The organism is Frankia gtarii (genome assembly GCF_025403375.1).
In the GTDB taxonomy this organism is placed as follows: Bacteria; Actinomycetota; Actinomycetes; order Frankiales; family Frankiaceae; genus Frankia; species Frankia gtarii.
In genome coordinates this window covers 1-54,102 of the sequence record NZ_JAMPTM010000011.1, presented here as the reverse complement: position 1 = coordinate 54,102, position 54,102 = coordinate 1, and the positions used below count along the sequence as shown (strand labels likewise).

57 protein-coding genes and 3 pseudogenes (1 of these 60 only partly in view) are annotated in these 54,102 nt (G+C 69.3%); 30 read left to right on the top strand and 30 right to left on the bottom strand.

The window, feature by feature from the left end; genetic code table 11:
- Window positions 1–553, top strand: the 3' portion of a protein-coding gene (locus NBZ83_RS03800) for an HAD family hydrolase (RefSeq protein ID WP_261567728.1). The gene continues 128 nt to the left of window position 1, outside the view; only the last 553 of its 681 coding nucleotides appear in the window; its start codon lies beyond the left edge, outside the window; it ends in the stop codon at window positions 551–553.
- Between the two features lie 23 nt (window positions 554–576).
- Here NBZ83_RS03800 and NBZ83_RS03795 read toward each other — a convergent pair whose 3' ends face one another.
- A complete protein-coding gene (locus tag NBZ83_RS03795) occupies window positions 577–1,569 on the bottom strand; it encodes an SDR family NAD(P)-dependent oxidoreductase (protein ID WP_261574349.1) in 993 nt (330 codons plus the stop codon).
- A gap of 190 nt (window positions 1,570–1,759) precedes the next feature.
- A complete protein-coding gene (locus NBZ83_RS03790) occupies window positions 1,760–2,605 on the bottom strand; it encodes a TIGR03620 family F420-dependent LLM class oxidoreductase (protein WP_261567730.1) in 846 nt (281 codons plus the stop codon).
- Between the two features lie 229 nt (window positions 2,606–2,834).
- Here NBZ83_RS03790 and NBZ83_RS03785 point away from each other — a divergent pair, with 229 nt between their 5' ends.
- Both NBZ83_RS03785 and NBZ83_RS03780 read left to right on the top strand, forming a co-directional pair.
- On the top strand, window positions 2,835–4,016 hold the full coding sequence (locus NBZ83_RS03785) for a macrolide family glycosyltransferase (RefSeq protein ID WP_261574348.1): 1,182 nt from the start codon (window positions 2,835–2,837) through the stop codon (window positions 4,014–4,016).
- Between the two features lie 82 nt (window positions 4,017–4,098).
- Window positions 4,099–4,836, top strand: coding sequence for an HAD family hydrolase (locus tag NBZ83_RS03780; protein WP_261574347.1), 738 nt, complete (start codon window positions 4,099–4,101; stop codon window positions 4,834–4,836).
- On the opposite strand, the gene NBZ83_RS33635 is transcribed toward NBZ83_RS03780, so the two are convergent.
- Window positions 4,815–5,222, bottom strand: coding sequence for an FAD-dependent monooxygenase (locus tag NBZ83_RS33635; RefSeq protein WP_261574346.1), 408 nt, complete (start codon window positions 5,220–5,222; stop codon window positions 4,815–4,817). The genes NBZ83_RS03780 and NBZ83_RS33635 overlap by 22 nt on opposite strands.
- Window positions 5,223–5,527: 305 nt before the next feature.
- On the opposite strand from NBZ83_RS33635, the gene NBZ83_RS03770 reads away from it, so the two are divergent.
- A complete protein-coding gene (locus NBZ83_RS03770) occupies window positions 5,528–5,881 on the top strand; it encodes a VOC family protein (protein ID WP_261555420.1) in 354 nt (117 codons plus the stop codon).
- A 155-nt stretch (window positions 5,882–6,036) separates the two neighbouring features.
- On the opposite strand, the gene NBZ83_RS03765 is transcribed toward NBZ83_RS03770, so the two are convergent.
- Window positions 6,037–6,327 carry a hypothetical protein gene (locus NBZ83_RS03765; protein ID WP_261574345.1) on the bottom strand — a complete coding sequence of 97 codons (291 nt, stop codon included), beginning with the start codon at window positions 6,325–6,327 and terminating at the stop codon, window positions 6,037–6,039.
- 166 nt (window positions 6,328–6,493) lie between these two features.
- Here NBZ83_RS03765 and NBZ83_RS03760 point away from each other — a divergent pair, with 166 nt between their 5' ends.
- On the top strand, window positions 6,494–9,172 hold the full coding sequence (locus NBZ83_RS03760) for an FAD/NAD(P)-binding protein (RefSeq protein ID WP_261574344.1): 2,679 nt from the start codon (window positions 6,494–6,496) through the stop codon (window positions 9,170–9,172).
- Between the two features lie 162 nt (window positions 9,173–9,334).
- Here the strand turns inward: NBZ83_RS03760 and NBZ83_RS03755 are convergent, their stop codons facing one another.
- Complete coding sequence (locus NBZ83_RS03755; protein ID WP_261574343.1) at window positions 9,335–9,673, bottom strand: DUF1398 family protein; 339 nt, start codon at window positions 9,671–9,673, stop codon at window positions 9,335–9,337.
- A gap of 114 nt (window positions 9,674–9,787) precedes the next feature.
- On the opposite strand from NBZ83_RS03755, the gene NBZ83_RS03750 reads away from it, so the two are divergent.
- The gene (locus NBZ83_RS03750; protein WP_261574342.1) at window positions 9,788–10,237 is read left to right on the top strand and encodes a MarR family winged helix-turn-helix transcriptional regulator; all 450 of its coding nucleotides are present in this window, start codon (window positions 9,788–9,790) and stop codon (window positions 10,235–10,237) included.
- On the opposite strand, the gene NBZ83_RS03745 is transcribed toward NBZ83_RS03750, so the two are convergent.
- From NBZ83_RS03745 to NBZ83_RS03735, 3 genes are all read right to left on the bottom strand, one after another.
- On the bottom strand, window positions 10,234–11,850 hold the full coding sequence (locus NBZ83_RS03745) for a phytoene desaturase family protein (protein WP_261574341.1): 1,617 nt from the start codon (window positions 11,848–11,850) through the stop codon (window positions 10,234–10,236). The two genes, NBZ83_RS03750 and NBZ83_RS03745, sit on opposite strands and share 4 nt — an antisense overlap.
- Window positions 11,851–11,884: 34 nt before the next feature.
- Window positions 11,885–13,105 carry an amidohydrolase family protein gene (locus tag NBZ83_RS03740; protein ID WP_261574340.1) on the bottom strand — a complete coding sequence of 407 codons (1,221 nt, stop codon included), beginning with the start codon at window positions 13,103–13,105 and terminating at the stop codon, window positions 11,885–11,887.
- A 285-nt stretch (window positions 13,106–13,390) separates the two neighbouring features.
- Window positions 13,391–14,317 carry a LysR substrate-binding domain-containing protein gene (locus tag NBZ83_RS03735; protein ID WP_261567743.1) on the bottom strand — a complete coding sequence of 309 codons (927 nt, stop codon included), beginning with the start codon at window positions 14,315–14,317 and terminating at the stop codon, window positions 13,391–13,393.
- 161 nt (window positions 14,318–14,478) lie between these two features.
- On the opposite strand from NBZ83_RS03735, the gene NBZ83_RS03730 reads away from it, so the two are divergent.
- From NBZ83_RS03730 to NBZ83_RS03710, 5 genes are all read left to right on the top strand, one after another.
- Window positions 14,479–16,098, top strand: coding sequence for a class I adenylate-forming enzyme family protein (locus NBZ83_RS03730; protein WP_261574339.1), 1,620 nt, complete (start codon window positions 14,479–14,481; stop codon window positions 16,096–16,098).
- A 268-nt stretch (window positions 16,099–16,366) separates the two neighbouring features.
- Window positions 16,367–17,110: an ABC transporter ATP-binding protein gene (locus NBZ83_RS03725; protein ID WP_261567745.1), complete on the top strand. Its 744-nt coding sequence runs from the start codon at window positions 16,367–16,369 to the stop codon at window positions 17,108–17,110.
- Window positions 17,107–17,832, top strand: coding sequence for an ABC transporter permease subunit (locus tag NBZ83_RS03720; protein WP_261574338.1), 726 nt, complete (start codon window positions 17,107–17,109; stop codon window positions 17,830–17,832). The genes NBZ83_RS03725 and NBZ83_RS03720 overlap by 4 nt, the downstream gene beginning before the upstream one ends.
- Window positions 17,829–18,959, top strand: a complete 1,131-nt coding sequence (locus NBZ83_RS03715) for a sensor histidine kinase (RefSeq protein WP_261574337.1) — start codon at window positions 17,829–17,831, stop codon at window positions 18,957–18,959. Before NBZ83_RS03720 ends, NBZ83_RS03715 begins: the two co-directional genes overlap by 4 nt.
- A gap of 70 nt (window positions 18,960–19,029) precedes the next feature.
- Window positions 19,030–19,698, top strand: coding sequence for a response regulator (locus tag NBZ83_RS03710; protein ID WP_261574336.1), 669 nt, complete (start codon window positions 19,030–19,032; stop codon window positions 19,696–19,698).
- Window positions 19,699–20,006: 308 nt separating this feature from the next.
- Here NBZ83_RS03710 and NBZ83_RS33630 read toward each other — a convergent pair.
- Window positions 20,007–20,302, bottom strand: a pseudogene (locus NBZ83_RS33630) (EthD domain-containing protein).
- Window positions 20,303–20,557: 255 nt separating this feature from the next.
- Window positions 20,558–21,586, bottom strand: a complete 1,029-nt coding sequence (locus NBZ83_RS03705) for a methyltransferase domain-containing protein (RefSeq protein ID WP_261567749.1) — start codon at window positions 21,584–21,586, stop codon at window positions 20,558–20,560.
- A gap of 406 nt (window positions 21,587–21,992) precedes the next feature.
- Here NBZ83_RS03705 and NBZ83_RS03700 point away from each other — a divergent pair, with 406 nt between their 5' ends.
- Window positions 21,993–22,703, top strand: coding sequence for an IS6 family transposase (locus NBZ83_RS03700; protein WP_261567750.1), 711 nt, complete (start codon window positions 21,993–21,995; stop codon window positions 22,701–22,703).
- 157 nt (window positions 22,704–22,860) lie between these two features.
- On the opposite strand, the gene NBZ83_RS03695 is transcribed toward NBZ83_RS03700, so the two are convergent.
- The 3 genes from NBZ83_RS03695 to NBZ83_RS34230 all read right to left on the bottom strand — a co-directional run bounded on the left by NBZ83_RS03695 (window position 22,861) and on the right by NBZ83_RS34230 (window position 24,202).
- Window positions 22,861–23,604, bottom strand: coding sequence for an SDR family oxidoreductase (locus tag NBZ83_RS03695; protein ID WP_261567751.1), 744 nt, complete (start codon window positions 23,602–23,604; stop codon window positions 22,861–22,863).
- Window positions 23,605–23,636: 32 nt separating this feature from the next.
- Complete coding sequence (locus tag NBZ83_RS03690; RefSeq protein ID WP_261574335.1) at window positions 23,637–23,942, bottom strand: hypothetical protein; 306 nt, start codon at window positions 23,940–23,942, stop codon at window positions 23,637–23,639.
- Window positions 23,943–24,016: 74 nt separating this feature from the next.
- Complete coding sequence (locus tag NBZ83_RS34230) at window positions 24,017–24,202, bottom strand: hypothetical protein (protein ID WP_261567754.1); 186 nt, start codon at window positions 24,200–24,202, stop codon at window positions 24,017–24,019.
- A gap of 240 nt (window positions 24,203–24,442) precedes the next feature.
- Between NBZ83_RS34230 and NBZ83_RS03680 the strand changes: the two genes are divergently transcribed.
- Window positions 24,443–25,297 carry a helix-turn-helix transcriptional regulator gene (locus NBZ83_RS03680; protein ID WP_261574334.1) on the top strand — a complete coding sequence of 285 codons (855 nt, stop codon included), beginning with the start codon at window positions 24,443–24,445 and terminating at the stop codon, window positions 25,295–25,297.
- 175 nt (window positions 25,298–25,472) lie between these two features.
- On the opposite strand, the gene NBZ83_RS03675 is transcribed toward NBZ83_RS03680, so the two are convergent.
- From NBZ83_RS03675 to NBZ83_RS03650, 6 genes are all read right to left on the bottom strand, one after another.
- Window positions 25,473–26,189: an IS6 family transposase gene (locus tag NBZ83_RS03675; protein ID WP_261574333.1), complete on the bottom strand. Its 717-nt coding sequence runs from the start codon at window positions 26,187–26,189 to the stop codon at window positions 25,473–25,475.
- Between the two features lie 266 nt (window positions 26,190–26,455).
- Window positions 26,456–27,277, bottom strand: coding sequence for an aldo/keto reductase (locus NBZ83_RS03670; RefSeq protein ID WP_261574332.1), 822 nt, complete (start codon window positions 27,275–27,277; stop codon window positions 26,456–26,458).
- Window positions 27,278–27,436: 159 nt separating this feature from the next.
- The gene (locus NBZ83_RS03665) at window positions 27,437–28,453 is read right to left on the bottom strand and encodes an aldo/keto reductase (protein WP_261567760.1); all 1,017 of its coding nucleotides are present in this window, start codon (window positions 28,451–28,453) and stop codon (window positions 27,437–27,439) included.
- A gap of 17 nt (window positions 28,454–28,470) precedes the next feature.
- Window positions 28,471–28,938 (bottom strand): aldo/keto reductase, encoded by a 468-nt coding sequence (locus NBZ83_RS03660; RefSeq protein ID WP_261574331.1) that lies wholly within the window; start codon window positions 28,936–28,938, stop codon window positions 28,471–28,473.
- 216 nt (window positions 28,939–29,154) lie between these two features.
- On the bottom strand, window positions 29,155–29,682 hold the full coding sequence (locus NBZ83_RS03655; protein ID WP_261574330.1) for a cupin domain-containing protein: 528 nt from the start codon (window positions 29,680–29,682) through the stop codon (window positions 29,155–29,157).
- 287 nt (window positions 29,683–29,969) lie between these two features.
- Window positions 29,970–31,469, bottom strand: coding sequence for an MFS transporter (locus NBZ83_RS03650; protein ID WP_261574329.1), 1,500 nt, complete (start codon window positions 31,467–31,469; stop codon window positions 29,970–29,972).
- Window positions 31,470–31,608: 139 nt separating this feature from the next.
- Here NBZ83_RS03650 and NBZ83_RS03645 point away from each other — a divergent pair, with 139 nt between their 5' ends.
- On the top strand, window positions 31,609–32,238 hold the full coding sequence (locus NBZ83_RS03645) for a TetR/AcrR family transcriptional regulator (protein WP_261567767.1): 630 nt from the start codon (window positions 31,609–31,611) through the stop codon (window positions 32,236–32,238).
- Here NBZ83_RS03645 and NBZ83_RS03640 read toward each other — a convergent pair.
- Window positions 32,223–32,495 (bottom strand): hypothetical protein, encoded by a 273-nt coding sequence (locus tag NBZ83_RS03640; protein ID WP_261574328.1) that lies wholly within the window; start codon window positions 32,493–32,495, stop codon window positions 32,223–32,225. The two genes, NBZ83_RS03645 and NBZ83_RS03640, sit on opposite strands and share 16 nt — an antisense overlap.
- An 875-nt stretch (window positions 32,496–33,370) precedes the next feature.
- Between NBZ83_RS03640 and NBZ83_RS03635 the strand changes: the two genes are divergently transcribed.
- Window positions 33,371–33,835, top strand: coding sequence for a hypothetical protein (locus tag NBZ83_RS03635; protein WP_308203760.1), 465 nt, complete (start codon window positions 33,371–33,373; stop codon window positions 33,833–33,835).
- A 55-nt stretch (window positions 33,836–33,890) separates the two neighbouring features.
- Window positions 33,891–34,100: a hypothetical protein gene (locus NBZ83_RS03630; protein ID WP_261567771.1), complete on the top strand. Its 210-nt coding sequence runs from the start codon at window positions 33,891–33,893 to the stop codon at window positions 34,098–34,100.
- 89 nt (window positions 34,101–34,189) lie between these two features.
- Here the strand turns inward: NBZ83_RS03630 and NBZ83_RS03625 are convergent, their stop codons facing one another.
- Window positions 34,190–35,047: a helix-turn-helix transcriptional regulator gene (locus NBZ83_RS03625; protein WP_261567772.1), complete on the bottom strand. Its 858-nt coding sequence runs from the start codon at window positions 35,045–35,047 to the stop codon at window positions 34,190–34,192.
- An 86-nt stretch (window positions 35,048–35,133) separates the two neighbouring features.
- Between NBZ83_RS03625 and NBZ83_RS03620 the strand changes: the two genes are divergently transcribed.
- The 4 genes and pseudogenes from NBZ83_RS03620 to NBZ83_RS03610 all read left to right on the top strand — a co-directional run bounded on the left by NBZ83_RS03620 (window position 35,134) and on the right by NBZ83_RS03610 (window position 38,483).
- Window positions 35,134–35,919: an SDR family NAD(P)-dependent oxidoreductase gene (locus NBZ83_RS03620; protein ID WP_261570622.1), complete on the top strand. Its 786-nt coding sequence runs from the start codon at window positions 35,134–35,136 to the stop codon at window positions 35,917–35,919.
- 18 nt (window positions 35,920–35,937) lie between these two features.
- The gene (locus NBZ83_RS03615) at window positions 35,938–36,105 is read left to right on the top strand and encodes a hypothetical protein (RefSeq protein ID WP_261570623.1); all 168 of its coding nucleotides are present in this window, start codon (window positions 35,938–35,940) and stop codon (window positions 36,103–36,105) included.
- Between the two features lie 16 nt (window positions 36,106–36,121).
- Window positions 36,122–36,313: pseudogene (locus NBZ83_RS33620) on the top strand (short-chain dehydrogenase); the annotation flags it as partial.
- 964 nt (window positions 36,314–37,277) lie between these two features.
- Window positions 37,278–38,483, top strand: coding sequence for an ABC transporter substrate-binding protein (locus NBZ83_RS03610; protein ID WP_261570624.1), 1,206 nt, complete (start codon window positions 37,278–37,280; stop codon window positions 38,481–38,483).
- Between the two features lie 92 nt (window positions 38,484–38,575).
- On the opposite strand, the gene NBZ83_RS03605 is transcribed toward NBZ83_RS03610, so the two are convergent.
- From NBZ83_RS03605 to NBZ83_RS03590, 4 genes are all read right to left on the bottom strand, one after another.
- Complete coding sequence (locus tag NBZ83_RS03605) at window positions 38,576–39,760, bottom strand: cytochrome P450 (protein ID WP_261570625.1); 1,185 nt, start codon at window positions 39,758–39,760, stop codon at window positions 38,576–38,578.
- The gene (locus tag NBZ83_RS03600) at window positions 39,757–40,260 is read right to left on the bottom strand and encodes a nuclear transport factor 2 family protein (RefSeq protein WP_261570626.1); all 504 of its coding nucleotides are present in this window, start codon (window positions 40,258–40,260) and stop codon (window positions 39,757–39,759) included. Before NBZ83_RS03600 ends, NBZ83_RS03605 begins: the two co-directional genes overlap by 4 nt.
- A gap of 56 nt (window positions 40,261–40,316) precedes the next feature.
- Window positions 40,317–41,162, bottom strand: a complete 846-nt coding sequence (locus tag NBZ83_RS03595) for an SDR family NAD(P)-dependent oxidoreductase (protein ID WP_261574327.1) — start codon at window positions 41,160–41,162, stop codon at window positions 40,317–40,319.
- 61 nt (window positions 41,163–41,223) lie between these two features.
- Window positions 41,224–42,144, bottom strand: coding sequence for a TIGR03619 family F420-dependent LLM class oxidoreductase (locus tag NBZ83_RS03590; protein ID WP_261570628.1), 921 nt, complete (start codon window positions 42,142–42,144; stop codon window positions 41,224–41,226).
- Between the two features lie 228 nt (window positions 42,145–42,372).
- Here NBZ83_RS03590 and NBZ83_RS03585 point away from each other — a divergent pair, with 228 nt between their 5' ends.
- From NBZ83_RS03585 to NBZ83_RS03575, 3 genes are all read left to right on the top strand, one after another.
- Entirely contained in the window at window positions 42,373–43,677 is a 1,305-nt protein-coding gene (locus NBZ83_RS03585; protein ID WP_261570629.1) for an acyl-CoA dehydrogenase family protein, read from the top strand.
- Between the two features lie 13 nt (window positions 43,678–43,690).
- Complete coding sequence (locus NBZ83_RS03580) at window positions 43,691–44,347, top strand: TetR/AcrR family transcriptional regulator (protein WP_261570630.1); 657 nt, start codon at window positions 43,691–43,693, stop codon at window positions 44,345–44,347.
- A 146-nt stretch (window positions 44,348–44,493) separates the two neighbouring features.
- Window positions 44,494–44,895, top strand: coding sequence for an acyl-CoA thioesterase (locus NBZ83_RS03575; RefSeq protein WP_261574326.1), 402 nt, complete (start codon window positions 44,494–44,496; stop codon window positions 44,893–44,895).
- A 45-nt stretch (window positions 44,896–44,940) separates the two neighbouring features.
- On the opposite strand, the gene NBZ83_RS03570 is transcribed toward NBZ83_RS03575, so the two are convergent.
- A complete protein-coding gene (locus NBZ83_RS03570) occupies window positions 44,941–45,756 on the bottom strand; it encodes an SDR family NAD(P)-dependent oxidoreductase (protein ID WP_261570632.1) in 816 nt (271 codons plus the stop codon).
- Between the two features lie 198 nt (window positions 45,757–45,954).
- On the opposite strand from NBZ83_RS03570, the gene NBZ83_RS03565 reads away from it, so the two are divergent.
- The gene (locus NBZ83_RS03565; RefSeq protein ID WP_261574325.1) at window positions 45,955–46,590 is read left to right on the top strand and encodes a hypothetical protein; all 636 of its coding nucleotides are present in this window, start codon (window positions 45,955–45,957) and stop codon (window positions 46,588–46,590) included.
- Between the two features lie 80 nt (window positions 46,591–46,670).
- Here the strand turns inward: NBZ83_RS03565 and NBZ83_RS03560 are convergent, their stop codons facing one another.
- A complete protein-coding gene (locus tag NBZ83_RS03560) occupies window positions 46,671–47,690 on the bottom strand; it encodes an NADP-dependent oxidoreductase (protein ID WP_261574324.1) in 1,020 nt (339 codons plus the stop codon).
- 137 nt (window positions 47,691–47,827) lie between these two features.
- Between NBZ83_RS03560 and NBZ83_RS03555 the strand changes: the two genes are divergently transcribed.
- Together NBZ83_RS03555 and NBZ83_RS03550 are read left to right on the top strand one after the other, a co-directional pair.
- Complete coding sequence (locus NBZ83_RS03555) at window positions 47,828–48,184, top strand: TetR/AcrR family transcriptional regulator (protein ID WP_261570930.1); 357 nt, start codon at window positions 47,828–47,830, stop codon at window positions 48,182–48,184.
- Window positions 48,097–48,384: an SbtR family transcriptional regulator gene (locus tag NBZ83_RS03550; RefSeq protein WP_368861789.1), complete on the top strand. Its 288-nt coding sequence runs from the start codon at window positions 48,097–48,099 to the stop codon at window positions 48,382–48,384. The genes NBZ83_RS03555 and NBZ83_RS03550 overlap by 88 nt, the downstream gene beginning before the upstream one ends.
- Window positions 48,385–48,400: 16 nt before the next feature.
- Here NBZ83_RS03550 and NBZ83_RS03545 read toward each other — a convergent pair whose 3' ends face one another.
- A complete protein-coding gene (locus NBZ83_RS03545) occupies window positions 48,401–49,645 on the bottom strand; it encodes a cytochrome P450 (RefSeq protein ID WP_261570928.1) in 1,245 nt (414 codons plus the stop codon).
- Between the two features lie 117 nt (window positions 49,646–49,762).
- On the bottom strand, window positions 49,763–50,485 hold the full coding sequence (locus NBZ83_RS03540; protein WP_261570927.1) for a hypothetical protein: 723 nt from the start codon (window positions 50,483–50,485) through the stop codon (window positions 49,763–49,765).
- A 425-nt stretch (window positions 50,486–50,910) separates the two neighbouring features.
- Here NBZ83_RS03540 and NBZ83_RS03535 point away from each other — a divergent pair, with 425 nt between their 5' ends.
- The 4 genes and pseudogenes from NBZ83_RS03535 (at window position 50,911) to NBZ83_RS03520 (ending at window position 52,968) form a co-directional block, all read left to right on the top strand.
- The gene (locus NBZ83_RS03535) at window positions 50,911–51,738 is read left to right on the top strand and encodes an SDR family NAD(P)-dependent oxidoreductase (protein ID WP_261570926.1); all 828 of its coding nucleotides are present in this window, start codon (window positions 50,911–50,913) and stop codon (window positions 51,736–51,738) included.
- 11 nt (window positions 51,739–51,749) lie between these two features.
- A pseudogene (locus NBZ83_RS33245) lies at window positions 51,750–51,854 on the top strand (alpha/beta hydrolase); the annotation flags it as partial.
- A gap of 200 nt (window positions 51,855–52,054) precedes the next feature.
- Entirely contained in the window at window positions 52,055–52,474 is a 420-nt protein-coding gene (locus NBZ83_RS03525) for an ArsR/SmtB family transcription factor (RefSeq protein WP_261570925.1), read from the top strand.
- Complete coding sequence (locus NBZ83_RS03520; RefSeq protein ID WP_261570924.1) at window positions 52,471–52,968, top strand: SRPBCC family protein; 498 nt, start codon at window positions 52,471–52,473, stop codon at window positions 52,966–52,968. Before NBZ83_RS03525 ends, NBZ83_RS03520 begins: the two co-directional genes overlap by 4 nt.
- 121 nt (window positions 52,969–53,089) lie before the next feature.
- Here NBZ83_RS03520 and NBZ83_RS03515 read toward each other — a convergent pair whose 3' ends face one another.
- On the bottom strand, window positions 53,090–54,016 hold the full coding sequence (locus NBZ83_RS03515; protein WP_261570923.1) for an SRPBCC family protein: 927 nt from the start codon (window positions 54,014–54,016) through the stop codon (window positions 53,090–53,092).
- Window positions 54,017–54,102 lie beyond the last annotated feature (86 nt).

Here is a 54,102-nt window from a genome sequence, read left to right as displayed (position 1 = left end):
GATCGGCCGACACTGGTCGGATGTCTTCGCCCGGCTGTGCGCGGCCGCGGCGGGCCCCGCGTTCGCCACCCAGCGAGAGCTGGAGCGCCGGTCGTTGCGGGACACGATCCAGCGCTTCGGCTCGGACGCCGACGAGGAACCACTCAGCCGGCGACTGTTCGACTACTGGCGACGACCCGCGCTCCTCCCCGACGCCGCGGCCTTCCTGGCGGAGATCGGCGTGCCGGTCTGCCTTGTCTCGAACATCGACCGCGCCGATCTCGACGCGGCGATCGACGCCCACGGACTCCGGGTGGACGCAGTCGTCACGAGCGAACAGGCACGGGCCTACAAGCCGCGGCCGGAACCGTTCCGGCTCGCGCTCGACCACCTCGGCCTCGCACCGGGCGAGGCCTGGCACGTAGGCGATTCGCTCACCGCCGACGTGGCCGGCGCGAACGCGCTCGGCATTCCCGTCGTCTGGGTGAACCGCAGACGCCGGCACCGTCCGGCATGGGCGTCCCTCACCGCCGAGGTCACGGACCTCGCATCGGTCGGGGAGCTGGTCCGGTGAGCCCAGACGTCGTGGGCCCCGGGTTACGGCGCCCGTCGGCCGGTGGTCGCCCGTCGGCCGGTGGTCGCCCGTCGGCCGGTGGTCGCCCGTCGGCCGGTGGTCGCCCGTCGGCCGGTGGTCGCCCGACTGCCGGTGGTCGCCCGACTGCCGGTGACGGCGCGTCCCGGGGCGGCCATGCGGGCGGCGCGAGTGAGCAGATACTCGAAGATCGCCATATGGGACGCCGGAAAGAGGCGGGCGACGGCGTCGACCGTCCTGGCCTGGCGCGTGATGATCACTCGGGCCTTGCGGGCCTCGACCGCGGCGAGGATCTCCCGGGCGGCGGCGTCGGCCGGGTAGCTCAACAGTTTCGCGAAGTCCCGCCGGCCCGCCTCCGCCTCGTCGCTCGGCACGTCCCCCGCCACCCGTGCCGTCTCGGCGAGTCGGGTGCGAACCCCCCCGGGGAACACGGCCGTGACGCCGACCCGGCCGGCCAGCTCGTGGCGCAGAGCGTCGGTGAAGCCGCGGACGGCGAACTTGCTCGCCGAGTACGCCGTCTGGCCGGGTGGTCCGATGAGCCCGAACAGGCTCGAGACGTTGACGATGTGGCTGCCCGGACTGGCGAGCAGGGCCGGCAGGAGCAGACGGGTGAGCCGCACGGGCGCGCGGAAGTTGACGGCCATCACCCAGTCGAACTCCTCCAGCGTGAGGTGTTCGAAGCCGCCGCCGAACGCGACGCCGGCGTTGTTGACCAGCAGTGTCACCTCGGGATGGGCGGCCAGGACACGGGCCGCCGCGGCATCGACGGCATCGACGTCGGCGAGATCGACGGTCAGGGAATCGACCAGCAGCTGTGGCTGGCGGGCACAGATCCTGGCGGCCACGGCCTCCAGGCGCGGTGCGTCGCGATCGAGCAGCACCAGGTTGCTGCCGCGCCCGGCCAGTCCGTAGGCCATCTCCTCCCCCATGCCACTCGCGGCGCCGGTCACGACGGCGGTTCCGGCGACGAACCGGTAGGGAGGTAACGGGGACGGCACGGATGGACTCCTTCGACCAGGTTCGACCACGTTCGACCAGAAACGAGGATGCCCAGTATCCAGAGAGCCCACCGCCCGGCACAGCCAGGCCTCGCCCGACGTCTCCCAGCCCGACGTCTCCCAGCCCGACGTCTCCCAGCCGGGCGGCGCGCAGCGGCGGGGCTGGCCGACCGGGTAGGCCGCCGGCGGGTCAGTGGAGCAGGACGTCGGCGAGGCGGCGCCACCAGGTGGACTCCGGCTCGCCGCCGATCGCGTCGTTGACCTGGAGCACGACCTGGTCCGCGCCGGCGGAGCGGTACTCGGCCACCCGCTTACCGATGGTCTCCAGGTCTCCCCACACCGTGACCTGGTCGATGAGCCGGTCGCTGAGGTCGGCGACGTCGTCGGTGGTGAAGCCCATCCGGGCCAGGTTGCGGGCGTAGCCGGGGACGGTGGTCAGGAAGCGGATCGACTCGCGGGCGGCGCCCCGCGCGGCGGCCGGGTCGCGGTCGGGAATGACGGTGACGAGCACGGCCAGCGTCCGGTCTGGGCCGAGGACGGCGCGCGCGTCGGTGACGTACTGCGGGGTGACGAGGTAGGGGTACGCCCCGGCCGCGCGGTCGCGGGCGAGGCGGAGCATGGCAGGCCCGAGGGCAGCGAGGATGCGCCCGTCGGCCGGCACCGCGGGCTGCGCGGCGTCGAGCTCGTCGAGGTAGGCGCCAAGGGTGTCCAGCGGATGCGCGCCGTGCGCGCCGCCGAGGCCGGCAAGGTAGCGGCCAGGATGGTCGGCGGCGAGCGCCGCGTAGGTCGCCGCGACCTCGGCGGCGGGGACCTGGTCGACGGACAGGATGCCGTTGGCGACGAGCAGGCTGTCCGTCCCCCGCACGACCTGCTCGACGAGGGTGACATTGTTGCCCTGGCCGCCGGGCAGCCACAACGTCGCATAGCCGAGCCCTTCGACCTCGGCGGCCGCGGTGACGGCGGCGCCGGTGTCCGTGCTGGAGGCGATGGTCGAACTCGCGATACCGATGGTGCCGATGGTGCCGAGGCTGCTCATGGATCAGGAAACCCACCGGTGCGCAGGCTTGTTCCGGCAGGTGACCGCTCGGTCGCCCACCCGCAGCCCGCCGGGCACCCCCCGTACCGGGCGCCCCTTCCGGGTCGGGAGGCAACCTGCGGACCGGCCCAGGCGACAACGGGATGGACGCGCCCGAATCCGGCAACGACGCGCTCCGCCTCGACGAGGTCACCGGCGATCACCAGACGATGCTGAACGGCAGGACACGATGCGCACCCCGCGACACATCGCCATGATCGGCACCACCACGCCGAGTCACATCTACCCCTCGCTCGGCGTCATCGCCGAGCTCGTCCGCCGCGGCCACCGGCTCAGCTACGCCGTCGGCGACCGGCTCGCCGGGCTGGTGGAGCCCACCGGCGCCCGGCCCGTCACCTACCCCTCGACGCTGCCCGCCGAGGACGGGGACTGGCCGGACAACCCGGCCGCGGAACTCGTCACCCGGATGCTGCTGACCGAGGCCGTCACCACCCTGCCCGCACTCGCCCGCCATTTCGACGACGACCGGCCGGATCTGCTGATCCACGACGTCGCCGCGCAGGCGGGGCCGGTGCTCGCCGCCCGGTGCAACGTTCCCGCGGTGCTGCTGTCCCCGACGTGGGTGCCGTGGGACGGCTTCGAGCAGGACAACGCCGAGGCCCTGACGGCGCTGCGCACCTGCGTGCCGGGCAAGGAGTACCACGCGGCGTTCGCCAGCTGGCTGCACGACTTCGGCATCGACCGCGACCCCTGGGAATGGCTGGGCGCCGACCGGCCCGCCGTGTCGCTGATCCCCCCGATGCTGCAGCCGCACCTGGACCGGGTCCGGCCGGGCGTGCGCCACGTCGGCCCGTGTCTGGACCCCGCGCGGCTCGCCGAACGGGCATGGACCGCGCCGCCGGGCGCCGGGCGGGTGCTGCTGGTGTCGCTGGGCACCGTCTACAACGACCGGCCGGACATCTACCGGGCCGCCGCCGAGGCGTTCGCCGGCACCGACTGGCACGTGGTCATGGCGCTCGGCCGCCGCGTCGACCCCGCCGCGCTCGGCCCGCTGCCCGCCAACGTCGAGGCGCACCGCAGCGTCGACCAGCTCGCGGTGCTCGCGGCGGCGTCGGCGTTCGTCACCCACGCGGGGATGGGCAGCTGCGTGGAATCGCTGTGGTTCGGCGTCCCGACGGTCGCGATCCCACTGGCCGCCGAGCAGTTCGGCAACGCCGCGATCCTCGCCGCCCTCGGCGTCGGCGAGCAGCTCGCCGCCAACCGGGTCAGCCCGCCGCTGCTGCGCGCCGCCGTCGAGTCCGCCGCTTCCCGCGCCGAGATCGCCGGCCGGCTGGCGGAAATCCGGGCCGTGCTACGCGCTGACGGCGGGATCGAGGCCGCCGCCGACGCCGTCGAATCGTTCCTACCCTGACGAACCGTCGAAGTTCGGCGAACCAGCGAAGTGCGGCGAACCGGCGAAGTGCGGCGAACCGGCGGTGTGAGATCGTGCGCGGATGCCCGCCGAACCTGCGCTGATCCTGTGGGATGTCGATCACACGCTGGTGTCGTTTCCGGGGCTCGGCCGCGAGCTCCACGCCCGAGCCTTCCAGGAGGTGACCGGCCGGCCCGTGGCCCGCGTCGCCGACCTCGCCGGCCGCACCGACCGGGCCATCGTCGTCGACACCCTGCGGCTGAACGGGATCGACCGGCCGGAGTCACTGCTGCCGGCGTTCTACGCGGCGCTACCGGCCGCGGCCGTCGCGCTCGACGATCGGCTGCGCCGGACCGGCCGGGTCCTGCCCGGCGCGCGGGCGGCCGTCGAGAGCCTGGCGCGCGACGGCGTCGTGCAGTCGGTGGTCACCGGCAACCTGCCGTCCATCGCCCGGCTCAAACTCGCCTGCTGCGAGTTGACCGACCTGCTTGACCTGGCCGTCGGTGGCTACGGCGACGACGGCATCGACCGGGCCGCGCTGGTCGCCCTGGCCGTCGGGCGGGCGGAGTCGGCCCACCGCGTGACCTTCGTCCCGGCCCGTGTGGTCGTCGTCGGGGACACCGCGCATGACGTCCGCGGCGCGCGGGACGCCGGGGTGCGGGTGGTCGGGGTCGCCACCGGCGCGACCACCGCGGAAACCCTCGCGGTCGCCGGCGCGGACGCGGTCCTGACCGACCTCACCGACCTGGCCGCCCTGCACGCCGCCGTCTACGGCGACACCATCTACGGCGACACCATCTACGGCGACACCGTCACCTGACCGAACGTCCAACTCGGCCGGCAGCCGGCGAGCGGATGCTCGCCGCCGACGTCGTAGCGCTCGGCCAGCAGACGCTCGGTGATGTTCTGCAGGATGCCGAGGATGTACGAATGCGCGGTGTCCAGCCGGTCGGACCACGACCTGGTGATGCCGGCGAAGAAACCACCGACCGCATACTGCCTGCCGAGCGCGAGGAACCGCTCCGACACGAGCGCGTGCACGCCGTGCAGCCGCAGCTCACCGGCCAGCATCAGGCCGGTCGGTCCGCCACCGAAAATGATCACATCAATCATGAACCGCCCGTTCACCAAGTGTCTGTCCTGAATCTTGGGGTTGCCTTTCGGCCAGCTGCTCCGCGCGGTCCGGCGGCGCACACCCGCGAGCACACATGTTTCGTGAATCCCTGATGTCCGCAGGTTCTGGCTTCGCCGGAGATTCTGCGGCACGATCCTGGCTGGCTCCGTCCTGTCCTTCGGCCGGGTGGACCCCGTTACGCGAGTCTGCCGCAGAAACATGCCGGACCGGGCCCGCGGGCCTTCCGGCTGCTGGACGCGGCCCGCGACTCCGCCTCCGCTACGGCTGACAGGGTCTAGGTTGTTGATGTACCAGTAATCGCGGAACCCACGAACCCCACCGATTCGGCGCTATCCCGGTGCGGGTCTCCGAACCGATCAGGTCATAGGAGGCACCCATGAGCGACCAGCAGGTACGGATGATCGTCCTGTCGACAGACGATCTCGAGGAGTCGATCAAGTTCTACACCGAGACCCTCGGCTTCCCGCTGAAGTTCCGCGACGGCGCCCACTACGCGGCTCTCGACGGCGGCTCGGTGACCCTCGCCCTGGCCACGGCGATCGATCACCCCATACACGGCCAGGTCGTCGTGGGCATCAAGACCGACGACGTCGACGGCGCGGCGAAGGCGATCGAGGAGAACGGCGGCGCCATCGTGAAAGGCCCCTACGACGACGCTCACGAGCGCCGCGCCGTGGTGTATGACAACAAGGGCAACGGCCTGGTCTTCTACAAGTCGCTTCAGCGCTGACACGTATTCGATCCGCTCCCACGCCGGCCGGACACCGGCCGGCGTGGGAGCGATCAAGCCAACCAGCGACGCGGCCGTGGTCTCGTACGGCGTTCAGCCACCTCACCCCACAGCCTTCCGCTCTCCCATGGCGTGCGACCCCAAGGTGAGCGTCGTCAGCAGGCGGCCATGCCGCCCAGGTGAGGCCCCGGTAGGTCACCGTCTGGACGCACGACGACCTCGCCATCACTCGGGTCCCGCCGGCCGACCGGAATCCTGACCTGGTGCCACCAGCACAGCCAGGTCCGCTCGGCCGCGGCCACAAGCGGCGGCGACACGGTGCCTTTGGCCGGCACCGTGATCGTCACCCCGCTGCGCCGCTGCGCCGCTGCTCCCGAGCCGACCGCATCACCGTGACCGAGCCGGGGCAGGAACCGGTGTCGTTCCTCTCCGACGACGACAGCCACCGCGTACAGATCGCCGCGCCTCCCCGCTGAGCGACACAACCACCCCAACGTTCTGTCGATCCGGGCCACGGCCTGCCCCGCCTGTGCTTACCCTGACGGCAACCGAAATGGACGGGGAGGAGATCTCTATGCCCAGGTGTCCGCACACATACTGTCGACGGTCCCGATGAGTGCGCCGGTGGTCGTCGCGGTGGTGGGTGGCGGGGCAAGTGGTTGCCTCGCCGCCGCCCAGCTGGCAAGGTCCGTGGCGGTTACCGGCCGAAGGCTCACGATATTGCTCGTCGAACCGGACGACGTCGGCGAGGGCCTGGCGTATCTGACTAGAGATCCGCGGCATCGGCTCAATGTCCCGGCCGCGAAGATGAGCGCATTCGACGATGACCCGCAGCACTTCCTGCGCTGGCTTCGTCGGCACGTCGCGGTCGACTTTCCCGCCGGGGGTTTCGCGCCCCGCCAGTTCTATGCCGACTACCTGCGCCACACCCTGGAGGAGGCGCTGCGCGCCGCGAGCGGGGTGCGCTACGAGCGGGTGTGCGCCCGCGCGACGGACGTCCGCCGGCACGGCCGCCGGCTGCGGCTGACGCTCGACGACGGGACCAGCCATCCGGTCGACGGCGTCGTCCTCGCGCTCGGACACGGCGCTGCGACGACGTCGTGGGCTCCGCCGGCGCTGGCCCGGTCGCCGCGGTTCGTCGGCGATCCGTGGCGGGCGGATTCCCAGCCTCGCGTCCCGGCCGGCAGCGACGTGCTGCTCGTCGGCTCGGGTCTGACCATGGCCGACATGGCCCAGCGCTGGAGCCGGGCCGGCGTGCGCCTGCATGTGACCTCGCGTCACGGGCTGCTTCCGCTGCCCCACGCTGTGGACCCGGCGCCGCCGCTCGCCGCCCCGGAGTTGCCCGACGGACCGGTGAGCCTCGCCCGGGCCCGTCGGCTTGTCTTCGATCACATTCGCGCGGCCGGTGGCGACTGGCGGCGGGCCGTGGACGCGATGCGCCCGGTGACGGCCGAGCTGTGGTCACGCCTGGACGCGGCTTCCCGGTCGGGTTTCGTCGCCACGACGATGCGCCGCTGGGACCAGGTGCGGCACCGCGTCGACCCCGCCATCCACGCCTGGCTGGAGCAACGCCGCGCCGAGGGATCGCTGGTCGTGCACGCCGCGCAGGTCGTCGACGCCTGTGACACCGCGGCCGGCGTCGAGGTCTCGCTCAGTGACGGCTCTCGGGTACTCGCCGCGGCCGTGGTCAACTGCACCGGTGCGGGCGCTGGCGTGCGGACCAGCCATGATCCCCTGGTCATGAACCTGCTCGCCGCCGGCCTGGCGACCCCGGACAGCCTGGACCTGGGTTTTGCCACCGAGGCGTCCGGGCGCCTGGTCGCGGCCGACGGGCCCCGGCCGGCGATCTGGGCCATTGGACCGTTGCGGCGGGGGGAGCTGTGGGAGAGCACGGCGATTCCCGAGATCCGCGGCCAGGCGGCCGCGCTCGCCCGCGCCATCGTGGCTGCCCTGCCTGGGCCACGGGTCGTCCGGCGGGTGCGCGACCCCTACGGCCTGCCCCTCACCGCCAGCCCGCAGGCGGCCGGTCGCTATGTCGCCGGGCTCGGACGGATCCTGCGGGTACGGTCCGGGGCCGAGACGCTGGTGGCCGAAGCGGTCGCGGCCGACCCCCAGTTCGCCCTCGGGCAGGCGGTGCTGGCGCTGCTCGGTGCCGAGTGGGGCGCCGACGTCGACGTGGAAACGGCTCTGCGGAACGCGCAACGCCACGCCGGCCGGGCCGACGAGCGTGAGCGGCGCTTCATCGAGGTCGTCGCCGCCCGCATCCGCGAGCCGGGGGGAGCCGGTTCGGCCGCGGCACTGCTCAGCTACATCCACGCCTACCCGGAAGACGCCCTGGCCGTCAGCATCGCCGTGCCGACAATCGCGTTCAGCGGCGCGACGGAGATCCCGGCCGAGGCCTGGGCCCTGGTCGAAGGCCTGGCCGCCGTCTACCGCGACGACTGGTGGTACCGGGGGCTGCTCGCCTTCACCCGCCAGGAGCAGGAGAACTGGGAGGAGGCGGCCGAACTCGCCGCGCTGGCGCTGGCCGTCGAACCGACCGCCGGCCACGCCGTCCACGCGAAAACCCACGTCCACTACGAGACCGGCGACCATGAGGCGGGGCTGGCCTGGTTGGACGCCTGGATCTCGACCTGCGGGTCGGACTCGTCGCATCGGGCGCACTTCTCCTGGCACGCGGCCCTGCACGAACTCGCCCTCGGTGACGACAACGCGATCCGGGCGCGTTTCTCAACCCAGCTCTCGCCACCGGCCGTCTCCGGCGTCCGGGCTCTGATCGACTCGGCGTCGCTGCTGTGGCGCGGCTTCGCAGCCGGCGCCTGGACGTCGATGGAACTCGGACCGGTGTTGGAGACCGTTCCCAGCGCGTTGCTCGTCGATCCGCCGACGCCTTTCGTCGGGCTCCACTCGGCGGTCGCCCTCGCCGCCGTGGGGGACTGCCGCCGACTCGCGCAACTGCGCCGGTCCGCGGCCGCCCGCAGCAGCGCGGTGTTCACCGACACCGTCGCGCCGCTGGCTGACGCCCTGATGCACCTCCTGCACGGTGATCCCGACCGGGCGACCGACGCGCTGATCGCGTTGCCCGGCGTCGACAGGCTCGGGGGCAGCGCCGCCCAACGCGAGATCGTCGAGGACACCACGATCTACTGTGCCATCCAGGCCAACCGGCCCGACATCGCCCAGTCGCTTCTACAGACTCGGCTCGCCCGCCGCTGCTCCCCCCGCGACGTCCACCGCCGTGCGCAGCTCCTCGCCGGCCAACAAACCGGGCGCTCGTCACCGGGCGATTGACCGGTACCTCACCGCCGGCCTGATGCGAGGCGCCGCCGCGCTACCCGGTCCGGCGGTGAACGTGATGGATGAGGCGGGCGATCCCGCGGTAGGGGTCCCGGGCTCCGGCTCGCGTCGTAGAGTCCGTCTGAGCCGTCCCGGCGACCTCCATCGGGTGAGTGGTCAGGGACGGGCGGGAGCGGGCAGGGTAATAGCCGGATAGGCCTCGACGTACTGGTCGCCGGTGGCCACTCCGTGGTAGGTGCAGGTGCGGGCGCGCAGGTCGACCTCGTAGTCGGTGACACCGGCGCGCCAGCACGCGTTGAGAAACTCCGGGAAGCTGGTGTGGCCGGCCTGGTCGGCCCGGATCGCGGCGACCACGGCGGGCACGGTGCAGCGGTACGTGTCGAAGCCGGCGGTGCGCAGCACCTCCGCCAGGTACGGGAACCCGCCCACCTCCGGCCGCACGCGCGCGGCCAGACGCTGCGCCTCGGCCAGCATCCGCGTGACATCCATCGTCATCCGTCCTTCCTTTCTTCCTCGCGCGTCACGCAGCCCCACCGTGCAGCACAATATCGAAACAGCAACATGTTGTCGTGATGGATAAAATGTTGCACACAGCAACATGTTGTCAAGATGGTGGAGGCGAACGTGGCGGACGAACTGGCCCTGCTGATCGCGGACGTCTACGAGACCGCCGGCGCGCTACGGCGCTGGGGGCAGCGCGTCGCCTCCGCCGAGGGGCGGACCCAGGCCCAATGGCAGCTACTCAGCGTGCTCTCCGGGCCCCCGCTCACCGTGCCCGCCGCCGCCCGGCGACTCGGCATAAGCCGCCAGGCCGCGCAACGCACGGCCCACGAACTCGTTGACGACGGACTCGCCCACGTCATCGCCAACCCCGACCACCGGACCGCCGGCCTGCTCCAGCTCACCGACCACGGCCACGACGCCCTGAGCCGGATGGCCGCCCGTGCCGCCGAGGACCACCGCGAACTGCTCGTCGACCTCCCCCTCACTGACGTGACCCACGCCCGCGCGCTCCTGCGCGAGCTCGTCACCCGCCTACGAGCGGCCGACCGCGTCTAGCCGTTCTTCTTGAGGTAGCGGGCGACACGGTGGGCGGCCGTCCGGCCGGGGAGCCCGCTCACTCCACCGCCGGGGTGTGTACCGGACCCGCCGAGGAAGAGACCACTGAGTGGGGTCTTGCCAAGCCCGAGCCCCACCGCCGGGCGCAACGGTCCCGAATTCATAAAGCCCATGTCGAGATGCGTGATGCAGCCGTTCCGGACGTGCAGGCGTGTCGCGACGTCCTCCGGTGACTCAACGAGGCGTCCGATCTCGGCCTGCTCCAGCGGCTGGACGTATTTGCCCGTCTTGGTCAGAACGGAATCAACAGCCGACTGTCGGATGGCATCCCAGCCCCTGCGGGGGTGCACCGGGACGGCGAGGGCATAGAGGTAGAGCGTCTCCTGGCCTGGGGGCGCCTGGGTGGGGTCTTCCCCCGACGGCGCGGCAACCCAGAGCGCCGGGTCGGCCGGCAGTTCACCGCGGCTGGCGGTCGCGTAGGAATCGACCACCGACTCCGCGGTAGCAAGGAGCAGGGTGGGCTTGCGAAGGTCGATCCCGTCGGTGCGGGTATGGCTGGTGACCTCGATCTGCTCCGAGAGAGCCATGTCGATCTTAAAAACCCCCGATCCGATCCGGTTGGCGCTGGCATGGTCGAGACGGGCGGCTGTGGATTGACTGATTACGTCACTGTCGACCAGTTCGCGCAGCGTGGTCCATGGGTCCACCGACGATACGATGGCGCGAGCGCCCAACGTACGACCGTCGGTCAGCCGGATTCCGCGGACGGCGTCTCCGGCACGCATTATCTCGACGACTCGGGCAGCGACGGTGACGGTTCCTCCGGCGCTTTCGAGACAGTTGATCAGCGCCGTCGTGAGGGACTGCATTCCGCCGATAGGCCGGCCCACACCGACTCGGGACAACAATGCCAACAGAAGGAATCCGAGCCCGCTCCCGGGTTCCGACACCGGTCCAGCGCCCGCCGCGAGGTTGAGCAAGGCCCCGCGCACTACCGGATGTTGAAATCGCTCGTCCACAGCCATGCTGGCGCTGCCCGTGAGCAGGGCGACAATGTCGGACATCTTCTTGCGGCTTTTTATGAGCTCGCGAGCGACACCGACGACGAGCGACGGTGAGGGCCTCGCCGTGTCCGCGCCCATGACCGGAAGTGCCGTGGCCATCACCCGGTCCAGCAGGTTCATGAAGTCCAGGAAGGCGGCAGCGTCCTGCCGCGAGAAGGTCCGGATCTCCTCGGCGGTACGCTGCGGGTCACGCCACAGAGCGAGGGACGAACCGTCCGGGTGGAGCGAGACATAGCTCGGATCAGGCTTGACCATGCGCAGCCCGTGCTCCCGCAGCGAGAGTTCACGCGGAATCTGCGAGTGCAAGAGCGCGATGATGTCGACAGCGCACGTGTTGACCGTATGTCCGGGCGCCTCGGCGATGAACGGACCGGACATCGTCATCCCGCCCGGCAGGTTCGCCGCCTCTACGACCGCCACCCGCAGGCCAGCCTTCGCGAGATAGCAGGCCGCGACGAGGCCGTTGTGGCCCGCCCCGATCACCGCAACATCGACCTCCGCCGGGAGAGTCGTGCCGAACCTGGGCTCAACTGTGTCGGAGTTTGACATCATGAGGCCTCGCTCGCGCGGCCGTGGATGCGCCTCACGCGTCGACTCGAATCAGTCCGGCGATGTTGTCACGCATCACGCTGGCCGTCTCCACCGGAGACGCACGGTCAACGAGCTTCTCCGCGAAGCCAAGCGGCTGCTCCAGCCCCTCGGGATGAGGCCAGTCAGAGCCGAAGAGCACGTGGTCGTAGCCGATGGCTTCCGCGAGCTCGACCGGATCCTCCTCGAAGAAGGGGCAGACGTAGAAGTTGCGCTGGAAGGTCTCCGACGGTCGACCCTCGATGGGGCCACCGACGCCCGCCTGCCCTCGTGTCATGAAGGCCACCTTGTCGAGGCGCTTCATCAGCGGCTTGACCCAGCTGGCACCGTTCTCGATGCTCAGGACCTTCAGGTGCGGGAAGCGCACGAAAAGGTTGTTGAGGATCAGGTTGGCGAAGGTGTCCTGCGCCGATGTCCCGGCGAGGTAGTTGTTGAACGGGGACTGGTACTGCAGCGGCGGCCGCGGCAGCTCGCCCCACTGCGCTCCCCACAGCTCGTGGTAGCCGGCGTCCGAGACATGGAAGCTCACCGGAATATCGGCCTCCTGCACCAGCCCCCAGAAGCGGTCACGCCTGGGGTCGGCGGCGGACTCCCCGTAGATCGGCCCCAGCCGCAGGTGCAGGAGCCTTGCGCCGGCTGCGAGGACGCGCTCAGTCTCGGTGATCGCCTGCTCGACGTCTAACAGCGAGATCATCGGCGCCGCAAAAAGACGGCCATCCGCGGCGAAGCCCCAATCCTCTTCTAGCCAGCGGTTGAAAGAGCGAAGGTTTGCGTAGAGGACGTCCGTGTCGTCGTGCAGCTCGTGCTCCACTGAGACACCTAGACTGGGGAACAGCAACGTGCCGTCGAGACCTTGGTCGTCCAGGAGTTCGAGGCGGTTTACCCGGTGCATCATCGCCGGGAAATCATGGGCACTGATCATTTCGGGTTGACTCCAGCCGCCCGGGTCTTCGTCGTCGTGAATCCCGAGGAAAGCGCCCGCCCGACTGCCGGGTGCGCCTGTGTAGTCGCACTGAACGACACGGATGAGGCCGGCTTTCTTGTCGCCGTAGTAGAGACGTCCCAATCCATCTCGTTCACTGACGCGCACGTTCACGGCCCGTGAGCGGTATTTCGTCTCGATATGGCGAGTGAACGCGTCATAGGGCTCGTAGTAGTGACCGTCCGAGTCGATGGGTCGACGCTCAGTAGGTGTTGCCGGCTGGAGAAGGGTCATATCGAAAGTCCCGTCATGAGGGTCTCCGGGCGGGCGTGAGGCGCGCTTCCTCGAGACTGGCTCCGCGCACGCAGCCCTGTCCAATATGACCTCCGGGTACCCTAATATCATTGACGTATGACGGACGCCGGCAAATGCCGGCCAGAGCCAAGGTGGGTCCGGCCGAGCACTCTTATACGTAGCCGATATGGATATCGACACGATCGATATTGGACGCATGCGGCACTCAGTGAGATCGTTGCGATCGCGACGGCACGATTCGTCGACAACACCAATCGAAGGGACTTACGTCTCGTGTCGCTGTGGTCGCGTGGCGGGCGGCAACGCCATGACGCTCGACAGTAATCGCTCCAGGGCGGGCTTCTGGACGCGGGGAATCCATGCCACGAACATGCTGCGGGCGATCGGGTCCCCCGGCGAGTCCACGATGGGCACTATCGTCACATCGCGCACCCAGAAACTCGTGGAAGCGCCCGCGACGAGCCCGATACCCATCCCGCCGGCCACCAGGCTGAGGGTTGTCATCGGGTTCGAGGTGCGGTGAGCGACGGTCGGCGAAAATCCCAGTCGACGGCAGGCGGCCATGAAGTCGTCATAGATGTCCGGGTGTCTTTCGCGGGGCACCATGATGAGCGGCTGATGGTGCAGGTCTTTCAGGCGAATCTCTCGGCGGCGGGCCAGCGGCCACGTCGACGGCACAGCCGCCGCGACGTCGACGTGACCGATGAGGTGAAGTTGAACTTCCGGCGGCAATTCACGTCGGCCCATGATGATCCCAAGATCAATGTCGCCACCCCGAAGCTTTTCGATCTGATCCTCCACGGACAGTTCCTCGAGGATCACCTCGACGTCCGGCGACTCACGACTGAAGCTGCGGATGATCGCCGGCAGGACCTCGAACACCGCCGGGGTGACGTAACCCAAGCTGAGGCTGCCCTGCTCCCCAGAAGCCACCCTTCGGGCCGTCAGTTCCGCGCGCTCCACCTGCAGCAGTGTCGCCTTCGTCTCGACAAAAAAAGCATGACCGGCGGGCGTCAGCTCCACATTGGTGCGTGAACGCACGAAGAGCTCAAGCCCGAGCGAGACCTCGAGTCTCTTGATCGACTGGCTGAGCGCGGGCTGCGCAATACAGAGCCGACGGGCGGCCCGGCTGAAGTTGAGTTCCTCGGCCACGGCGACGAAGTGACGAAGATGATGCAATTCGATGGCCATAGTGCTGCTGAGGATACGCCCGGCGGCAGTCGTCCGACACAACTACGCGACACCGACACCGACTCCGACTCCGGCTCCGGCTCCGGCTCCGGCTCCGGCTCCGATCGATCAAGACAGAAAGGGCATTGCCTGTGCACCGGCTAGGAGAAATCTACGGCGATATGCGCGGCGTTGCCGACTGGACCGGCGTCGCGGATGTCGAGCCTTCCGTGCCTGCACTGCTACGCCATTGCACCACCCACTACCCGGCCCGCGAGCTGTGCGTGTTCGATGATCGGCGGCTGACCTACGGGGAGGCCGACGAGCGTTCCGCCCTGTTGGCCGGCCAGTTCGTGGCGGCAGGGGTCGGAAAGGCAACCAGAGTTGGGATGGTCTTCCCCAACAGTCCTGAGTTCATCATTGTCTGGCTGGCGATCGTTCGCATCGGAGCCGTGGCTGTTCCCATCAGCACCCTGTCCACCGGTGCCGAACTCGGGTCGATCATCCGCCATGCCGACCTTGCACTCCTGGTTACGGCGGACCGTTACAGAAACCATGACTACCCAGCCAGCCTCGAGAGCGCTCTCGAGGGACTCACCGAGTGTTACGATGTGTTACATCTTGATGATGCTCCGTACCTTCGCGGAGTCTGGGTGTGGGGGTCCTCAGTACCGGCGTGGGCCTCCGCTCTCGATCCGTTGGCGCCGAGCGGTATCTCTCGAGAACTACTTGCGGCAATCGAGCGCGAAGTATCGCCGGCCGATCTTGTCAGCATTATCTACACCTCGGGTTCCACTGGCGCGCCGAAGGGCGCCATCCACACGCACAACGGCTTCATGCGCCAGGCTGCGAAGCTTGGCGCAATTATGCCGTACAGGAGCGACGATCGCGTCTTCACCCCGATGCCGTTCTTCTGGGTCGGCGGCCTGACCTACACGGTCCTGGCCGCCATGCACGTCGGCTGCACCTTGCTGGGAAGCGGCGGTACCGGCTCGGCGCTGCTCGACTTCTTGGAGCGAGAGCGCGTCACCTACCTCACCGGCTGGCCCCACCTGCTGACCGCGCTCGAGACCGATCCGTCGTTCCCTCAGCGCGACCTGAGCGCCCTGCGCGGAGGCAATCTCCTCGCCGCGCTGCCCCCCGACCAGCGACCGCGCAACCAGGTCTTCGGGATAGCCCTCGGCATGACGGAGACCGCCGGCCCGCACACCGTCTCTCATCCCGACTATCCCGACGAACTCGCCGGGACGCTCGGGCCGATCATGCCCGGAATGGAACACCGGCTCATCGACCCGGACAGCGGCATGGACGCCGCCCCAGAAGCTCTCGGCGAACTGCTCGTCCGCGGCGATGCCCTCATGGTCGGGTTCGTGAAGCAGGAACGCGAAGCCTGCTTCGACGCCGCAGGCTGGTACCACACAGGTGACCTGTGCTCGTACCGTGGAGACCACATCTTCTTCCATGGCCGACTCGACGACATGATCAAGACCTCAGGTGTCAACGTTTCCCCGCGCGAAATCGAGGCCGCTCTGGCGATCCTCCCGGGGATCGAGCAGGCGATCGTCGTCAGCGTGCCCGATCCGCAGCGGGTCAGCATCGTCGGGGCCGTTGTCGTCGCCCGGGGCGGAGCTACCCTGTATGCGGAGGAAATACGTCGATCGCTCCGGAGCACGCTGTCCGAATACAAGATCCCGCGGGTGATAAAAATCATCCAACCGGCGGATCTACCTATTCTGTCGTCGACCAAGATCGACCGACGGCTCCTTGTCAGCATGTTAAGCGACGTCGCAAGGTCGAATTGAGTCCGCCTAGCTCACTGCTTCCCGACGGCGCTGACTCTTGCGCGCGCCTGCTGACTGACGGGCACCAGCCTCAGCCGTGACCAGCGGGCGGTCCACGTGCGGGACGTTCCCTTTCGGCGCACGTGTCCGTAGCTTCCTCGGGGCAGGCGGATTGTTGTTGTCCCACCCCAGGGGGAGGGCGGTCGCCGCGATCTCCGCCCACGGTCGAGCCGCGAAATCCGCCGGTAGGGCGATGACCGGGAGATCGAAGGATCGGATTCTGTCGGCCATGGGAATTTCAGCGACGGCGGGCACGGCGGTCACGCCGAGCGCCACGATCAGCGTCGAAGGTCTGACGAAGCGTTACGGCGGGCACACCGTCGTCGAGAACATGTCGTTCGGCATCCGCGGCGGTGCGGTCACCGGCTTCTTCGGGCCCAACGGCGCCGGCAAGACGACGGCGCTCAAAGTGATCAGCGGACTGGCCCGGCCGAGTGCCGGGCAGGTGCTGCTCAACGGCCGCGCGACGCGCACCCCTGACGCGCGCACGTTGGGGGTCTTCATCGAGCCCTGCGGCGCCCACCCGGGTCGCTCGGCGCCGGCGCATCTGCGTTCGCTGGCGGCTTTGGCCGGGCTGCCCAGGGCGCGAGTAACGGAGATGATCGAGCTGGTCGGCCTTGGGCAGGCCGGGCGTCGCAGGGTCGGAAAGTACTCGCTCGGTATGCGGCAGCGGCTTGGCCTGGCGGCGGCGCTGCTCGCCGATCCGGACATCCTGGTACTGGACGAGCCGATGAACGGGCTGGATCCGCGCGGGATCCAGTGGTTGCGCACCCTGCTGCGCGAACGGGCCGACGCGGGCCGCACCGTCTTGCTCTCGAGTCATTCGCTGACCGAGGTCGAGCGCACGGTCGACGATGTCCTCGTCATCGACCGGGGGCGTCTCGTGCATCAGGGCCGGATGGCTTCGATCGCCGAGAGTGGCTTCTCCCTCGAGGACGTCTTCCTTAGGCTGACCGAAGGTGAGGACGCGTGACCGGCCGACTGATCAGGGGCGAGCTGATCAAAATTCGGACCACTCGCACGCCGCTGGTCTTCGCGGCGGCCTCGGTCGCGCTGACGGCCGCCAACGTCGGGATTGTCGCGCTCGCCTCGGGGACGCTCGACGAGGTGGGAGAGAAGGAGGAGGCCCTGTCCGGGATGCCGATCCTGTTGCTGCTGCTCGGGGCGGTCGGCGTCGCCGGCGAGTTCCGGCACCGCACCGCGGCTCCCGCGGCGCTGGCCTCGGGCGCCTCGCGGGAACGTCTGCTGCTCGCGCGGGCCACGGCGTACGCGATCGTGGGTCTGGTCGTCGGGTCGGCCATGGTGGCGGTGTCGCTGGGGGCCGGGCTGCCGCTGGTGGCTCGGCAGCCCGGCCCCGACCTGAGTGCCCGTGAGGCGACCGTGGTGGCGGTGGGCCTGCTGACGTCGTCGGTGCTCGCGACGATGATCGGCGTGGCCGTCGGCGCGCTGGTGCGCAACCAGGTGCTGGCCGCGGTCGGCGCACTGATCCTCACCTTCGTTGTGAACCCGCTGCTCGACCTCGTCCGGCAGGATGCGTCGGACTACACCCCGCTGGGCGCGGTCGGGGTGCTGACCCGGATGTCCCACGGGCCGGACCGCCTCTGCCTGACCGCGGCGGCGATCGTCCTGGGCGCCTGGACGGTGGGGCTCCTGTGCGCGGCGTTGGCCGGGGAACGCCGGCGCGACCTGGCATGACCATCCGGCGCGGGCTGGTGTTCGACCTCGCCGTCGCGGTGGCCGCCACGATCGCCGAGCTCAGCCTCCTCCTCAACGACGACCACACCGTGCGGATGTCGACGGTGCTGCTGGCGGCTGTGTCCGGCGGCGCGCTCACAGCGCGCCGCCGGGCGCCGTGGGTGGTGCTCCTCGCGACGCTCGCTCTGGCCGCAGCGCTGGTGGCGACCGGTGACGCACCGGGCGGCGTGCCTGTCCTGGTGGCGCTGTTCACGATCGCCGAGGGTGACGACTGGCGCCGCGCGCTCGTCGCGCTCGTGCCCACCGCGGTGCTCCTGGCCGCGCTGTCGATCGTGTCCGTCCCGGTGACGGCCGCGGTGTGGGCGTTGGGCGCGTACGCGCGGACCCGCCGTCGCTACGTGCGCATGCTCGAGGATCGCGCCGAGGACCTTCAGCGCGAGCGGGAGCAGTTGGCCCGGATCGCGGTACACGAGGAGCGCGCGTCGATCGCCCGCGAGCTGCACGACATCGTCGCCCACTCGGTGACCGTGATGCTGCTCGGCGTGCGCGGCGCCCGGGATGTGCTGCAGACCAGGCCGGACCGGGCCGACGAAACGCTCGCACGGGTCGAGACGAGCGGGGAGCAGAGCCTCGCCGAGCTCCGGCGGATGCTGACCGTGCTGCGCGTGCCCGGTGCCGCCGCCGACTCCCGTCCCATGCCCGCGCTGACGGACCTGGATGAGCTGGTCGGCGACTACCGTGCCGCCGGGCTGCCCGTCGAGCTACGGGTGACGGGGAAGCCCAGAGCGCTGTCCGGCGGACTGGAGCTGTCCGTCTACCGCATCACCGAGGAAGCGCTGACCAATGTGCTGAAACATGCCCGTCCGAGCCGGGTGACGGTCACGCTGGCCTACCGGGACGCAAGCATCGACGTAGCGGTGACCGACGACGGTACGGCCGGGTTGGCGCGGGCACCGGTCCTCGATGATGACCCTCGGGACGCGTCGATGGCCAGCGAGCCAGCCCGGCACGGCCTCGTCGGGATGCGGGAGCGGGTCGCGGCGCTCGGTGGCGAGCTGGAGTTCGGCCACACCCCCGGTGGCGGATTTCGCGTCGCGGCCCGCCTGCCGACGGGCGGTGGGGTGTGAGCGCTCGCCGCGCCGGCCCGCCGAACCACCCGGGAGTGCCGAACCACCCGAGAGTAAGGAAGGACGCCGGATGACCATCCGCCTGTTGATCGTGGACGATCAGGAACTGATCCGGACGGGCCTGCGGCTGATACTCGAGACCCAGGAGGACTTCGAGGTGGTCGGCGAGGCCGCGGACGGCCGGGAGGCGCTCGCCCGGGCCGAGGAAGTGCGGCCTGATGTCGTCCTGCTCGACATTCGCATGCCGCGCATGGACGGCGTGGAGACCACCGCCCGCCTGACCGCCGACGGGCTCACCCCACCGCCGCGCGTCCTCATCCTGACCACCTTCGACCTGGACGAGTACGTCTTCGGCGCGCTGCGCGCCGGGGCGGCCGGATTCCTGCTCAAGGACGCCTCCCGCGAACGCCTGATCGAGGCGATCCGGGTCCTGCATGCCGGTGACGCACTGCTGTCACCGTCTGTCACCCGGCGGCTGGTCGAGGCCTTCGCCCGCCGCGTCGTCCCGCCGACCCCACCCGGTCTGCTCAACACCCTGACCCCACGCGAGCGAGAAGTACTGGTCCTGGTCGCCCGAGGCCTGTCGAACACCGAGATAGCCGGGCGCCTGGTCGTGACCGAGGCGACCGTGAAGAGCCACCTGAGTGCCGTGCTCGCCAAACTCGGACTGCGTGACCGGGTGCAGGCCGTGGTCCTCGCCTACGAGAACGGCGTCGTCGTCGCGGGCGAGCCCGCGTAGGAAACTCCTCCTGCGCGCCCCGGAACGCACCGGTCGGACTCCACTACAACCCGAGCACCGACACCATCGGCATAGCCGGCTGGAGACTCACCGAAAGCCATGTGATCGACGGAAATGTAGCGATCCGCGCGAAAGACAGCTCCCTGCGGGGAACATCCCGTCGTCCACAGATCCCGACGTGACCGACAATCGGAAGTGCCCTCTCGAACGGGTGGACGGAAGCCTCGGCAACTCCCGTCCACCCAGATCGGAGGGCACTTTTGCGTTCAGGTAGGCCGATGACACGGATACCGGACGGTACGTCCAGGCTAAAGCGCTACCTTTTCATCGGTTACCATTATTGCCACGGAACCCAGATGGATGAACTTTGCCTCGTCCGGGCTCACTAGTTCCTTGTAGTTCTTGGATGTAAAGAAAGTATTGTGATCTTCCCAGCTTTCGAACCAGATTTCAGTGAGACCGCCATAGGAGGGACTGGGGTAACCCTCGGCGGGAACTGGGTGGGATACCGTGAATTCTTCACATACTGCTGCGCCTCCGGGATGGAGGAAAAGAGTGGGGCGTGCTGGTCCCGATGATATTCGACAAATCTCTCGAAAGACATCCCTTCGACGCGATTGATCAGGAAGGCGAAAATGAGGCGGCTCTTTGAAGTTGAGCAGTTGAGGCATCCGCGGGTTCGGCGGGTGGTTGCGCAGCGTTTTCGTAGGTACTGGCTGGCGGGATTGCGGTACCCGAAGGCGTTGCGGGCGTCGAGTCTGCTACTCGGTTGTCCCTTCGCTGCCGGCGACGGCGACGGCGACGGCGACGTCGGCACGGGCAGAAATCCGGATGGTCGGACCCGCCGGCAGCGGCCGCGCTACCCGGTCCGGCGGTGAACGTGATGGATGAGGCGGGCGATCCCGCGGTAGGGGTCCCGGGCTCCGGCTGCCCACTCGGCGTCGACGACGGCATCCACGTCCGGCCCCGGCGGGCTGCCGCCGAGATGATCGGTGAAGGTCCTGATCCCGTACCAGGCGAGCGGCTGTGTCCCGGCGGCGGTGAGGATCGCGGCGACGTTCGCCGGATCGTCGCCGGGTGGCAGCTGCACCGCCGGCCGCCGGCCCGGCCCGGTGGTTTCGGTGGTTTTGGCGAAGCTGGGCTCGCCGAGCAGTGCCACGGTGTCCCGCCAGCGACCCTGTAGTCCTGCACGCAGCGCGAGCGCCGGGCCGTTCTTGCCGACCACGGAGATGATCCCGCCGGGCCGGGTGAGCTCGACGAGGACGTTCAACAGGGGCGCCGGCTCGGGGACGAACATGATGACGCCGTGGCAGAAGGTCGCATCCCAGCCGGTTCCCACCAGGTGGACGGCGTCCCGGCCGTCCCCCTGCACCAGCTCGACGCGCCGCCGGACCGACTCGGGGGCGTCGGCCAGCCCGCGTCGCGTCTCGGCCAACATCCGCGGGTCGGGTTCACAGACGGTCACGTCGTATCCCCGCCGGGCGAACTCCAACGCCTGCACGCCGTTCCCGCCGCCGATGTCCAGCAGCCGCGCTGGCGCGGGCGGCAGATGCCCGATCAGTGCGCGGGTGACCAGCCGCTGCCGGACGACTCCCCGCAGCGTCGCCGTGTGCGCCACATAGTCGGCCGCGTCCGTGTAGTCGGCCGCGTCCGGGCCGTCGACGACGGCGAGCACCCGGGGCTCACCGGCGCCCGGGCGCCCGTGACGCGGCTCCGGCTGGTGGTCGGCGACCCGTACCGGCGCGTGGTGAACCGGCGGCTCATCGAACGGTGGCTCATCGAACGGCGGCTCCAGGAGCTCGCGGCCGGACGCCGGCGGGCGGACCCGAGGCGGAACGGTGTGGTCGGAAACGGGCGTGCGGCGGTCGCTGGTCGGGGACGGCTGCATCAGGCAGTGCTCCTTCCTCTTCCTCATTACTGAGGGCCTGTCCCGTTCGGCGTGCCGCGAACCTCGTCCGCCCGGTCCCCGGCATGCTCCTGGTCACCCCGGGCAGGTGGGCAACATCAACCACCGAGTGGTGAGCTCGCCGAAGGTCACGAACGTGATCAGTGGCCGGCGGCCGACCAGACAGGCTGCCACCGGCTCGTTGAGCCTGCGCTTGTGGCTCAGGGAGGCGACGTCGTCGAGTGTGCGGGCTGACCACGGGCGTGTTCACCGCCACGGCGACCGCGGCGCTGGGCGAACTCGCCGGACAGGACCGATCCAGGCGGGCGTCCGTCGTGTCCACCGCGGCGGCGCTGTTGCATCGGCGAGGTCCGCCCTCATCGAGCTACCGACCGGTCATGATCGGTGGATGCGTCGACGTCGCGTCCGTCCACCGGTCCCAACGTCGGAGTTCGCCGGATGCCGATTCCCGCCGGAGGTGATCATTTTGGCGGTCCGGTGGTACCTGCGGTTCGCGCTGTCGTACCGAGACGTCGAGGAGCTGCTCGCCGAACGCGGCCTCGATGTTGATCACGTCACCGTCTACCGGTGGGTGCAGCGCTTCACATCCCTGCTCGTGGACTCGGCCCGGCCCTGTCGACACCGGCCGGGCGACAGGTGGTTCGTGGACGAAACGTATGTGAAGGTCGCCGGCCGCTGGACGTATCTGTATCGGGCTGTTGACCAGCACGGACAGGTCATCGACGTCCTCGCCAGCACCCGCCGCGACCAGGCCGCCGCCCGCCGGTTCTTCGTCCAAGCGCTGTCTCATGGCCGGCGGCCGGTCGAGGTCACCACTGACAAGGCACCTGTCTACCCGAAGCTCCTCGACGAGCTCCTGCCCGAGGCCTGCCACGTCGACGCTGCCCGGGAGAACAACCGGATCGAAGCCGATCACGGCCGACTCAAAGCTCGACTGCGGCCGATGCGCGGTCTGAAACGGCTCCGCTCGGTCCAGACGATCAGCACCGGACACGCCCTCGTACAGAACATCTGCCGCGGACACTACGAACTCGCCATCCACACCGACCCACGGCTGCGGCTCGCTGCCGCGTTCACCGAGTTCGCCCGCGCAGTCTGACCCCGGTCGCCGAGACCCCGCATGCGTCGGATCCTCCGAATGCAACAACGCCGGTACCTCCCCTGCCTGCACGTTTGTACAGACTGTTGCAGGCGAGTGACACCGTTGTTGTTCTTACAGCCCGAGCGGGTCCCGCCGCGTCGCCAGACACCGCTTGTCAAAGGCTGGACAGCATGCGGAGCACGTTGGCGTACTGTCCACGGGCCTCGGCGAATCGCAGGGGTTCGACCGCCTTGACGAGGATCTCGTTCGGTTTCCCGTTGGAGCCGAGGATGTTCATGACCTCGTCGAGGAAGGCGTCGAGGGGCATGGCGTTGTCCGCCTCCTCCTGCCCCATCAGGGCGGTGCGCACCGCCGGGGGCACCAGTTCCAGGACGTCGATGCCGGTGTCCGCCAGTTGGACGCGCAGGCTCTCGGTGAAGGAGTGGATGGCGGCCTTAGTGGCGTTGTAGGTCGGGGTGATCGGCAGGGGGACGAATGCCAGTCCGGAGGACACTGTCATGATTGTCGCCTGCGGTCGGGTGGCGAGGTGCTCGGTCAGAGCGGCCACGAGGCGGATGGGGCCGAGGAGGTTGGTCGCCACGGTCGCCTCTGCCGTGGTCAGGAAACCACCGCTGTGAAGATCCTCCGGCACCATGATGCCGGCCATCGCGACCAAGACGTTGAGGTCAGGAAAGCGTTGCAGGAGTTGCAGGGTAACGTCCTGGATGGCGACCGGGTCGGTGGTGTCAAGCACGACGGATTCGACACCGGGGTTCTCCGCGACGATCTGTGCCAGCCTGTCCTCGCGGCGCCCGGAGACGATGACCTGGTTGCCTGCCGTGTGCAGCCGCAGCGCGAGGCCGAGGCCGATGCCGGAGGTCGCTCCGGCGATGAGGATGGTGTTGCCCGTGGGATTCATGGGGTTTCTCCGGCTGTGGTTGGTGGTGAGGGTCAGCGGATGGAGGGGATGCCGGCCAGCCAGCCGGTGACCGTCGTGACGTAGCTGGCCGAGTCGTGGCCGTGCATCGAGTGCGGCATGGTCGGGAAGGCGCGGTAGGCGAAGGAGTTCCCCGCGCCCTCCACGAGGTGCCGGACGCGCTTAACCTGCTGGTCGGAGATCGCGCCCATGAGATTTCCGGTCTGTGTATCGATGTGGTGAAAGTGGTGGGTGAATAGGACCGGCACCTTGACGTGGCGAAGCACGGTCTCGTGGTCGCAGGTGAGCGTGGCCCGTCCGGAGGCGAAGGCGTCCCCCATTCGGGGTCGTAATCCGTGATTGGCCGCTTCCAGGTAGCTCATCGGCCGGCTCCCGTCAGCGCGACGGTCGCCTGTCACAGCTCGCTGGCCTTGGCCTCGTCCAGGCCGGTCTTGAGGATGTCCAGGTCGCCGGTCCACGCCTGCGCGAAGCTCCGTACCGATCCCAGGTCGGCGACGTCCAGGCGCCGGACGTCGAGGTCGCCGGGCATCCCGGCGGTCGCCAGGCGACCTTTCTTCCCTGCAGATCGGTAGCTGTCCACTTTGCCATGGGGCTTCTTTCGCTCAGTCAGCGCGGCGTCGGTCGCTGCACACCCAGTCGTCGCGGAACGCGGTGCGTCGTTCCGCGACGACCACTGGACCGCGCCCGGCGGCGCGGATGAAGGATCCGCTTAACCGCTGACTCGCAGTCCGTGGTTGAGGCCGCTGGCGGCTGCGAAGATGGTGGATGCACGGCGGCTTCAACCGACGTCCGAACCGCACTCGACCCCTGGGGGAGGCCCATGGAGCAGACGGTGGACCGCGTGTCGTTGGGCGCCTTCCTGCGTGCCCGGCGGGAGGCGCTGCAACCGGAAGACGTGGGACTGCGTCGCGGATCGCGCCGGCGCGCCCGCGGGCTGCGACGGGAGGAGGTAGCCGAACTGTGCGACATGTCGGCCGACTACTTCGCCCGCCTGGAACGTGGTAGCGGCCCGCGGCCCTCGCAGCAGATGGCGGCAGCCATCGCCCGTGGGCTGCGCCTCACCCCGGATGAGCGCGATCACCTGTTTCTCCTGTGCGGGCACCGCACACCGCGCCGGCGGCTGCGCAGCGAGCACGTCAACCCGGGACTGATGCGCATCCTGGACCGGCTGCAGGACACCCCGGCACAGGTCATGGGTCCCCTCGGCGAGACGTTGTTGCAGACGCCTCCTGCCGTAGCTCTGCTCGGAGAACAGACCCACTACACCGGGGAAGCTCGCAGCGCCCCCTACCGCTGGTTCACCGATCCGGCCGCCCGCCAGCGGTATCTCCCTGACCACCACGGCCACAACAGCCGTGTGAACGTCGCGCTCCTGCGGGCAGCGTCCACAAGGGAAGGGCCCCGGTCGCAGGCTGCCCGTCTCGTAGCGAGCCTGCTACGCCAAAGCACAGAGTTCGCATCACTGTGGGACCGGCAGGAGGTCGGCCTGCACTGGAGCGACGCCAAACGGTTCGTTCATCCACAGGTCGGGCACATCGACCTGTTCTGCCAGAACCTACAGGACCCCGACCAGTCGCAGTCCCTGCTCATCTTCACCGCGACGCCTGGCACCGACAGCTACGACAAGCTGGCTCTGTTGAACATCCTCGGCGCGGACAGCTTCCCTATCGACTGACGCCCGCGACGCTCCCGGCGATCACCCCGCCGGGGGTCCTCCGCCGTTTAAGATCATTCACTGCCGACGGCCCGCTGCTTGATCCAGCTGTGCGACCGGCTCCAGCGGGAGCCTGCCCTATCTGCCATCCGGCGCTGTTGCATTGGGGACATGGCTGCGTCCGCCGAACGGCTGATCAGAGTGCCCGGGCGAGCTCGGTGAAGGCAGCCGGCACCCGTAGCCGTGAGTCGACCTCCATGCCGAGTTCGTCATGGCCGCGGCGGATGTTCTGAACCAGCGCATTCCCTGCGCTGATCGTCTGGGCGGAGCGCAGTCGTTTCAGCCCGCGCATCGGCCGGAGCCGGGCTTTGAGCCGGCTGTGGTCGGATTCGATCCGGTTGTTCGCCCGGGCGACGTCCACATGGTGGGCGGCGGGAAGCTGTTCGTCGAGGACCCGCGGATAGACGGGTGCCCGGTCGGTCGTCACCTCGACCGGCTTCCGGCTGTGGGACAGCGCCCGGGTGAAGAACCGTCGGGCCGCGGCCAGATCCCGGTGCTCGGCGGCCAGCACGTCGATGACCTGCCCGAACTGGTCCACTGCCCGGTACAAGTAGGTCCACCGGCCGGCAACCTTGACGTAGGTCTCATCGACAAACCATCTGTCCCCGGTGCTGTGTCGGCAGGGCCGGGCGGCGTCGACGAGCAGTGAAGTGAACCGCTGGACCCACCGGTAGATCGTGACATGATCGACGGTGATGCCGCGTTCCGCGAGCAGCTCCTCGACGTCGCGGTAGGACAGGCCGTACCGCAGGTACCACCGGACTGCCAGAACGATCACTTCCGGTGAGAACCGGAACCCGGCGAACTCCGAAACCGGGACGGCTGGTCGGACGTGCTGGCAACGGCGGCGCATCACCTGATCATGCCGGCCGCCAGAGTGGACCGCAGCCCGTGCAACAGACCCCACCAGGCCAACGCCCGCGCCAGCCACTACCGACGACGAGACCACCAACCCAACTGATCACAAAACGACGGCTGCCGTATTGGGTGACCCTGCGCTGGACTGCTGGGGCCTGGCACGCTCGCGGTCCTCAGCCGCGGTTGGCATCTTGTCGATTTCGCTGGAGGCTGGACTGATATGCGGTAAGTCGCGCATGGGCGGGTTCTCTTAGGTTGCGGCTACGACGGCCATCGCGGAAGACTTGCTCCCATCGTCCTACTGGGGGCGCCATTCGGATCGCCATCCAGCGTGGCGATCCTCTCCATATCGTCTGCATCGATCCGAAAGTCGAAGATTGCGAGGTTCTCCCTGATCCGCGAGGGCGTGACCGATTTACAAAGGGGAATGTTCCCGAGCTGAATATGCCAGCGCAGGATCAGTTGCGCCGGAGTCTTTCCATACTTTTTCGCGAGCGCCTGGAGCGTCGGATCCTTCAAGGATTCTCCCAATGCAATTGGACCCCACGCTTCCGTGATGATCCCATGCAAGTGGTGGTATTGACGCAATTCACCCTGCTGAAAGCTCGGATGAAGCTCTACTTGGTTCACCGCCGGTACGGTCTCCGACCGCTCGGCCAACCACGCAAGATCAGCGACGGTGAGGTTTGACACCCCGATCGAACGGACTTTGCCCTCGGCAAGCAGATCTTCACATGCCCGCCAACTTTCAAAATACCGTTCTTTGCCCGGTGAGGGCCAGTGAAGAAGGTAGAGGTCGACGTACGAGGTCCGGAGTTTCCTCAAGCTCTCTTCGAGTTCTTGGCCGGTCGAGACGTATCCGTGATGCTGTGGATGCAGCTTGGTTGTGATGGAGACGTCCTCGCGAGGCAAACCAGATTCTACGATCGCTGTGCCAACCTCGGCCTCGTTGCCGTACACCTGCGCAGTATCGATGTGCCGATAACCTGCATCGAGTGCAACACGCACCACCTCGGTAGTTCTCGAGGCCGGAATCTGGTAAACGCCGAAGCCGACTTGCGGAATCTCGACGCCATTGTTCATTCTTATCGTTGGAGGCATGCCTGTGCACCTTCCTTGCGGTAACAGATTTAGTGCAACTTTCTCTGAGCTGTCGGGTTTTGGGAGACGTTGACGATGCCCGAGGCCAGACCCGCGTCCCGGGGCGGCACCTCGGGGTCCCACACCAGACCGTGGCGCGTTCTACCGCCTCCTGAGGACTGGCTTGAGCACCTGCTCGCCATATGAGGTATCCGCCGGATTGAGCACGACCCCGGGGGCGACAATCGCGTCGATGTGATCCAGGGTCTCCGGAGTCAGCGTGACGTCGGAGCTCGGGAGCTGGCCTTCGAGCTGCTCCATCGTCCGCGGTCCGATGATCGCGGAGGTCACCGCGGGATGGTTGGTGACAAAGGCGATGGCGAGCTCGATAAGGGTGACACCGGCGTCCGTGGCGACCTCGGCGAGTTGCTCGACGGCTTCGAGCTTGCGCTGGTTCTCCGGCAGAGACATGTCGAGCCGCGCCGCGACCCGCCGGCGCACGGGTGAGGTCGGTGAGCTATCGGCGCTCCAGGAGCCCGAGAGCCAGCCGCCGGCGAGCGGGCTGTAGGTGAGGATCCCCATGCCGTGCCGTTGAGCGGTCGGGAGGACGTCGAGTTCGATTCCGCGGACGAGCAGCGAGTAGGGCGGCTGCTCGGTCCGGAAGCGCTGGAGGTGGTTCTCCCGGGCGGCGGCTTGAGCTTCAACGATCTGGCTGCCGGAGAACGACGAGGAACCGATATAGCGGATCTTGCCCTGCTGAACGAGGTCGCTGAGCGCGCCGAGGGTCTCCTCGATGTCCACCGTCGGGTCGGGTCGGTGCACCTGGTAGAGGTCGATCCAGTCGGTATCGAGCCGTCGTAGGGAGTTCTCGACCTCGGTGATGATCCAGCGTCGCGACACGCCGCCGCGGTTCAGGCCCTCGCCCATCGGGGCCCAGAACTTGGTTGCCAGGACGACATCGTCGCGGCGGCCCTTGAGCGCCTTGCCGACGATCTCCTCTGATTCACCGGCGGAGTAGACGTCGGCGGTGTCGATGAAGTTGATACCGGCGTCCAGGGCGCTGTGGATGATCCGGATCGAGTCGTCGTGGTCGGTGTTTCCCCAGGCTCCGAACATCATCGCGCCGAGGCACAGCTTTGAGACCTGGACGCCGGTGCGTCCGAGTGGGCGATATTCCATGCTGGTTGTCCTTTGGTTCAGGCTTCGGGGATCTCGCGGCCGAAGGCCTCGAGAGTGATTGCGTCAGGTTCGGGACCACCGCGGTGATCGGTGTCCAGGCCGTCGATGGCGGTCAGCTCGTCGCCTGAGATGTCGAAGTCAAAGACGTCGATGTTCTCGGTAATCCGGTTGGGTTTGGTCGACTTGGGGGTGACCGAGCGGCCGTACGAGGTCCGGAGTTTCCTCAAGCTCTCTTCGAGTTCTTGGCCGGTCGAGACGTATCCGTAATGCTGTGGATGCAGCTTGGTTGTGATGAAGACGTCCTCGCGAGGCAAACCAGATTCGACGATCGCTGTGCCAACTTCGGCCTCGTTGCCGTACACCTGCACAGTATCGATGTGCCGATAACCCGCATCGAGTGCAACACGCATCATCTCGGTAGTTCTCGAGGCCGGAATCTGGTAAACGCCGAAGCCGACTTGCGGAATCTCGACGCCATTGTTCATTCTTATCGTTGGAGGCATGCCTGTGCACCTTCCTTGCGGAAACAGATTTAGTGCAACTCTCTCCGAGCTGTCGGGTTGTGATGTGGCTTATTCCCATGCAGCCGAACCCGATGGCCGAAACTTCTAATTCGCTCAACTTTCTTTCTCGTCCTTAGGACATCTACGGCCTGACCACCCTTCGGCATCCAATCTTGAAGCCTCACCTACCTGCACAACCTAGGCGAAGTCGTCGTGGTCAATACCGATAATCACGGCCGCACAGACCGCTGGCACGTCACCATTATTGATCCACCGGTGCTTCGTCCCGTTCTGGATGATCGTCTCGCCTGCCTTCAGAGTCTTGCTAGCGCCATCGTCGAGTTCGAGGGTGAGCTCCCCGGACAAGACCACCATGAGGTCGATGCTGGCCGACTTGTGCATCCCGCCGCCTTCGGGGAAATTAGCGTCGAAGCCGTGACGCATTTGCCGCCGCGGGGTAAATGTGCCCTGTGCTAGCTCCGGCAACGGGTCTGCGCCATTCGGCGCCAGCGTGACCATTACAAAACGGAACCCGCCAGTCCCCGGGAAGTACTCGTCTTCACAGGCAGGCTCCGAACCGTCGTCAGGGAAGTGCACACCTTTGTAGTCGCCGCCCCAAATCTGGTAAATAGGGCCACCACCCCCGTCGTGCGCAAGTTCCACGTCGCTGGCAAAAACAGCCTTGCCCTCCGCGCTATGACCAGTGGCTACTCGTCTTATCGTCATGTTGAGCTCCCTAATGCGTTGATGGACGCCGCGGCGTCGGGGCGGATGAGTTTCGTGGCAATGCGGGGTATGGGATAGACCAAGGTTCATAGATCTATCGAATTGTGTTCTATGACAGTTATTGCATGAATTGGGTATCGCCCTACTCCGCGCGTATTCGATGCCGCGATTGAGGCGGCAGGCCCGGCAGCACCGACCGACGGCCTCATTTTCTGCATTGTCACTTTCCTTATTTTTTAGCGGAGTGGCCATAGCCACCGAACACGGCCGGGCGCCGGATGGGATATTCAGCCTGGGATTTCAACGTTGACCTCCAGTTCGTCAAGCGGTTGTGATGCAGGTGCCGACTGGGGGTTCGGTACCTGCTCTGGAGCGGGCCTCGGCGCGTGCTTGCGCAGGACGGTGACCACGAGGATCAGCGCCACCACGAGGGCACCCGCTCCGAACTCATAGGCGAGGTGGTAGCCGCCGACCAGTGAGGCGTCGACCCCGTGCCCGGCCCGGGACAAGCTGGCGGAATGGCTGGTGGCGATCGTCGCCAGCAGCGCCAGTCCGAGCGCGCCCGCGACCTGCTGGGAGACGTTGACGATGCCCGAGGCCAGCCCCGCGTCCCGGGGCGGCACCTCGGCCAGCGCGATCATCGTCAGCGGGCCGAAGGTGTTGCCGATGCCCAGGCCCATGCACACGAAGGCGAGGAACGGGAAGGGCAGGAAGCCGGCGTGGGCTCCGGCGAGCCGCAGCATGAGCATCCCCACGACGCCCACCGCGAAGCCGACGGCCATGACCGGGACGGACCCGAAGCGGGCCACCAGCCGGCGGTTGACCACTAGCGACATGATCGCCAACGTCACCGTATAGGGCAGGAACGCCAGGCCGGTGTCCAGGGCGCCGTAGCCGAGGACCTTCTCCAGATACAGGGAGCCGAGGAAGAACATGGCGTACACGCCGGTGACCAACAGGCCGCGGGCCGCGCAGGAGAGCATCAGGCCGTGCAGCTTGAGGATGCGCAGCGGGAAGATCGGGTTGGGGTGGCGGTTCTCGACCCCCACGAAGGCGGTGAGCAGCACCAGCGCGAGGGCGAGAGGCCCGAGGGTGTGGAGTGAGCCCCAGCCGTAGGTCGGCGGTTCAACGAACCCGTACACCGCGGCGGCGAGCGCCACCGTGACGAGCAGGGAGCCGAGCCAGTCGATGCCCTCTGAGAAGCCGATGCCGCGGTCGTTGGGGATGAGCACCCGGCTGGCCATGCCGACGGCGAGGCCGATCGGGATGTTCACGAAGAAGATCCAGTGCCAGTTGAGCAGCTGGGTCAGCGCGCCGCCGAGCAGCAGGCCGAGTGAGCCGCCGGCGACCGAGGCGAACACCCAGGCGCTCATCGCCTTGGCGCGCTCCTCGGGCTCGGGGAACTCGGTGACGATGATCGCCAGGATCACCGAGGCCTGCATCGCGGCGCCGACACCCTGAAGGAAGCGGGCGCCGATCAGCAGGCCCGAGCTGTCCGCGATGCCGCAGAGCAGCGAGGCGACGGTGAACACGGTCAGCCCGGCGAGGAGCACCCGCTTGCGCCCGGCGAGGTCGCCGAGGCGGCCGGCGAGCAGCAGGAAGCTGCCGAAGGTGACCAGGAAGGCGTTGACGACCCAGGTCAGGCTGCTCTGGCTGAAGTGCAGGTCGTGCTGGATCTGCGGGAGTGCGACATTGACGATGCTGGTGTCAACGGTGATCATCAGCTGCGCCAGGCAGACTGTGATCAGTGCGAGCCACCGGCGCCGGTTGTCTGAAAGCTGTTGCATTGATCTCCAAAGACCGCTGGCGCGTGATAACTTGGAGGGTCCCTCCACAAATCGCCTGCCCTGAGCGGCGAGAAGGATGAGCGGAGCCAACCTCCGGTTAGGAGCGTAGCGGAGGGTCCCTCCGTGTCAAGGAGTTTCTGTGAACTCACCCATGTCTGCCACCGAATCCAGCGCACCCAGCGCCCCCACTGAGACCCTGAATACCGAGGAGCGCGCGGGCAAGCCGCTGCGGGCGGATGCCAAGCGCAACCGCGACAAGGTCCTGGCGGCCGCACGGGAGGCGTTCACCGAGAACGGCGCCTCGACCTCGCTCGAGGCCATCGCCCGCCGCGCCGGCGTCGGCATCGGCACGCTGTACCGGCACTTCCCCACGCGCCAGGCGCTGCTGGAGGCCGTCTACGTGGACGAGGTCGAGCAGCTGGCCCGGGACGCGGGCGAGCTGTCGGCCATGGAGCCGTGGCCCGCGCTCGAGGCGTGGCTCGTGCGCCTCGGGGCCTATCTGGTGACCAAGCACGCGCTGGCCGGTGAGCTGCTCAACTACGTCGACACCAACGCGAACGTGTTCGCCGCCTGCCGCGATTTGCTCTACGCCGCCGGTGAGCCGCTGCTCGAGCGGGCCAAGGCGGCCGGCGAGGTGCGTCCCGACGCCGAGCTCCAGGACGTCGTGCAGATGGTCGGCGGAATCGCCAAGATCCAGAACTCAGACCCCGACGCGATCGCCCGCATCCTGGCGATGGCGCTCGACGGCCTGCGCTACAAGAAAGCCTGACCCTCGCCGCGATAGGTGGCCAGCTCGCCTGCGAGCCGGCCGTCCTCGATCACCCACAGCGAGTTGAAGCGCTCACACAGCTCACCGGCCTTGGCGTGGCGCATGTACACGCGGTCGCCCACGGTGAGCCGGTCGGCGGCTTCACCGAGCAGCGGGGTCTGGGCCTCACCGGCACCCCTCGGGATCGTCGAAGGCGTCGTTGGCGGCCCCCAGCGCTCCGAGTACGCCGCGCTGCTGATGGCCAACGTCCACGGCATCGCCAGCCTCGAACGCCATCGATCGCGGGCAGCCCCTCCAGAAGCTGGCTGTAGCCACGACACAGGTCCCGACGACGCTCGCCCTCCGGACCCCCGCCGAGCCCGAAGATCACGCCGTTGGCGGGTTAGCGCCTGGATCTCGGCCCATGCCTTCTCCAGCCGCATCAGGTTGGCCTCGACCCGGTCGAAACGCGCCAACGCTTGATCGAGATCCATCACATCCCCCGTCGCGACACCCCGGGACAGACCGCACCGCGCAGCGTCGAATCCACCGCATAGCGTACTGATCCGACCTATGATCGGGACACCGGCACACAACTGCGGACCGGCGCTGCGTCGGTGGCCCGGGTGCGCGGTCGCCGCCTCTTGCAGCACGGAGGCGCTCAGGCGCTGCACGAGATCGGATATCACTCACAGCAGCCATCTGGGAGCCGAAGGCCGGGGACCATCTTTCCGTACGAACCGGGGAACTGGGCCGTCTACCTGCCCATTCGGCCTACCGCCGAGCACTCAGACTGATAGCTCCAACCTATTTGCCCAGGTCAGAGGCTAACTACGCAGCGTGGTGGACCGTGTGTACCAGCATCCGAACCGTTTGATCTTGGTTGCTGGCCCTGAAATCACTGTCCGGCCGGTCGCTATCTGGGCCCTGACCAGGGACGATGCCCCGTGACCGAGCCAGCCATAACATCATCTACCGAATCGAACAAGCGGTCCGAACACCTGGCGGTTTCAGACCCTTCGGCCCGTCTCGTGAGCGTGATCGTCGCCGTGGTGGTCGCTTTGACGTTCCTTTTCGGGTTCGGGAATGTCCTCGCGCTTGGGCTCCGTCTCAGTGTTCCGATGTGGGTAGCGCGTTAGTAGTCGCGCGGGCAGTGGATCTGTCCGCAGTCGCGCTGTTGCTGGGCACGAGGCGCCTCGCGGTGCACCACGGGCCCGTGGAGGTGATTCGAGCGGCGCGGCGTCTGATCATATTCTCCAGCATGGCAACGCTGTCGTTGAACGTCGCGGAACCCTTCGTCGCCGGTCACTACGGCAGAGCCGCGTTCGACGCGGTCGGCCCGCTTCTCCTCATCGGAGGGGCCGAGGTCGCCCCTAACCTGCTCCAGGCCATGCAGACGATCGAGGCCGACGCTTCGCGGTCTGGTTCGCCCACTGCCCGGATTCCGTCCGACGCGGTGGAGCGGGATCGGCCCGCGCCGCCCGTCTACCGACCGGACGGGCTCGTAATGCGGCCAGCGGAGATGGCGATTCAGGGGGGCGGTAAGGAAGCACGCGAGCAGGATCTGCTTCACCGGGCGCGGGCCGAGGATGTGAGATTGTCCGCGTACTGGCTGTGAGGTCTGCGCGATCGACGGCACGACCGTCAGCATCGCCGACACCGCCGAGAACCTGGTGGGCTGCCGCACGGGCGCCGGCAGCCACACCGGCTACCCGCTGGTACGCCCGCTCGCCGTGGTCGCCTGCGGCACCCGGAGTGTGATCGCCGCGGTGTTCGGGCCCATGACCAGCGGCGAGAGTACCTGTACCCATCAGCTGATCCGCGCCATGCGCCCGGGGATGATCCTCTGGCAGGCCGGGGCTTCGGCGCCGGCTGGCTGCTGACCAAGGCCGCGGCGACGGACGCAGAACTGCCGGTACGGGTCACAGGCAACCGGCTGCCTCAGCTATAAACCGGCGTTCACGAGACTTCGTCAGGGCGGTTTGCTTGCGTTGATGCTCTCGGGTCCCAGGACATTCAGAAGGGCTAGCGTCTCTGCGTCACGGGATCCCCGTGGCGCGGTGTACAGCACGAGGTGCTGGTCGCGGTCCGTGAGCGTCAGGGAGTCGCAGTCGACGGTGATTTCCCCGACGTCCGGGTGTCGGAAGGTTTTCGTGAGCATCGGCGCGGTCTGCACGTCGTGCTTCTCCCAGAGCCGGGCGAACTCGGGGCTGGCGTCACGGAGATCGTCGACGAGGCCGGTCACCGTGGGATCAGTCGGGTACCGGGCGAGTGTGGCACGCAGGTGCATGACGACGCTGTGCCGGAACTCGGCCTCGTCGGAGATTCCATACAGTGTCGTGCCGGGTCGCGCCGGCCTGAGGAACGCCTTCCGAGCGAGGTTGCGGTCCTTTGGGGCGAGGCGGGCGAAGTCCTCCATCAGGGCTGCAGCGAGATCGTTCCAGGCGAGGACCTCGAACGCCGCGGACGTCACGATCGCCGCCGTCTGCGGGAGCCGTTCGAGCAGCGCGAGGATGCTCGGACGGACATCGCGGCGGTGCAGGCCGGTCCGGCTCGGCGCGGTGCCCGCGAGGAGGTGGAGGTGGTCGGACTCGGCGTCGGTGAGCCGCAGCGCGCCCGCGATCCCGGCGAGAACCTCGCCCGACGGACGCGGCGCCCGGCCCTGCTCGAGCCGGACGTAATACTCCGTGGAGATGTGCGCGAGCACCGCGATCTCCTCACGGCGAAGCCCCGGGGTCCGCCGCCGCGGGCCCGAGGGAAGGCCGACGTCCTGCGGTCGCAGCCGCTCACGTCGGCTGCGGAGAAATGCCCCGAGTTCCTGCTTATCCATACCGCAGTGTGCCCGCTGTCCGGCGGCGGATCGTAGTACTGTCTGTGCCTGCATCCGGGTCCCAGGCTGGAACGACAGTTGTCGGCATGACAGACAACAGCAACACCAGCCCCGTCGGCCTGCTCGTCGGCAAGGTCGTGTTCATCACCGGCGCCAGCCGCGGTATCGGCGCAGCCGCCGCGCGGTTGTTCGCCCGAGAGGGCGCCGCCGTCGTGCTCGCCGCCCGCAGCACCGACGCCCTCGACCGCATCGTCGCCGAGATCCGCGCCGACGGAGGCGTCGCCGACGCCGTCACCTTGGACCTCGCCGACCGGGCGAGCATCCGTGCCACCGTCGACCGCGTCGAAGAGTTGCACGGCCGCCTCGACGGCGCGTTCAACAACGGTGCGGTCGTCCAGCAGGGGTTCGGCCCGGTCGACACCACGACCGACGAGGACATCGACGAGCAGTACGCGGTGAACTTCCGTGGGCACTGGACCGCCATGACCGCCGAGGCCGCGCTCATGCGACGCAACGGCGGCGGCGCGATCGTCAATACCTCGAGCATCGGCGCCCGCCGCGCGAACCCCGCCCTGCCCGCCTACGGCGCCATGAAACGCGCGTTGAACAGCCTCACCGAGACCGCCGCCGTGAACTGGGCCCCTGAGGGCATCCGGGTCAACGGCATCACCCCCGGCGGTACCGCCACAGAGATGATCGACACGTGGGAGGCGGCGACCCCCGGCATCGTCAAGCAGATGACGGCGACGATCCCGCTCGGCCGGATGGCCGAGCCGCACGAGATCGCCGAGGCGGCCGCGTGGCTGCTCAGCGATCGTGCCTCGATGGTGACCGGCGCGATCGTGCCCGTCGATGGCGGCGCGGGCGCCTGAAAGGGGGAGACGTTCACCATGAACACCACGGGCAACGGCGCTTTCGGCCGGGAAGAAGCATTCGGCGTGACGGATCTGACGGGGCAAGCGGTCGTCACCGGTGCCAGCCGCGGCATCGGACAGGGCATCGCCGTCAGCCTCGGCCGGCTCGGCGCGCACGTCGTAGTCAACTGTTCGCTGCGGTAACGATGACGCCCCGCTCCGGGCGCTCGTGCAGAACGCCAGCCCGCTCGGCTCGCGTAGGGGTACGGTCGACGACGTCGCGGACGCAGTCGAGTTCTTCACCAGCAAACGGGCCCGCTGGATCAGCGGACAGCAGGTACTGGTCAGTGGCGGACTGAGCTGTGATGCAGCCGCGCAAGCGTGCCGCAGCGAACGCACGCATGGCAGTTGAGCCGTTTGGAGCACGCCTCGCAGCATGCCCTCTCCGTGCCGGCCCGATGACAGGGCTTCCGCCGCTGGCAGATCGAGCAGATGGCGAGCGGGGCCCGCCAGCACGCTCGGTACCGTAGCTGACCGTCATCGGAACGGACCAGCGCGGCGTGGGAGTCAGAAGCCGTCCGGGAGTGCCCGAGCTCCGGCTCTGCCGCACTCTTGGTGGTGACTGTGCGTTAGTCAAGGATGCGAGCCATCGTTATCACCAGGCCGGCCCGATTGGGATCGACGGCCTCGTGATACTGCCCCGGCCGAGAACCGACTGTCGACGGGCGAGACTCCCACTGGTGATCATTGCAGCGGTGCTGGCCAGAGCCCCCACACATCTAACGGCATAGTTACGAAGATCGGCAGTTCTGGCATGAAAACCGCTAAAAGCCCAGGTCAGACACGTGTGGCACCCACCCAAAGCTCGGCTGGTGGGGCGGGTGGGGCTCGAACCCGCGACCGGCGCATCCGTCTCGTCCCAGGCCGCGGGCCGTTCGGCGACATCGGCGCTTCCAGGTTGGTGGGCTCGGGTGGTGGTGACGTTGTGGGGGCACCGCGGCGGGCCGGTTGCCCAGCGGGCGGAGTATTCGGCGTGGAGTGCTTGGATGCCGGCGCCGGGCCGAGGTGCACTACCGGCACCCGGCCCGCCGCGCATTCCCGGGCCGACACTCATTCGTCGGCTCGTGGCCGGTCCGAAATCTCCCGCAGGCCGCGCCGTCATATTGGTTTACCAGCTGGTTACACGCACCCTAAACTGCCGAAATGACGGATACCCGTTCGATACCCATCCCGCGTTCCCGCCCGGCGGACGGCGGCGGCGACGCCATATTCCTCCGCGGCCCCGCTCTGGGAGCCCGCCCGCTCGGCCAGCCGCACGGCGGATCGGCCCATGCCCTTTTCCCCGCAGACCGTCCGACCCCGGAGTCTCCTCTCTTATGCGCCGCTGTTCCCGCCTAGCCCCCGCGCTGGCCCTGCTCGCCGTCGCGACGCTGACCGGCTGTTCGTCCCATGGCGCGAAAGAGGCCGGGTGCACCAGTCCCGGGGTCACTCCGAACGAGGTGAGAATCGGGCTTCTCTATCCCGACTCGGGAGTTCTCGCGCCCACCTTCAGCTCTTCCCGGGCCGGCATCGACGCCCGGCTTGGCCTGGCCAACGAGCACGGCGGCGTCCACGGCCGGAAAATCGTCTACGACTGGCAGGACGACCGCGGGACCGCCGAGGCGAACGGCCAGGGTGCCCGCACCCTGGTGGAACGGCAGAACGTCTTCGGCGTCATCGAGTCCTCCTTCTCCGCCGGCGGCAGCGCCCAGTACCTCGCCGATCGCGGCGTTCCCGTGACCGGGATCGCGACCGAGGACATCTGGTCGCACTACCGGAACATGTTCTCGTTCTCCTACACGGACGGGAACGCGGTGGACACATTCGGTACCTTCGTACACAGCCGCGGGGGAAAACGTGTCCTGCTGGTTCAGGCCGCGTTGTCCTCCAGCGTCTCGGAGCTCACCTCGAAATACGAGCAGAGCATCCGGGCCGCCGGACTCGACCCGACCGGAATCCTGAGCTACTCGTCGCAGGCCGACAATCCTGAGGAAACAGCGCGGCGGATCGTCGAGTCGGGCGCCGACACGGTCATCTTCCTCATCCAGCCGCCCGACTATCTCCAGGTGCTGCACGCCCTGCGCGGCGCCGGCCGGCAACCGGGGCTCGTCATGGCGGTCACCGGATATGACCGGCAGCTGCTGGCAACATCGGGCGTGCAGGTGGCCGGGCTCGTCATCCCCGTCTTCTACCGCCCGTTCGAACTCGGTGGCACGGCCGTCGAAACCTACGAAAAGGCGGTGACCCGCTTCGCACCCCAGATCCCGCAGGCGCAACATGACTTCGCGCTGATGTCCTACGTCGACACCGACATGTTCATCCGCGGGCTGGAGGCGGCAGGTCCCTGCCCCACTCGGCAAGCGTTCATCGACGGGCTGCGGGCGGTGACGCACTACGACGCGGGCGGTCTGATCGCTCCGGTCGACTTCGCCACCGGCCTCGGCAGGACGACGAACTGCTACTCGTTCGTCCAGGTCAACCCGACGGGCACGGCCTTCGACGTGGTCGACCGGGACCGCTGCGGCCGGGAGGTCACCCAGTAGCGGCACGCCGCCCACCGCGAGCCCTCCCCGGCCACCCGACCGGGGAGGGCTCGCCCCGCCGGCGCCGGCGCCCCCCACCGGCGCCGGCGTCGTCACCAGGTGACGGGCAGGTGCGCGGGGCCCATGACGAAGTTCGACCGGGTCCACGCCATCTCGCCGTCGGGGTGGATGTCGGGAAAGGCCTGCAGCAACGCGGTGATCATCGCGATCGCCTCCGCCCGGGCCACGTGCGCGCCGAGGCAGAAGTGCTGGCCCACGCCGCTGAAGGCGAGGTGGCGGTTGGGCGAGCGGGTGATGTCGAAACGCTGCGGGTCGGCGAACTCCTCCGGGTCCCGGTTGCCGGCACCGTAGTAGACGCACACCTTGTCGCCGGCGCTGATGCTCCGCCCACCGACCTCGACGTCGCGCAGGGCGGTGCGGCGGTTGTAGACCACGGGCGTGACCCACCGCAGCATCTCCTCGACGGCGGCGGGCATCCGGCCGGTCAGGTCCGCCATCAGAAGTTCGCGCTGGTCGGGATGGGTGAACAGGGCGTGCAGGCCGCCGCCGATCAGGTGCCGGGTGGTGTCGCCGGCGCCGACGATGAGCAGGGTCATGTTGGCCGAGAAGTTCGCCAGGCTCATCGGCGCCCCGTCCAGCTCACAGGCCGCGAGCATCGAACAGACGTCGTCGCCGGGGTTCGCCCGGCGGTCCTCCCACACCTGGATCGAGTACTGGATCAACGCCTCGGTCGCGGCCTGGCGCTCCTGCTCGGTGTAGGCGCCGCCACCGAGGCCGATCTCGATGTAGTCGTAGAGGCGCAGCGCATCCTCGCGGGGGATGCGCAGCACGTCGGCCGTCACGTAGGCCGCGATCTTCCCGGCCACGTCCACGGCGAGATCGCACCCGCCGGCCGGGCGGATCTCCTCGATGATCGCCTCGGCGGCGTCGACGAAGCGGGTCATCTGGCGGCGCACCGCCGAGGGCATGAACCCGGGGACGACCGCGCGGCGGATCACCGTGTGCAGCGGGGGGTCGAGGTTCACCATCGACTTGTCCTCGGTCTCCATGAAGTCCTCGATCATGGAGACCGGCCAGTGGGAGAAGTTCTCGTCGTCGCGGTTGACGGCGCGGATGTCCTCCCAGCGGGTGACGGCCCAGAAGCCCGGCCCGTTCGGCTCGTCGTTCCAGTGCACGGGGTCGTGCTCGCGCAGCCGGGCGTAGAGCCCGTGCGGATGGCCGTCCTCGAAGCTCGCCAGCGAGTACAGGTCGATCTTGTCGGTATCCACGATCGTCATACGGCCGTTGCTCCCGCGGTCGAGGCCGCCGGCACCGCGGCGGGCAGAGTGATCTCCTCGAGGATGGTCGCCGCGAGGGTCGTGATCGCGAGGCGGCCGTCGGACTCGCGCATCGTCACGTGGTAGTCGCCGACGCCGTGGGCGGTGCCGTCGGCCCGGCCCAGCCAGTACTGGAAGTAGCTGCGCACATCGACGGAGCCGTCGGGCTCGACATCGACGAACAGGTTGGACACGAGGTGGCGGGCCCACTGCCGCTGGTCGAACAGCGAGGCGAGGATGCCCACCACGGTGTCGCGGCCGGAGAAGACCTGCTCGCTTCCCGGACCGCCCTCGACGGCCGCGGCGGCCGCAGCGGCCACGACGAGGGCGGCGTCCGCGGCGAAAACCTCCCGCAGGGCACCCGCGTCGCCCTGGTCGATCGCCCGGCAGTAGCGGTGCAGGACCGTGCCGGCGCGCCAGCCGATCTCGGCCAGCCCGCGATCGTCCGGTAAGTCTGGCATGCGATTACTCCTTTTCGTCCGATCGGCGGTCTCGCCAGGTCAGCGGTTTCGCCAGGTCAGCGGTCGATGACCATCCAGAGGTTCGCCACCGAGCTCCCGGCGTCGCAGACGACCGCCTGCCCGTTGACGAGCGATGCCTCGTCGGAAACCAGGAAGCGATGGACCCGCGCCACCTCCACCGGGTCCGCGGCCCGGTTCATCAGCGCCTGCGGCCCCGGCCCGCCGGCCGGCCCGGCCGACGCCGACGCCGACGCCGCTTCCGCCTGGGCCTGGGCCTGGGCCTGGGCCGTGAGTACCGGCAGCACGTCGGTGTTCGCCAGCAGGTTGGTGGCGACCCCACCCGGACACACGCAGTTGACCCGGATCCCATCGGTGACCAGCTCGAAGGCGAGGGCCCGCACGACGGCGACGATGCCGCCCTTCGACGCGCTGTACGCGGCCTGCCCGGCCACCCCGGTGAGCCCGGCGATCGACGCGGTAGCCGACATCGCCCCGCCGCCCGCGCGGCGCAGGGCCGGAACGGCGGCGGCGAAGGTGCGGATGGTGCCGGCAAGGTTGATGTCGAGGATGGCGGTCCACCGCTGTTCGTCGAGGTCCTCCAGTCGGCGCGCCACGGCCGGACCGCCGACGGTGCCCGCGTTCGCGATCACCGTGTCGAGATGGCCGAAGGTGGACTCGGCGGCAGCGACGGCCGCCTGCACCTCGTCGCGGCGGCGCACGTCCACCCGGTGGAAGACGGCCTCGCCGCCGGCGGCGACGATCTCCTTCGCCACCGCCTCCCCCTGCTGGTCGATGTCGGCGACGACGACCTTGGCGCCGTCACCGGCGAGCACCCGCGCGGTCGCGGCGCCGATGCCCGACGCCGCTCCGGTGACGAGTGCCACCCTCCCCCGCAGACTCATGATGATCTCCGATCCTGGATGTTCCGACGGGCCCGCGCAACAGACGTGACGCAGTGGCTGCTCAGAGTGTCTTTGCCGCGGCCGCAAGGCCTTCGACGAGCTCCCCCGCCTCCGCGGCCGAGCGCAGACGGTGGTTGGGACCGGCGACGGCCATGGTCGCCCCGGCCTCGAGGTAGGGCTCGGCGGCGGCGACGGTGCGCGCCGCGTCGATCCCGCCGCCCGCGTCGGGCAGGGGTGGCAGCGGCACCCGTACGACGAGCGTCGCCGGGTCGCGACCGGCGTCGGCGTACGCCGAGCGCAGCGCGGCCACGCCTGCGCGTACCTGCTCGGGCCCGACGCCCACCGGCGTCCACCCGTCGCCGAGACGGGCGATGCGGCGGACGTTCGCCGCCGTCGCGGCCACGCCGTAGTAGAGCGGGATGCGGCGCTGGACGGGCACGGGCCGCGCGATCAGACCGTCGAGGCGGCTGGCATCGAGCGGGCCGGTATCGAGACGGCCGGCGTCGAGCGGCAGGGAGAAGGGCTGCTCGCCCCAGGCCAGCCGGCAGGTCTCGATCACCTCGTCGAAGCGGTGCCGACGCTCGGCCCAGGCCAGCCCGACGCCGGCGTACTCCTCGGGCTGCCAGCCGGTCCCGACGCCGAGCTCGACCCGCCCGCGGGAGATCACGTCGAGCGTCGCGACCTCCTTGGCGAGCACGAGACCGGCCCGCAACGGGGCGAGCAGCACCGCGGTCGACAGCCGGATCCGCTCGGTGACCGCCGCGACCGCGGCCAGCGACAGCAGGGGATCCGGCCAGGCCGTGTCGGGCGAATGACCCCAGGGCCCGTAGGGGTAGCGCGAGGTGTCGGGCGCCATCACGAGATGCTCGCCGAAACACAGCGAGTGCAGTCCGGCCGCGTCGGCCTGGCGGGCCATCGCGAGGAAGGCGTCGATGTCACCGCCGGGGGCCAGATCGGGCCGGGCGAACAGGCAGAGGTCCACGGGGGCGATCTCCCTCCAGCACCGGCTCGGCCGGTCCCCCGGCACCGTCGCCGCGAGGATTCGCAGACCGTAAGATCACCCCCAATTTTTGTCAACCCACGAGTCGACGGAACAGCGTGGACGGCCCCGCCGACACCACCCGGACCACCCGCACCACCCGCGCCGCCCCGCCGTCTGGTTAAGTTCGCCGCTTGACGTTCTAAAGCACCTGGTTTAGAAACTGACGTCATGGCGTGGGACTTCGAGACGGACCAGGCGTTCGCCGAGCAGCTTGAGTGGGTCGACGCGTTCGTGCGCGACGAGGTCGAGCCGCTGGATCACGTGCTGCGGGAGCCGTTCGACAAGAGCGACGAGGTCGCGAACGCGATCGTGCGCCCGCTGCAGCAGGTCGTGCGCGAGCGCGGGCTGTGGGCCGCCCACCTCGGCCCCGAGCTCGGGGGGTCCGGCTACGGGCAGGTGCACCTCGCGCTGCTCAACGAGATCCTCGGACGTTCGCGCTGGGCGCCGTCGGTGTTCGGCTGCCAGGCGCCGGACTCCGGCAACGCCGAGATCCTCGCCCACTTCGGCACGCCGCAGCAGCAGGCCAGGTATCTCCAGCCGCTGCTCGACGGCCGGATCTGCTCGTGCTACTCGATGACCGAGCCGCAGGCCGGCGCCGACCCGACGCTGTTCCGCGCCGCCGCCCACCTCGACGGCGACGAGTGGGTCCTGCGGGGCGAGAAGTGGTTTTCCACCAATGCCCGCTACGCCAGTTTCTTCCTGGTCATGGCGATCACCGATCCGGACGCCGGCCCCTACGAGCGCGCCAGCATGTTCATCGTGCCGGCGGGCACACCCGGCCTGGAGATCATCCGTAACGTGGCGCTCGGCCACGAGGCGGCCGAGCTCGGCGCGCACGGCTACGTCCGCTACGACGACGTGCGCATCCCGGCCGATCACCTGCTCGGCCAGCGCGGCCGGGCGTTCGCCATCGCCCAGACCCGTCTCGGCGGCGGCCGCATCCACCACGCCATGCGGACGATCGCCATGGCGCGGCGCGTCTTCGACGCGATGTGCGAGCGGGCGCTGTCACGCCAGGTGCGCTCCGGCCCGCTGGCCTCGCTCGGCGTGGTGCAGGAGCAGATCGCCGACAGCTGGATCGAGATCGAGCAGTTCCGCCTGCTGGTGCTGCGCACGGCCTGGCTGATCGACAAGCACAACGACTACCGCCGGGTCCGCCGCGACATCGCCGCGGTGAAGGTGGCGATGCCGAAGGTGCTGCACGACATCTCGCGGCGCGCGCTGCACCTGCACGGCGCGCTCGGCATCTCCAACGAGATGAACTTCGTCGAGATGCTGGTCGCCGCGGAGCTGCTCGGCCTCGCCGACGGCCCGACCGAGGTGCACCGGGTCACGATCGCCCGCGAGGTCCTCAAGGATCACCATGCGGTCGAGACCCTGTTCCCCAGCGACCACCTGCCCACGCTGCGCGACGCCGCCGTCCGCCGGCTGGCGAGCCGGCTCGGCGGCGACGTCTCCCCCGCGCAGGCATGAGCGGCGAGGACACATGAGCGGCGAGGACACCCGCCGCGATCTGCTGCTGGCCGCCGAGCGGCTGTTCGCCGCCGGCGGCATCGACGGCCCCAGCATGCGCGAGATCAGCAAGGCCGCCGGGCAGCTCAACACCAGCGCGCTGCAGTACCACTTCGGCGACCGGCAGTCGGTCCTCGCCGCGATCATCGAGCGGCATCACCGGGATGTCGAGCCCCACCGGCTCGGCCTGCTCGACACCCTGGAGTTCGCCGGCGGGTCCGGGCTGAGTGAGCTGGCCGCCGCCCTCGTGCTCCCGCAGGCGGCCCGCCTCGACCATCGTGACGGCGGACCCGAGTACCTGCAGATCATCGCCGAGGTGACCGCCCGCCCCGAACGCTTCGCAGCCAGCTTCGCCGCGGTGTCGGCCGCGCCGAGCATGGTCCGCTGGCGCGCCCTGGTCACCCCGTTCCTGCCACCCGCCGCGGTCGGCCCGCCGCTGCACCGCCGGTTCGCGGCGATCCGCTTCCTCAACGGGGAGCTCGCCACCCGTGCCCGGGAGCATCACCGCCCGGACCATCGGCTGTTCACCAGTCACCTCGTCGATCTGGTGACGGCGATCCTCGCCGCCCCGGTCTCGGCGCAGACGAGCCGGCACATCCACTCCGGCCCGCAGAACCCCGCCGACCGGTAGGGTCAGAATTCGGCACGACGCCGGATGAGGGTCGAATGCGCAGCTCATCGGGTCGAGCCCAGTCGGGTCGAGACATCGGGTCGACCCGGGGTCGGTATGCCCGCGGCCGCGCCGCGGCCTTCAGGGGGAGCGAGGCACCGCGGGCGATGCTTCGGTACATGCTGCCGGTGACGCACCGGCCGGATCGCGACGGCGTGCTGAGCCAGCACCGCCACGTCCCCTTCTTCCTGGCCCTGGAGATCGCCGCGCAGGCCTGGGCGCGGGCGCTGGCGACGACCTGTGAGGGGCTGCTCGCTCCCGCCGACCTCGCCGTCGTCGACGTGGCCAGCACCTACCGCCGCGAGCTGTTCACCGGCGACGTCCTGTTCGAGGTCGCCCTGTCGAAGTTCGGCTCCAGCTCGCTGACCTTCGCCCTCGAACTCACCCAGCACGATCATCCGGCGGCGAGCCTGACCGCGACCCTGGTCAAGGTCGACGCCGACCGGCTGCACTCGATGCCCTTCACCCCCGAGCAGCGCGCCGCGCTCGACCGGCTCCTGCTCGTCTGAGGACCACGCCGAGCGCCGTCCAGCCCAGTCCTCCGGGCGGGGGGCCTACCAGGGGAGGTCGGCGAGGAGCGCCTCGACGCGCGCCCGCACCCCCGCGGCCGTCTCCGGGTTGGTGAGGATGTGGACCCGGTCCGCCTCAATGCCCTCGAGCGCGATCCGGGCGACGTCCGCTGGTTGCAGGACCAAGCCGCCGCGCTGCGCCGCCCGGTCGGCGAGGGTGTCCGCCGGGTCGGGCGTCTGCGCCCCCGCCGGCTGGTTCGCCCGCGACGTCTCGCTGAGCGCGGTGGCCACCGGCCCCGGGCACAGCACGCTCGCGCCGAGGGTGGGGGCGAGCGCCCGCAGCTCCAGGTTGAGCGTCTCGGTAAGACCGATGACGGCATGCTTGACGGCGTTGTACGGCGTCAGTGTCGGCAGCGGCATGAGGCCGCCGACGGAGGCGGTGTTGAGGACATGACCGCCGCCCTGGCGGATCAGGTGCGGCACGAAATGGTGCACGCCGTGGACGACCCCGAGCAGCGCCACGTCGATCAGCCAGTGCCAGCTGGCCAGGCTCTGCTCCCACATCGGCGCCGGCCGGCTCACGACGCCGGCGTTGTTGCACACCAGGTCCACTCGGCCGAACCGGTCGATGGTGGCCTCGGCGAGGGCGCCCACCTGGTCTGCGTCGCTGACGTCGGCCGCGACCGCGAGCGTCGTGGCCCCGGTCGCGGCGAGTGTGGCGGCGGCCCGCTGCACCGCGCCGGTCTGCACGTCGGACAGGACGACTGCGACGCCCCGGGCCGCGAGCGCCTCGGCCAGCCCGTACCCGATACCGCTGGCCGCTCCTGTCACCACCGCGACCTGACCCTGCTCGATCCTCATGTCCCGTATCCTGCCGGGAAACGGCCCCCGACGTCGGCATCGGCACGATCCCGCCATTACGGCCACGCTCCACCGTCCGGGCATTCCGCCGCACCGGGTAGAGTCCGATCAGATCACTTCATGGGCGATGCTGTCCGGCGAAGTCAGGCTCCGATATGCCGGTTAGCGCCAGCCCGTGCATCATAGGTTGGGGGGCCTGTGAGCGACTCCGGCGGTTCCGGCGGCCTGCTCGGCAACCGGGCCGTCGCCTTCTGGACGGTGGTCGCGGGCATTCTCGCGGTGGTGACGTTCGCCGTGGGCGCCGTGACCCGGCTGACGAACGGACCGGACGAGCCCACCCCGAGCCCGCCCATCTCCGCCCCCGGTTCCTCTTCCGCCCCCGTTGCCTCTTCACCCGGAGTAGTTGTCGGGCCGACTCCGTCCCCCACCTACCCCGTGCGGACCAGTTCATCGAGGCCGTATGTCCTCGCCGGTGGCACGCCGGCCTCGTCGTACCGGCCGCCTGTGGCGACGGCACCGGCCGGCCCCACACCGCTGCGTTACACCTTCGCCGGGGCGAGCCAGTACCCGTGTTCGTCGGAGGGCCACATCCGATCCCTTTTCCAGGCCCCGGTACAACTCGTGGTGGAAAACCGCAGCTCCCAGCTCATCCAGCTCTACTACCTCGACGCCGCGGGAAACCGGATCGCGCAGACCACCATTGCGTCGGGCCGCAGCGTTTCCGTGTCGAGCCACCTGGGTGACGCCTGGCTGCCCACCACCGGTCAGGCGGACTGCATCGGCATCTTCGCGTTGCGCGCAAACAGCCGCATCCAGTTCCTCGACGCCCGATAGCCTCTCCGCGCCCGGAAGTCGCGTGGTCAGCCCGGCGACGCGCTCGCTGCCCGCAGTTCGTCCAGGGCCGCCAAGGTGTACTACGCGAGTTCACCACAGAGGACAACCAGCTTGCCGCGGGTGTGCTCACGCAGGAGATCGACGCAGGCTTGCGCACCATCCGCGAGCCCATATCGCCGGCTGATCGTCACCGGCAGCGCTCCCTCCAACGCTCGTTGCGCCAGTACGTCCAGGTCGCCCGGACGCGCGGCGGTGAAGACGGTCTCGACTTCGAGATCTTTGCCGTCGAACAAGGCCGGGTCATGGAACGGGAAGACGATGTTGAGCAGCCGACCACCGGCCCGGATCACGCGTGCCACGTCGGCGAGAGCATCACCGGGGAGCGCGAGATTGACGACGGCGTCCACTCCCCGGGGATAACGGCGCAACACTTCGTCGACCGTGCCGCCGGTATGGTGATCGACGATTTCGCCTGCGCCCAGGCCACGCACGTAGCCGTCGTCGATGGCGCTCGCGGTGGCGATGACGTGCACACCGGCCGCGGCAAGGAGGGGTAGCAGGGCGCCACCGACACCTCCGGTGGCGCCGATCACGAAAACGACATCCCCACGGCGGAATTCGCCGGCACGGAGCAAGGGCAGGGCCGTCAGGCCGACTGTGGCCAACGTCGATGCATGATCCGCTTGCAGGCCGGCCGGCCGGTGTTCGAGGCCCGGCGTGTCAGCCTCGCATACCGCGTACTCGGCCAGCGTGCCCGTCGTCAGCGATGGCGGCGAGGCCACCTGCGTCGCCAGGCCGATCACACTCCGGGGAAGTCCCAGGCCGAATATCTCGTCGCCGACGGCGAACCGGGTCACATCACTGCCGAGTTCGGTCACGGTGCCGGCGAAATCGCCGCCGACGACATGCGGAAAGCTCAGCGGAGCTATGGCACGTGGTCCTCCCGCCAGCATCCGGAGCTCACCCGGATTGATCGCCGATGCCCGCACCCGTACCTGCACCTGCCCAGGGCCCGGCCTGGGAACGGGTATTTCCGCGACCTCCAGTGTTTCCGGCGGCCCGTAGTCCTCCGCGACCACCGCGCGCATCGTCGCCTTCATCGCCAGACCTCACTTCGTCGTCATCAGCCGCCCGTCGAGACAAACGGACCCAGCGGTCAGGTTAGACCACGGCAGCCTACAACCGGACCGAGCGGTCAGGTTGATAGGCTCCCGGCATAGAACGGGAGCGGGTGAGCATGACGGCCGGGACTCAGCCCCGTCGGCTGCGGGCCGACGCGGCGCGCAATCGGCGGTTGCTGCTCGACACCGCCGCGGCGACGTTCGCCGAGTGCGGCACAGAGGTCTCGATAGCCGAGATCGCGCGGCGGGCCGGTACAGGCAAGGGCACGGTGTTCCGCCACTTCGCCAACAAGGACGAGCTGATCGCGGCGATCGTCTGTGACCAGCTCGACCGCCTCTCGGCGGCCGGGACCGCGCTGTTGGAGGCGGTCGACCCGACCCGGGGATTCAGGCCGCCACGGACCGCCTGTTCGGCACCGCCGAGGCGCTCACCGAACGGGCTCGGCGGCAGGGCCGGATACGGGACGACGTGACCGGGCAGGACATCATCCTGCTCCTACGCGGCGCCTACCAGGCTGCCGCGCCCCTCGCGCGCGCCGTTCCCGAGCTGTGGCGTCGCTACCTGGCCGTCATAGTCGACGGCCTGCTGTCGACAACGGCAGCCCCCCTGCCCCAGCCGGCGTCGACCCGACCCCGTCCCACGGACAGAAACGGTGGCATGCCGCGCGGGTGAGCACGACCTCGTTGGCTCAGGCGAACAGCCGCAGCGGCAGTTTCCGCACACCGCGGATGACGATCTGGTCCCGGTAGGCGACGGCCTCCTCGGCCGGCGTGAACGACCGGACGCGGCGCAGCAGGACACGAAAGGCGAGCTCCGCCTCGATCCGGGCGAGCGGAGCGCCGAGACAGTAGTGGATGCCAGCGCCGAACCCGAGGTGGCGCGGCGTCCGGCCGGCTCCGGCGTAGCGGCCGGCAAGGAAGCGGTCGGGCTGGTCGAATGCCTCGGGATCCCGATTGGCCGCACCGATCATCATGAGCACCCCGTCGCCGCAGGTGAACGTGTGCCCACCGATCTCGGCGTCGGCCAGCACGGTACGGGCGATGAACTGCACCGGCGGGTCGTAGCGGAGCATCTCCTCCACCGCGGGCCCGACCAGCGCGGGATCGGCGCGCAGGGCGGCGAGCTGGTCGGGACTGGCGAGCAGCGCGAGGATGCCGCCGCTGATGAGGTTCACGGTCGTCTCGTACCCGGCGACGAGCAGCAGGGTGCACAGTTCGAGCAGCTCGCGCTCGGAGAGCACGTCACCGTCGTCGTGGAGGGCGACGAGCCGGCTGAGCAGATCCTCGCGTGGCGCGCTGCGACGGCGGGCGATCAGAGCGCGGAAGTACTCGTCGAACGCCACCGTCGCCCGCTGCCGGGCGGTCTTCTCCGCGGGGGTCATCAGGGCCGGCGGGTCGAGCCCCCGGGCCAGCGCGTCGGCCCATCCGCCGAACTCCTGCTCGTCCGCGGCGGGAACCCCGAGCAGCCGGCACATCACCCGCAGGGGCAGGGGGCGGGCGAGGGCCTCGACCGCGTCGACCTCGCCGTGGTCGATCGCGGCGTCGAGCAGCTCGTCGAGCAGGGCGGTGAGCTCCGGGACCAGGTCGGCGATCACCGCGGGGGTGAACGCCTTTCCCACGAGGCGCCGCAGGCGGGCATGGTCGGGTGGGTCGGCGCGCAGCAGTGACCCCAGCCCGTCCTCGGCGCTCCCTCGGTAGCTGACGCCGTCCCGATACCCGTGCCCGATCGCCGGGTGGGCGAGCACGGCCGTGGCCCCCGCGAGCGTGGTGACGAGGGTGACCCTGGTGCCGGCGAGGTCACCGGGGAGGAAGGCGCCGAGCTGCTGGATCTCCCGGTAGCGGGGATAGGGATCCGGCAGGCGCGACGCCGCCAGGACGGACATGATCTCGGTGAAGTGCCCCTCGGACGTGTTCGCCTCGTCCACCGCGGTCATCCACATCTCCTTCACGGACTCCACCCAATCGGTCACCGAACGCTCTCACAGAGTGAGATGCATAGCTCGCACCGGAGGTGAACAACAGGAGAAGGATGTCCGCGGCCCGTTGTGGCCTCAGCTCTGGCAGCCTGTCCCGTCGCCGTCGGCGTCCAGGCCGAACGGGTCCGGGCGCAGGACGCGCACGGGCCCCTGGACGTAGTTCGGGCCGTTGCCGCTGCCGCCCGCGCAGTCGTAGTCGCCGATACCGGTGCGCAGGCACACGTCCGGGTACGACGGGTCGCACCGCCCGGACACCGCCGGCGCGGTCGTCCGCACGGGTGCGGGCGCCGCCGGCGGCACGCTCGTGCGCACGGGTACGGGCGCCACCACCACCGCAGCAGTCGTGCGCGCGGGTGCGGGTGCCGGCGGCACAGCGGCGGCCGGGACGACCGTGCGGACGGCGGACGGCGCGGCGGCCGGCCGGCGGGTCGCGGTGACGGCCCGCGAGCCCGCGGCGGGCGGCGCAGCGGCGGCGGCCGGCGAGAACGCGGGCGTGGCGGCGGCGGGCGGCACCGAGGCGGCGTCCCCCGCCCCCACCGCCGGCGTGCTGATCGGCGTCGCGGACGCCGTCAACGTGGGCGTCGGGACGGCCGTCATCACCGCGACCGGCGCGACGGCGCCTGCCGTGCCCCCGGCGTCGTTGCAGGCACCGAGCAGTCCGAGCAGGACGACGGCGCTCGGCAGGGCGAGCGTGACGCCCGCGGCCCGGCGGCGCCCTCCGCACGATCTGGCGACGGCGATACCGACCGTTGCGGCGACAAGCCCGACCGATCCGATGATGAATGACAGTGTTTCCATAGCGCCCCCCCGAGCCGCGGAATTGGGTCACCTTAGGCGGCAGACGACACCGGTGACGCCAGGGATGCCCGCGATGATCGGATGCTGGGTGTGCCGTGGGTCTTGGATGGCCCTGGCAGGCCGTCCCTTGGGCAGGTCACGCGGCCGCGACTCGCGGCTCACCGGCAACGGCAACGGCAACGGCCCGCACGGTCACGCCGGATCGCGACTGCTTCGGCCCACGATCATGCACCGGTAACTGCCGGGTGCGGTGCACGGGACGGGTTGCGGTGCGAAGCGCACGATCGCAGGCGTCAGACCGCGCACAACGCACCGCAACTGGCCTCCGCCCCGGTTCTCCCGGGGTCCCGGGGTCCCGCCAAAAGTAACGGCGATCACGACAAGACGATAGATTCCTGATGATCAAAACCAGCTCTGGAGGTTCCATGGCTACAGCGTTCGTCACCGGTGCGAGCCGGGGCATCGGTAAGGCAATCGCCCTTTCCCTGGCCGAGGCCGGCTACGACCTGGCAGTTTCGGCCCGCACGGTCCAGCCGGGCGAGATCCGCGACAACGCCCTGACGGTGCACCACTCCGATGCGCGCCCGTTACCCGGCAGTCTGGCCGAGACCGCCGCCGAGGTCGAGGCCCGCGGCCGCAAGGCGCTGGTCGTGCCGTGCGACCTGACCGATCGGGACTCGGTCGAGGCGGCCGGGCAGCGCATTCTCGACACCTGGGGCGGCGTCGACGTCATCGTCCACAACGGCCGCTACATCGGCCCCGGGCTCATGGACGTCTTCCTCGACACGCCGTTGGAGGCCTACGAGAAGATGTTCGAGGCGCACTGCGTCGCCCCGATCATCCTCACCCGCGCCCTGTTGCCGGCGATGCTCGCCCGCGGTGGCGGGGCCGTCGTCACCATCACCTCCGGCGCCGCGTGGCTCGTCCCGCCCGCCCCGGCCGGGCAGGGCGGCTGGGGGCTGGCCTACGCCGTCGGCAAGGCGTCCGGCAACCCGCTCATCGGGGTCCTGCACACCGAGTACGCCGAGCGCGGGCTGCGCGCGTTCAACGTCGAACCGGGCTACGTCGCCACCGAGCGCAACGAGATCACGGTGCGCGACTACGGCCGTGAGCTCGTCGGGGCCGCTCCCCCGTCGGCGATCGGCGCGACCGTGCGCTGGCTGCTCGACAGCCCCGACGCCGAGCCCCTGCTCGGCACGACGATCGAGGCCCAGGACCTCTGCCGGGCCCGCGAGCTGCACCCCGCCTGGTAGGACCGCGAACCGTGTCCGCCCGGGCCGGCGACCTGTCGGGCCTGCCGCCGGCGTTCGTCGACGTCGGATCCGCGGAGACGTTCCGCGACGAGGACGTCGACTACGCGGCCCGGCTGAACTGGTTGCGCCGCCTGCTGACCGTCTGACCCGAGCAGCGCCCGCCCCGAGCGGCGCCCGCCAGCCGCGGACACGTTCTCGGCCAGGCTCCCGACAAGGCCCCCGACCAGCACGGACGAGTCCGGCTGGTCGGGATGGTCGGGATGGTCGGCCGATTCGCGCTTGCCCAGCCGCGACACATCGGCTAACGTACAACCCGATGGTTGTACATACGGACTCCGCCGGCCGCGCCGCCCACGCCGACCGCCTGTTCCACGCCCTGGCCGACGCGACCCGGCGCGAGATCGTCGCCCTCACCCTGACCAGTGAGCAGTCGGTCTCGGAACTCGCCCGTCGGTTCCCGATGAGTTTCGCGGCCGTCCAGAAGCACGTGACGGTGCTGGCGGGCGCGGGGCTGGTCACCAAGCACCGCCACGGCCGGGAGCAGCGCGTGCGAGGCAACCCGGAAGCCCTGCGCGAGGCCCACCGGCTGCTCGACCAGCTGGCGCAGCTGTGGCGGGGGCGCATCGACCGGATGGGCGCGATCCTCGCCGAACCCGCCCCGCCGACCAGCAGCCAGCCGGTCAGCACTTCCGCCGGCACCGACCACGAACCCCACAGCCAAGGAGAATCCCCATGACCGTGATCGACGTCCAGCAGGACCCTGCGGCCCGCACGCTGAAGATCAGCACACGGTTCGGCGCCCCGCCGGCGCGGGTCTGGCAGATCTGGCAGGACCCCCGCCAGCTCGAGCGGTGGTGGGGCCCGCCGACCTTCCCGGCGACCGTCATCGACCACGATCTGTCTCCCGGCGGCTCGGTCACGTACTTCATGACGAGCCCCGAGGGCGACAAGCACTACGGCTGGTGGCGCGTGACGTCCGCCGAAGCGCCGTACCGGCTCGAGTTCGAGGACGGTTTCGCCGACGACGCCGGCCGCCCCAACCTCGACCTGCCCACCACGACCGTCCGCGTGCGGCTCACCGCGGACGGCGAGGCCGCCACCGTGATGACGATCGAGAGCAGCTTCCCCTCGACCGAGGCGATGGAGCAGATGGTCGCCATGGGCATGGTCGAGGGCATGAGCGCGGCGCTGGGCCAGATCGAGGCCCTGCTGGCCGGCGCCCCCGCCTGACCGCAGCCGGCCGCAGCCGACCAGCACCGGGCGGGCGGCGAGTGCGCGGCTCCCACGGCGTGGTCACCTTCCGGACAGTCCGCCGAGCGGTTCCCTCGGCGCGTCCCTGCGGCGTCGACTCTCAGCCACCGACCGACGCCTTGGGTCTGTCCTCGGCGTCGGAGGGCTGCTCGGACTCGTCGCCGGCGTCTCGCGTGCCCTCGGACTCCGCGTCCTGTTCTTCTTCGTCGGGCTGTTGTACGACCTTACCGTCGCGGATCATGCCCCGCCACGAACCACTCGCCTCGCCCTGCATCGTGATGTAGCGGCGGAAATGCTTGAGATCGAGCCGGGCCCGTCGACCGCCGGCCCGCCACAGATTCCCGGTCTTCTCCATGAATCCGGACGGATAGTATTCCATGGCCAGCAGCACCCGGGTCAGGTCGTCGGCGAGCGGGTGGAACGTGACGGCTCCCTTGACGGAGCCCTTCGCACCTTCCGAGGTCCACACGATCCGCCGGTCCGGTATCTGCTCCTGGACCTTGGCCGCCCAGGTACGCCGGGATCTGAAGACCTTGACCCGCCAGTTCTGCTCGGTCTCGCTCTTCGCATCCACCGCCTCGACACCCTTCATGAAGCGGGAGAAATGCGGGTACTGCGTCCACTGGTCATACGCCACGGAGACCGGCACCCCGACATCGATCGTCTCCTCGATGTTCGTGGCCTTCGGCGGCCCGCCCTTTCCGCCAGCCCCCTTGCCACCAAGATGCAGCACCGACTTGACCTTGTCCTTCGCCGCCGAGGCCGCCGTCGCGAACGCGGCCCGCAGCGGCGACTTCCCGCTGGCCAGCTGCTGGGAGCCCGCCTTGAGCGCCGAGCCCACACCGCCTGTGTCGGCGAGCGCGTTCAACTTGTCCGTACCCGAGGTGAGCCGCTCCGTCGTCTTCCCGACGAGCTGGGCACCGCGCGCCTTCGCCAGGTTTTTCGCCTGGTCGACCAGGTTCTTCGTCGCCGGGTTCTCGCGCAGGGCGCCGACCATGCCCGTCTGCTGTGCCGTCGTCTGCGTCATGTCCCCTCCTCATCGATCTGTCGTCACTCGGCTTCCGCCATGGAAGGGCGAGGACGAGCGCCGCGGGTGGGTGCGGGGGCACGGCC

Coding starts and splice junctions, on each gene's coding strand:
- NBZ83_RS03790 (WP_261567730.1), bottom strand. CDS start 2,605: ATGAGCAGCCTCGGCACCATCGGCACCATCGGTATCGCGAGTTCGACC.
- NBZ83_RS03785 (WP_261574348.1), top strand. CDS start 2,835: ATGCGCACCCCGCGACACATCGCCATGATCGGCACCACCACGCCGAGT.
- NBZ83_RS03780 (WP_261574347.1), top strand. CDS start 4,099: ATGCCCGCCGAACCTGCGCTGATCCTGTGGGATGTCGATCACACGCTG.
- NBZ83_RS03770 (WP_261555420.1), top strand. CDS start 5,528: ATGAGCGACCAGCAGGTACGGATGATCGTCCTGTCGACAGACGATCTC.
- NBZ83_RS03760 (WP_261574344.1), top strand. CDS start 6,494: ATGAGTGCGCCGGTGGTCGTCGCGGTGGTGGGTGGCGGGGCAAGTGGT.
- NBZ83_RS03755 (WP_261574343.1), bottom strand. CDS start 9,673: ATGACGATGGATGTCACGCGGATGCTGGCCGAGGCGCAGCGTCTGGCC.
- NBZ83_RS03750 (WP_261574342.1), top strand. CDS start 9,788: ATGGTGGAGGCGAACGTGGCGGACGAACTGGCCCTGCTGATCGCGGAC.
- NBZ83_RS03745 (WP_261574341.1), bottom strand. CDS start 11,850: ATGTCAAACTCCGACACAGTTGAGCCCAGGTTCGGCACGACTCTCCCG.
- NBZ83_RS03740 (WP_261574340.1), bottom strand. CDS start 13,105: ATGACCCTTCTCCAGCCGGCAACACCTACTGAGCGTCGACCCATCGAC.
- NBZ83_RS03735 (WP_261567743.1), bottom strand. CDS start 14,317: ATGGCCATCGAATTGCATCATCTTCGTCACTTCGTCGCCGTGGCCGAG.
- NBZ83_RS03730 (WP_261574339.1), top strand. CDS start 14,479: ATGCGCGGCGTTGCCGACTGGACCGGCGTCGCGGATGTCGAGCCTTCC.
- NBZ83_RS03725 (WP_261567745.1), top strand. CDS start 16,367: ATGGGAATTTCAGCGACGGCGGGCACGGCGGTCACGCCGAGCGCCACG.
- NBZ83_RS03715 (WP_261574337.1), top strand. CDS start 17,829: ATGACCATCCGGCGCGGGCTGGTGTTCGACCTCGCCGTCGCGGTGGCC.
- NBZ83_RS03710 (WP_261574336.1), top strand. CDS start 19,030: ATGACCATCCGCCTGTTGATCGTGGACGATCAGGAACTGATCCGGACG.
- NBZ83_RS03705 (WP_261567749.1), bottom strand. CDS start 21,586: ATGCAGCCGTCCCCGACCAGCGACCGCCGCACGCCCGTTTCCGACCAC.
- NBZ83_RS03700 (WP_261567750.1), top strand. CDS start 21,993: ATGCGTCGACGTCGCGTCCGTCCACCGGTCCCAACGTCGGAGTTCGCC.
- NBZ83_RS03695 (WP_261567751.1), bottom strand. CDS start 23,604: ATGAATCCCACGGGCAACACCATCCTCATCGCCGGAGCGACCTCCGGC.
- NBZ83_RS03690 (WP_261574335.1), bottom strand. CDS start 23,942: ATGGGGGACGCCTTCGCCTCCGGACGGGCCACGCTCACCTGCGACCAC.
- NBZ83_RS03680 (WP_261574334.1), top strand. CDS start 24,443: ATGGAGCAGACGGTGGACCGCGTGTCGTTGGGCGCCTTCCTGCGTGCC.
- NBZ83_RS03675 (WP_261574333.1), bottom strand. CDS start 26,189: ATGCGCCGCCGTTGCCAGCACGTCCGACCAGCCGTCCCGGTTTCGGAG.
- NBZ83_RS03670 (WP_261574332.1), bottom strand. CDS start 27,277: ATGAACAATGGCGTCGAGATTCCGCAAGTCGGCTTCGGCGTTTACCAG.
- NBZ83_RS03665 (WP_261567760.1), bottom strand. CDS start 28,453: ATGGAATATCGCCCACTCGGACGCACCGGCGTCCAGGTCTCAAAGCTG.
- NBZ83_RS03660 (WP_261574331.1), bottom strand. CDS start 28,938: ATGAACAATGGCGTCGAGATTCCGCAAGTCGGCTTCGGCGTTTACCAG.
- NBZ83_RS03655 (WP_261574330.1), bottom strand. CDS start 29,682: ATGACGATAAGACGAGTAGCCACTGGTCATAGCGCGGAGGGCAAGGCT.
- NBZ83_RS03650 (WP_261574329.1), bottom strand. CDS start 31,469: ATGCAACAGCTTTCAGACAACCGGCGCCGGTGGCTCGCACTGATCACA.
- NBZ83_RS03640 (WP_261574328.1), bottom strand. CDS start 32,495: ATGCCGTGGACGTTGGCCATCAGCAGCGCGGCGTACTCGGAGCGCTGG.
- NBZ83_RS03625 (WP_261567772.1), bottom strand. CDS start 35,047: ATGGATAAGCAGGAACTCGGGGCATTTCTCCGCAGCCGACGTGAGCGG.
- NBZ83_RS03620 (WP_261570622.1), top strand. CDS start 35,134: ATGACAGACAACAGCAACACCAGCCCCGTCGGCCTGCTCGTCGGCAAG.
- NBZ83_RS03615 (WP_261570623.1), top strand. CDS start 35,938: ATGAACACCACGGGCAACGGCGCTTTCGGCCGGGAAGAAGCATTCGGC.
- NBZ83_RS03610 (WP_261570624.1), top strand. CDS start 37,278: ATGCGCCGCTGTTCCCGCCTAGCCCCCGCGCTGGCCCTGCTCGCCGTC.
- NBZ83_RS03605 (WP_261570625.1), bottom strand. CDS start 39,760: ATGACGATCGTGGATACCGACAAGATCGACCTGTACTCGCTGGCGAGC.
- NBZ83_RS03600 (WP_261570626.1), bottom strand. CDS start 40,260: ATGCCAGACTTACCGGACGATCGCGGGCTGGCCGAGATCGGCTGGCGC.
- NBZ83_RS03595 (WP_261574327.1), bottom strand. CDS start 41,162: ATGAGTCTGCGGGGGAGGGTGGCACTCGTCACCGGAGCGGCGTCGGGC.
- NBZ83_RS03585 (WP_261570629.1), top strand. CDS start 42,373: ATGGCGTGGGACTTCGAGACGGACCAGGCGTTCGCCGAGCAGCTTGAG.
- NBZ83_RS03580 (WP_261570630.1), top strand. CDS start 43,691: ATGAGCGGCGAGGACACCCGCCGCGATCTGCTGCTGGCCGCCGAGCGG.
- NBZ83_RS03575 (WP_261574326.1), top strand. CDS start 44,494: ATGCTTCGGTACATGCTGCCGGTGACGCACCGGCCGGATCGCGACGGC.
- NBZ83_RS03570 (WP_261570632.1), bottom strand. CDS start 45,756: ATGAGGATCGAGCAGGGTCAGGTCGCGGTGGTGACAGGAGCGGCCAGC.
- NBZ83_RS03560 (WP_261574324.1), bottom strand. CDS start 47,690: ATGAAGGCGACGATGCGCGCGGTGGTCGCGGAGGACTACGGGCCGCCG.
- NBZ83_RS03555 (WP_261570930.1), top strand. CDS start 47,828: ATGACGGCCGGGACTCAGCCCCGTCGGCTGCGGGCCGACGCGGCGCGC.
- NBZ83_RS03545 (WP_261570928.1), bottom strand. CDS start 49,645: ATGACCGCGGTGGACGAGGCGAACACGTCCGAGGGGCACTTCACCGAG.
- NBZ83_RS03540 (WP_261570927.1), bottom strand. CDS start 50,485: ATGGAAACACTGTCATTCATCATCGGATCGGTCGGGCTTGTCGCCGCA.
- NBZ83_RS03535 (WP_261570926.1), top strand. CDS start 50,911: ATGGCTACAGCGTTCGTCACCGGTGCGAGCCGGGGCATCGGTAAGGCA.
- NBZ83_RS03525 (WP_261570925.1), top strand. CDS start 52,055: ATGGTTGTACATACGGACTCCGCCGGCCGCGCCGCCCACGCCGACCGC.
- NBZ83_RS03520 (WP_261570924.1), top strand. CDS start 52,471: ATGACCGTGATCGACGTCCAGCAGGACCCTGCGGCCCGCACGCTGAAG.
- NBZ83_RS03515 (WP_261570923.1), bottom strand. CDS start 54,016: ATGACGCAGACGACGGCACAGCAGACGGGCATGGTCGGCGCCCTGCGC.